Annotated in this window: 46 protein-coding genes (2 of these 46 cut by a window edge); 21 read left to right on the top strand and 25 right to left on the bottom strand. The window is 51.4% G+C overall.

Annotated features, from left to right (window positions below; genetic code table 11):
* The 4 genes from KQX66_RS21515 to KQX66_RS21500 all read left to right on the top strand — a co-directional run.
* Positions 1 to 918, top strand: partial view of an SIS domain-containing protein gene (locus tag KQX66_RS21515; RefSeq protein WP_216794858.1) — the 3' portion only. It extends 96 nt beyond the left edge of the window; the window shows 918 of its 1014 coding nt (coding positions 97-1014); its start codon lies beyond the left edge, outside the window; the stop codon is at positions 916 to 918.
* 80 nt (positions 919 to 998) lie between these two features.
* Positions 999 to 2471 carry a Na+/H+ antiporter NhaC family protein gene (locus KQX66_RS21510; RefSeq protein WP_216794857.1) on the top strand — a complete coding sequence of 491 codons (1473 nt, stop codon included), beginning with the start codon at positions 999 to 1001 and terminating at the stop codon, positions 2469 to 2471.
* A gap of 18 nt (positions 2472 to 2489) precedes the next feature.
* On the top strand, positions 2490 to 2873 hold the full coding sequence (locus tag KQX66_RS21505) for a VOC family protein (RefSeq protein ID WP_216794856.1): 384 nt from the start codon (positions 2490 to 2492) through the stop codon (positions 2871 to 2873).
* Positions 2874 to 3029: 156 nt separating this feature from the next.
* Complete coding sequence (locus tag KQX66_RS21500; protein WP_216794855.1) at positions 3030 to 3806, top strand: Cof-type HAD-IIB family hydrolase; 777 nt, start codon at positions 3030 to 3032, stop codon at positions 3804 to 3806.
* A gap of 289 nt (positions 3807 to 4095) precedes the next feature.
* Here the strand turns inward: KQX66_RS21500 and hcp are convergent, their stop codons facing one another.
* Positions 4096 to 5391 carry a hydroxylamine reductase gene (gene hcp / locus KQX66_RS21495; protein ID WP_127459929.1) on the bottom strand — a complete coding sequence of 432 codons (1296 nt, stop codon included), beginning with the start codon at positions 5389 to 5391 and terminating at the stop codon, positions 4096 to 4098.
* A 163-nt stretch (positions 5392 to 5554) separates the two neighbouring features.
* On the opposite strand from hcp, the gene KQX66_RS21490 reads away from it, so the two are divergent.
* Positions 5555 to 6190 carry a LysE family translocator gene (locus tag KQX66_RS21490; RefSeq protein WP_216794854.1) on the top strand — a complete coding sequence of 212 codons (636 nt, stop codon included), beginning with the start codon at positions 5555 to 5557 and terminating at the stop codon, positions 6188 to 6190.
* A 76-nt stretch (positions 6191 to 6266) separates the two neighbouring features.
* Here KQX66_RS21490 and KQX66_RS21485 read toward each other — a convergent pair whose 3' ends face one another.
* From KQX66_RS21485 to KQX66_RS21470, 4 genes are all read right to left on the bottom strand, one after another.
* Positions 6267 to 7256, bottom strand: coding sequence for a quinone oxidoreductase family protein (locus KQX66_RS21485; protein ID WP_216794853.1), 990 nt, complete (start codon positions 7254 to 7256; stop codon positions 6267 to 6269).
* Positions 7257 to 7350: 94 nt separating this feature from the next.
* Complete coding sequence (locus KQX66_RS21480; protein WP_308647258.1) at positions 7351 to 8187, bottom strand: helix-turn-helix transcriptional regulator; 837 nt, start codon at positions 8185 to 8187, stop codon at positions 7351 to 7353.
* A gap of 326 nt (positions 8188 to 8513) precedes the next feature.
* Entirely contained in the window at positions 8514 to 9491 is a 978-nt protein-coding gene (locus KQX66_RS21475) for a quinone oxidoreductase family protein (RefSeq protein WP_216794851.1), read from the bottom strand.
* 99 nt (positions 9492 to 9590) lie between these two features.
* A complete protein-coding gene (locus KQX66_RS21470) occupies positions 9591 to 10481 on the bottom strand; it encodes a LysR family transcriptional regulator (protein ID WP_216794850.1) in 891 nt (296 codons plus the stop codon).
* 134 nt (positions 10482 to 10615) lie between these two features.
* Between KQX66_RS21470 and KQX66_RS21465 the strand changes: the two genes are divergently transcribed.
* The 5 genes from KQX66_RS21465 to KQX66_RS37835 all read left to right on the top strand — a co-directional run bounded on the left by KQX66_RS21465 (position 10616) and on the right by KQX66_RS37835 (position 14570).
* A complete protein-coding gene (locus tag KQX66_RS21465) occupies positions 10616 to 11683 on the top strand; it encodes a branched-chain amino acid aminotransferase (protein WP_216794849.1) in 1068 nt (355 codons plus the stop codon).
* A 120-nt stretch (positions 11684 to 11803) separates the two neighbouring features.
* Entirely contained in the window at positions 11804 to 12097 is a 294-nt protein-coding gene (locus KQX66_RS21460; RefSeq protein ID WP_216794848.1) for a DUF6509 family protein, read from the top strand.
* A 270-nt stretch (positions 12098 to 12367) separates the two neighbouring features.
* Complete coding sequence (locus KQX66_RS21455) at positions 12368 to 12832, top strand: YiaA/YiaB family inner membrane protein (RefSeq protein ID WP_216794847.1); 465 nt, start codon at positions 12368 to 12370, stop codon at positions 12830 to 12832.
* Positions 12833 to 13027: 195 nt separating this feature from the next.
* Positions 13028 to 14227, top strand: coding sequence for a macrolide family glycosyltransferase (locus KQX66_RS21450; protein ID WP_216794846.1), 1200 nt, complete (start codon positions 13028 to 13030; stop codon positions 14225 to 14227).
* A gap of 211 nt (positions 14228 to 14438) precedes the next feature.
* Positions 14439 to 14570 carry a hypothetical protein gene (locus KQX66_RS37835; RefSeq protein WP_284439830.1) on the top strand — a complete coding sequence of 44 codons (132 nt, stop codon included), beginning with the start codon at positions 14439 to 14441 and terminating at the stop codon, positions 14568 to 14570.
* Positions 14571 to 14922: 352 nt separating this feature from the next.
* Here the strand turns inward: KQX66_RS37835 and KQX66_RS21445 are convergent, their stop codons facing one another.
* From KQX66_RS21445 to KQX66_RS21425, 5 genes are all read right to left on the bottom strand, one after another.
* Positions 14923 to 15147, bottom strand: coding sequence for a helix-turn-helix domain-containing protein (locus KQX66_RS21445; protein ID WP_308647255.1), 225 nt, complete (start codon positions 15145 to 15147; stop codon positions 14923 to 14925).
* Positions 15148 to 15261: 114 nt separating this feature from the next.
* Complete coding sequence (locus KQX66_RS21440; protein ID WP_216794845.1) at positions 15262 to 16245, bottom strand: FecCD family ABC transporter permease; 984 nt, start codon at positions 16243 to 16245, stop codon at positions 15262 to 15264.
* Positions 16242 to 17267 carry a FecCD family ABC transporter permease gene (locus KQX66_RS21435; protein ID WP_216794844.1) on the bottom strand — a complete coding sequence of 342 codons (1026 nt, stop codon included), beginning with the start codon at positions 17265 to 17267 and terminating at the stop codon, positions 16242 to 16244. The genes KQX66_RS21440 and KQX66_RS21435 overlap by 4 nt, the downstream gene beginning before the upstream one ends.
* Positions 17268 to 17272: 5 nt before the next feature.
* Positions 17273 to 18235 (bottom strand): ABC transporter substrate-binding protein, encoded by a 963-nt coding sequence (locus KQX66_RS21430; protein ID WP_216794843.1) that lies wholly within the window; start codon positions 18233 to 18235, stop codon positions 17273 to 17275.
* Between the two features lie 100 nt (positions 18236 to 18335).
* Positions 18336 to 19139: an AraC family transcriptional regulator gene (locus KQX66_RS21425; RefSeq protein WP_216794842.1), complete on the bottom strand. Its 804-nt coding sequence runs from the start codon at positions 19137 to 19139 to the stop codon at positions 18336 to 18338.
* 186 nt (positions 19140 to 19325) lie between these two features.
* Here KQX66_RS21425 and KQX66_RS21420 point away from each other — a divergent pair, with 186 nt between their 5' ends.
* A complete protein-coding gene (locus KQX66_RS21420) occupies positions 19326 to 19712 on the top strand; it encodes an antitoxin VbhA family protein (RefSeq protein WP_216794909.1) in 387 nt (128 codons plus the stop codon).
* 226 nt (positions 19713 to 19938) lie between these two features.
* Here the strand turns inward: KQX66_RS21420 and nikE are convergent, their stop codons facing one another.
* From nikE to KQX66_RS21390, 6 genes are all read right to left on the bottom strand, one after another.
* Positions 19939 to 20745, bottom strand: coding sequence for a nickel import ATP-binding protein NikE (gene nikE, locus KQX66_RS21415; protein WP_216794841.1), 807 nt, complete (start codon positions 20743 to 20745; stop codon positions 19939 to 19941).
* 21 nt (positions 20746 to 20766) lie between these two features.
* On the bottom strand, positions 20767 to 21600 hold the full coding sequence (locus KQX66_RS21410; RefSeq protein WP_216794840.1) for an ABC transporter ATP-binding protein: 834 nt from the start codon (positions 21598 to 21600) through the stop codon (positions 20767 to 20769).
* A 17-nt stretch (positions 21601 to 21617) separates the two neighbouring features.
* Positions 21618 to 22451 carry a nickel ABC transporter permease subunit NikC gene (nikC, locus tag KQX66_RS21405; protein ID WP_216794839.1) on the bottom strand — a complete coding sequence of 278 codons (834 nt, stop codon included), beginning with the start codon at positions 22449 to 22451 and terminating at the stop codon, positions 21618 to 21620.
* Positions 22448 to 23392: a nickel ABC transporter permease subunit NikB gene (gene nikB / locus KQX66_RS21400; protein WP_216794838.1), complete on the bottom strand. Its 945-nt coding sequence runs from the start codon at positions 23390 to 23392 to the stop codon at positions 22448 to 22450. The genes nikC and nikB overlap by 4 nt, the downstream gene beginning before the upstream one ends.
* An 18-nt stretch (positions 23393 to 23410) precedes the next feature.
* Complete coding sequence (gene nikA, locus KQX66_RS21395) at positions 23411 to 25048, bottom strand: nickel ABC transporter substrate-binding protein (protein ID WP_216794837.1); 1638 nt, start codon at positions 25046 to 25048, stop codon at positions 23411 to 23413.
* 372 nt (positions 25049 to 25420) lie between these two features.
* Positions 25421 to 26254 carry an IS4 family transposase gene (locus KQX66_RS21390; RefSeq protein ID WP_216794836.1) on the bottom strand — a complete coding sequence of 278 codons (834 nt, stop codon included), beginning with the start codon at positions 26252 to 26254 and terminating at the stop codon, positions 25421 to 25423.
* A 116-nt stretch (positions 26255 to 26370) separates the two neighbouring features.
* On the opposite strand from KQX66_RS21390, the gene KQX66_RS21385 reads away from it, so the two are divergent.
* The 5 genes from KQX66_RS21385 (at position 26371) to KQX66_RS21365 (ending at position 44391) form a co-directional block, all read left to right on the top strand.
* Positions 26371 to 29649 (top strand): non-ribosomal peptide synthetase, encoded by a 3279-nt coding sequence (locus KQX66_RS21385; protein WP_216794835.1) that lies wholly within the window; start codon positions 26371 to 26373, stop codon positions 29647 to 29649.
* 171 nt (positions 29650 to 29820) lie between these two features.
* Complete coding sequence (locus KQX66_RS21380) at positions 29821 to 34524, top strand: type I polyketide synthase (RefSeq protein WP_216794834.1); 4704 nt, start codon at positions 29821 to 29823, stop codon at positions 34522 to 34524.
* 13 nt (positions 34525 to 34537) lie between these two features.
* Positions 34538 to 35776 carry a MupA/Atu3671 family FMN-dependent luciferase-like monooxygenase gene (locus KQX66_RS21375; protein ID WP_216794833.1) on the top strand — a complete coding sequence of 413 codons (1239 nt, stop codon included), beginning with the start codon at positions 34538 to 34540 and terminating at the stop codon, positions 35774 to 35776.
* Positions 35773 to 40470, top strand: coding sequence for a non-ribosomal peptide synthetase (locus KQX66_RS21370; RefSeq protein ID WP_216794832.1), 4698 nt, complete (start codon positions 35773 to 35775; stop codon positions 40468 to 40470). The genes KQX66_RS21375 and KQX66_RS21370 overlap by 4 nt, the downstream gene beginning before the upstream one ends.
* Positions 40471 to 40506: 36 nt before the next feature.
* Positions 40507 to 44391, top strand: a complete 3885-nt coding sequence (locus KQX66_RS21365; RefSeq protein WP_216794831.1) for a non-ribosomal peptide synthetase — start codon at positions 40507 to 40509, stop codon at positions 44389 to 44391.
* Between the two features lie 68 nt (positions 44392 to 44459).
* Here KQX66_RS21365 and KQX66_RS21360 read toward each other — a convergent pair whose 3' ends face one another.
* The gene (locus KQX66_RS21360; protein WP_253957338.1) at positions 44460 to 44867 is read right to left on the bottom strand and encodes a JAB domain-containing protein; all 408 of its coding nucleotides are present in this window, start codon (positions 44865 to 44867) and stop codon (positions 44460 to 44462) included.
* A gap of 387 nt (positions 44868 to 45254) precedes the next feature.
* On the opposite strand from KQX66_RS21360, the gene KQX66_RS21355 reads away from it, so the two are divergent.
* Positions 45255 to 45614 (top strand): helix-turn-helix domain-containing protein, encoded by a 360-nt coding sequence (locus KQX66_RS21355; protein WP_216794829.1) that lies wholly within the window; start codon positions 45255 to 45257, stop codon positions 45612 to 45614.
* 488 nt (positions 45615 to 46102) lie between these two features.
* On the opposite strand, the gene KQX66_RS21350 is transcribed toward KQX66_RS21355, so the two are convergent.
* From KQX66_RS21350 to KQX66_RS21325, 6 genes are all read right to left on the bottom strand, one after another.
* Entirely contained in the window at positions 46103 to 47005 is a 903-nt protein-coding gene (locus KQX66_RS21350) for a DUF8370 family protein (RefSeq protein WP_216794828.1), read from the bottom strand.
* 154 nt (positions 47006 to 47159) lie between these two features.
* Positions 47160 to 47828 carry a competence protein CoiA gene (locus KQX66_RS21345; protein WP_216794827.1) on the bottom strand — a complete coding sequence of 223 codons (669 nt, stop codon included), beginning with the start codon at positions 47826 to 47828 and terminating at the stop codon, positions 47160 to 47162.
* A gap of 25 nt (positions 47829 to 47853) precedes the next feature.
* Positions 47854 to 49116, bottom strand: coding sequence for a hypothetical protein (locus tag KQX66_RS21340; protein WP_216794826.1), 1263 nt, complete (start codon positions 49114 to 49116; stop codon positions 47854 to 47856).
* Between the two features lie 434 nt (positions 49117 to 49550).
* A complete protein-coding gene (locus KQX66_RS21335; protein ID WP_216794825.1) occupies positions 49551 to 50111 on the bottom strand; it encodes an ArsR family transcriptional regulator in 561 nt (186 codons plus the stop codon).
* A gap of 89 nt (positions 50112 to 50200) precedes the next feature.
* Entirely contained in the window at positions 50201 to 51070 is an 870-nt protein-coding gene (locus KQX66_RS21330; RefSeq protein WP_216794824.1) for a hypothetical protein, read from the bottom strand.
* A gap of 441 nt (positions 51071 to 51511) precedes the next feature.
* The gene (locus KQX66_RS21325) at positions 51512 to 52816 is read right to left on the bottom strand and encodes an IS1380 family transposase (protein ID WP_216794823.1); all 1305 of its coding nucleotides are present in this window, start codon (positions 52814 to 52816) and stop codon (positions 51512 to 51514) included.
* Positions 52817 to 53230: 414 nt separating this feature from the next.
* Between KQX66_RS21325 and KQX66_RS21320 the strand changes: the two genes are divergently transcribed.
* Both KQX66_RS21320 and KQX66_RS21315 read left to right on the top strand, forming a co-directional pair.
* Positions 53231 to 54328, top strand: a complete 1098-nt coding sequence (locus tag KQX66_RS21320) for a DUF8370 family protein (RefSeq protein ID WP_216794822.1) — start codon at positions 53231 to 53233, stop codon at positions 54326 to 54328.
* A 6-nt stretch (positions 54329 to 54334) separates the two neighbouring features.
* A complete protein-coding gene (locus KQX66_RS21315) occupies positions 54335 to 54688 on the top strand; it encodes a DUF8371 domain-containing protein (protein WP_216794821.1) in 354 nt (117 codons plus the stop codon).
* A 133-nt stretch (positions 54689 to 54821) separates the two neighbouring features.
* Here the strand turns inward: KQX66_RS21315 and KQX66_RS21310 are convergent, their stop codons facing one another.
* Positions 54822 to 55673, bottom strand: a complete 852-nt coding sequence (locus KQX66_RS21310) for an Rpn family recombination-promoting nuclease/putative transposase (protein WP_216794820.1) — start codon at positions 55671 to 55673, stop codon at positions 54822 to 54824.
* Positions 55674 to 56270: 597 nt separating this feature from the next.
* Here KQX66_RS21310 and KQX66_RS21305 point away from each other — a divergent pair.
* Together KQX66_RS21305 and KQX66_RS21300 are read left to right on the top strand one after the other, a co-directional pair.
* Positions 56271 to 56618, top strand: a complete 348-nt coding sequence (locus KQX66_RS21305) for a helix-turn-helix domain-containing protein (protein WP_216794819.1) — start codon at positions 56271 to 56273, stop codon at positions 56616 to 56618.
* Positions 56619 to 56936: 318 nt separating this feature from the next.
* Positions 56937 to 57338 (top strand): hypothetical protein, encoded by a 402-nt coding sequence (locus KQX66_RS21300; protein ID WP_216794818.1) that lies wholly within the window; start codon positions 56937 to 56939, stop codon positions 57336 to 57338.
* A gap of 225 nt (positions 57339 to 57563) precedes the next feature.
* Here the strand turns inward: KQX66_RS21300 and KQX66_RS21295 are convergent, their stop codons facing one another.
* On the bottom strand, positions 57564 to 57671 hold the end of the coding sequence (locus KQX66_RS21295) for an oxidoreductase (protein ID WP_216794817.1). Its footprint extends 993 nt past the window's final position; 108 of the gene's 1101 nt are visible here — the last part of the coding sequence; its start codon lies off the right edge, out of view — the gene reads right to left on this strand; its stop codon occupies positions 57564 to 57566.

Below are 57671 nucleotides of genomic sequence, written 5' to 3'. Positions count from 1 at the left end.
AAACAGATCGACAACGTCTTTCTGGTCGGCAGCGGCGGAACGATCGCCATTAAGTATCCGTTCGAATATATCGTCAAAACGCATTCGAGCATTCCCGTTTATGCGGAAATCGCCGCGGAGCTGCTGGTGGAAGGACACAAACAGCTGACGGACAAGTCTCTTGTCATCACCTCCTCCTTGTCGGGCACGACGCAGGAAACCGTCGATGCCGCCAAATTTTGCAGAGAGAAAGGCGCAACGGTAATCGGAATCGTCGGCGATGCGACGACGCCGCTGGCGCAGGCCAGCGACTACGTCTTCGCCAACGCGGCGGCCAACGATACGCTCGTCGAGTCGTTCCATTTGCAGCTGCTGCTGATCGTGCTGAAGTTCCTGAACAACCGGGGAGAATTCGACAACTACGCTCTGTTCGCCGACCAACTGGCCTCGGTTCCCGAAGCGCTTGCGGCGATCAAGGAGAAGGAAGACGCAAGAGCGGAAGCCTTCGCGAAAAAATATAAGGACGAGAAATATCATATGCTCGTCGGCTCCGGCAACCTGTGGGGCTGGACGTATCTGTACGCCATGTGCGTGCTGGAAGAGATGCAGTGGATTCACGCGAAATCCATCCATGCCGCGGAGTTTTTCCACGGGACGATCGAATTGGTCGAAAAAGATATGAGCATTATACTCTTTAAGGGAGAAGATGCCACTCGTCCGTTGATGGAGCGCGTCGAACGGTTCGTTACGCAATACTCCGATGAAGTCACGATCTTCGATGCGAAGGATTACGCGCTGGACGGAATCCATCCGGAATTCCGCGAGTTCCTGTCGACCGTCACGATTGCAACGGTGATGGAGCGCGTCAGCGCCCATCTGGAAGTGCAGCGGAACCATCCGCTGACGACCCGCCGTTATTACCGCGTCGTCAAGTATTAAGAAGACGAAGAGTGGAATGAAGCTCCGGCTTCATTCCTTTCTTTCTTGCAACGGATATCCTTAATTACGGGAGTATGGCGATGAAAAACAAGAATACGTACATCTATGCCGGAATACTGGCCGTGTTCGTCGCCGTTGCTCTCGGTGCTCCGGCGAACCCGGGAACGTACGGGGCCTGGTCCTTGATTCCGCCGGTCGTCATGTTCGCCTTCATTCTGCTGACCCAGAAGGTGCTGGAAGGGTTTGTATGGGGGGGCTTGCTGGCGGTCTTTATGAAATATAAGTGGGGCTTCCTGCTTACCTATAACGAAAAGCTGCTGAAGCAGGTCACGACCGAAGGAAACCTGTGGCTGATCCTGGTCCTGCTGACGATCGGCAGCATTGTAGCGATTCTGGACAAAAGCGGCCTGTCCCGGCAATTCGGTCTGTGGGCCGGAAGCAAGGCCAAGAGCGGCAAGACGGCTTTACTCATCAATTACTTGATGGGCTTCTTCCTATCGTTCGATCTTTATCTAAGCTCCTCGACCGTAGGCGCCTGCATGACGCCGGTGAACGACAAGTACAAGACGCCGCGAGAAAAGACGGCGTACGTTACGCTTTCCACCGCCATTACGCTGACTCATTTGTATCCGATCGGAACGGGCGCGATCTTTATCGCGGGGTTATTGGTGACGAACGGTTACGCGGCGGAGGGGGAAGGCATTCGGGTGTTTACCGGGCTGGTGCCGCTGTTGTTTTTCCCTTTGGCTTTTTTATTGGTCACGCTTCTGAATGTGATCGGGGTTTTGCCGAATATCGGCCCGATGAAACGAGCTTACGCCAGCCGCGATGACGCCGAATTGAAAGCGGCTTCGCACATTGAAGAACAGGAACCGGACCAGGCGGCGGCGGAGCATGCTTCGGACAGGAGCCAAGGCGATCCCGCCGGTAAACCGTCACCTCATCTCATTTATTTTTTCATACCTATTGTTATCTTTATCGCTTCAACGATTTATTTCAAGTCGAATACCCAACTGGGAGCGTTCATCACGATTCTCGCCACCGGCCTCATTTACGTAGCCCGGGGCATCTTTACCGCCGAAACGTATATTGCAACCGTACTGGACGGAATGAAAAATATGCTGGAGCTCGCCGTGATTATGGCTGCGGCTTTCGTGCTGGCGGACTCCATTACCGATATCGGCTTTACCAATTATGTTGTCGGAATTGTATCCGTTTTCGTCATTCCGAAATGGCTGCCGTTCATCATTTTCCTGGTATTCTCGGCTACGGAATTTTTGGTGACGCTCAACTGGAGCCTGTATATTATGGCGATTCCCGTCCTTCTGCAATTGTCAGCCTCCGTCGGAGCCAACACGCCTTTAACGTTGGCGGCCTTGCTGTCGGCCGGCATCTGGGGAGCTTCCACGTGCATTACGTCCGATATCGGACTGCTGACGGCGTATTCCACGAAAACGACGGTGTACCGGCATTTCAAAACAAAGCTGCCCTATTCCCTGATAGCCTTTGTTCTTTCTGCAATCGCTTACCTCATCGGCGGCCTATTTTTCTGAGAAAGGCGGAATAACGCTATGTCCAACAACAACGCTTTATTTACCGGCATCCCGGGGATCTTCGTACCCGTCCGGGATTTGAACCGGTCCGCAGCCTGGTACAGTACGGTATTGGGGCTGCAGGAATTCCAGCGCGGCGACATCACGGTCGAGTTTAAGGTCGGTGACGGCGGGCCTGTACTGGTGCTGTTCCAAGCGGAACAAGACGTTCCCGTGCGCTTTCCGAGCAACCGGCATATCGACGGCAACTTTTTTATTTTCAAAACGCCCGATGCGGAGGCCGCTCATCGTCGGCTGATCGATCACGGCGTCTCCGTTACCGATATTTTGCTCTACGAGGGCGTGCAGAAATATTTTTTCTTCGAAGATCCGGACGGCAACCGTCTGTCTGTAGAAGATTAACCACGGATGAATGGTATATACCATAATGGGAAGGAACAAAGCTCCGGCTTTGTTCCTTTTCTAGGTTCTTGTCATATTCGGCGCGGGTGCTATACTTGGATTTTAGACCTGATTTAGAGATCATTCATTCATCGAGGGATAGGGGACATAGCGGCAATGGCGTACAAAATCGTATTTTTTGATATCGACGGGACATTGGTTAACGAGAACAAAGAGGTTCCCCCGGATACGGTCGAAGCCATCCGGGCGCTCAAAGCGAGCGGGGTGGAGCCGGTCATCGCTACGGGGCGGGCTCCTTACTTTATCAAATCGTTGGCCGATCAATTGGGGATCGAATCGTTCGTTTGCTTGAACGGCGCTTATGCCGTTTACCGGGGAAAGCCCGTCTACAAACGGGTCATTCCGAAGGAAAGCATCGGGGCTCTGGTTACCCTGGCGGCGAAGCACGGACACTCGCTCGTCTTTGAAGGGGAGCATGCGTATTGCTCCGACCGGGCGGAGCATCCTTTTGTGACGGAATCGGTCTTGTCGTTAAAAGTAGAGCTTCCCGGACATGACCCGGGGTTTTGGAAGGCCAATGACATTCTCCAGATGTTTCTCCACTGCGAGAGCCATGAGGAGCACTTGTATCAAGGGGAGGTGCCGGAGCTCAAGCTGATTCGCTGGCATCCCAAAGCGATGGACGTGCTCCCGGCCGGAGGGTCGAAGGCGCAGGGGATCGCGGCGATGCTGGAGCGGCTCGGAATCACGCCTGCCGAGGCGGTAGCGTTCGGAGACGGCTTGAACGACAAGGAGATGCTGGAATTCGTGGGCCTGGGCATCGCGATGGGGAACTCGCATCAGGAGCTGCTTCCATATGCCGACTATGTCACCAGCCATGTGGATGAAGGCGGTATCCGCAACGGATTGGCGAAAGCGGGATTGATCGCTTAAGAGAAGGGCGTGCGCGAAAAACATTTTATCGTTAAGGCTGAGAAAACTCCCTCTTCGATAAGGGGGAGATGAATCAGCATCTCTTGTGTACGAATGCGAACATATGCGCTATAATTGTCATAAAATCACCAAAGGACGGGCGTCGTTTGGAGGGCCTAGTTGACGGATGGTGAACGGGAAAAAGGGCGCGAACGCCTTGAACGGATGTCCAGACGCCTGCGCCCGCTTTTAATCTCCTGCTCCGTACGTGCAGCAGGGTGCCGCCGGAGCTTCATTATGCCTGGCTCTCTTAGTGAGAAAGCGAAAGCATTTCCTTCATATCGTCTTGAGCGTTGCCGATCAGCTTCAGTCCGAACGTATCCACAAGCACATTCATGACGCCCGGATTGATGAATTCCGGCGGTTTCGGGCCGATGCGGATATCTTTGATGCCGAGGCTGAACAGGCCGAGAAGAATCGCGACCGCCTTTTGCTCGAACCAGGAGAGCACGATGCTGACCGGCAGGTCGTTCACGCTGCATCCGAAGGCGTCGGCGAGAGCCAGGGCGATCTTGACCGTGGAGCCGGAGTTGTTGCACTGGCCCAAATCGATGTAGCGCGGGATGCCCGTATCGGCCACGGTGCCGTAATCGACGTCGTTGAAGCGGAATTTTCCACAGGATGTGGTCAGAATTACGGTATCGTTAGGCAGCGAGGTGGCGAGCTCGCGGTAATATTCGCCGCCGCTTCCCGGAGCGTCGCAGCCGGCGATGACGAAGAAGCGTTTGATTTTGCCCGCTTTGACCGCTTGAATGATCTCCGGAGCCAGGCCAATCACGGTCTCGTGATGGTAGCCGGTCATCAGTGTCTGATCCGACTCGATTCGGGCTTCCGGCAGCGCCAAGGCTTTCTCGATCAGCGGGGTGAAATCGTCATTGACGATTTTTGTAACCCCTTCCAGACCTGCGATATCATAGGAGAAGAACCGGTCGGCGTAGGTGCCCTTGATTGGCATGACGCAGTTCGTTGTCGCCAGGATGGCGCCCGGGAACTTCTCGAACAGGCGGCGCTGGTCGTACCAGGCTTTTCCGATGTTTCCCTTCAAGTGCGAATACTGCTTCAGCTTGGGATAGCCGTGGGCGGGCAGCATCTCGGAGTGCGTGTAGATGTTGATCCCTTTTCCCTCGGTCTGCTTGAGCAGCTCCTCCAACGCGTACAGGTTATGCCCGGTAACGACGATGGCATGCCCTTCGATGCTGTTCTGCGGCACGGCTACAGGCTGCGGGATGCCGAAGTGAGTCGTATGCGCCCGGTCCAGCACATCCATGATCCGGACGGCCGCGGAGCCGACCTTCATCGCCATGTCGATATGCTCCTGCAGGTTGAAGTTGGAGTTCGTCAGCGTCATGTACAACGCCTCGTGCGTAATCCGGTCGACCTCCGGGTCGGAATAGCCGAGCTGTCTTGCATGTGTGGCATAGGCGGCAATGCCTTTCAAAGCGAAAATCATCGTATCCTGCAAGCTTGCAATCGTTTCATCTTTGCCGCATACGCCGATCACCTTACAGCCGCCTGTCGGGGTCTGTTCACATTGATAACAGAACATCGCGAATCCCTCCGTTACGTTTGATTTGCTATGTAAAAAGCGTAACACGAGGAAGCACGGAGAAGTGTGATTGGAAGCACATCAATCATGGCAAAGTCGCAACATCCGGGTCCGCCGCGGGCGGTAACCTACACTACTTACCTACGTAAAGGAGCGTACGAGCGTGTTTGGCATTCATCATTATTTCTTGTTTGTAGTCGCTGGAATATTGCTTATCATGACCCCAGGCTCGGATACGATGTACATCATTGCCAGAAGCGTGGCGCAGGGCAGAAGAGCGGGCATCTGGTCCACCATGGGGATTGCGGCCGGTACGCTTATCCACACGCTGCTCGCGGCGCTGGGGTTATCTTTTCTTTTGGCGAAATCGCTATTGCTGTTTACGGTCATCAAAATGATCGGGGTCGCCTATCTGATCTATCTCGGGATTACGATGATTTTGTCGAAGTCCTCCGCCATTGCACCGGACTCCGGATCGGTGGAGCTGATGAGCACGCGCAAAATTTTTGTCCAGGGCATGATTACAAATGTAACGAATCCGAAGGTGGCGTTGTTCTTTATCGCCTTCCTTCCCCAGTTTGTGGACAATCAGGCCCAGAGTCCGATTCCGTTCGCGATTCTTGGCGCGACGTTTATTTTCATCGGCATGCTGTGGAGCAGTCTCCTTTCTTATCTCGCGGCGTTCGCGACGGGAAAGCTAAGGAAGAACCCCAAGATCGGCTTATGGCTGAACCGGGTCACCGGTGGCGTGTTCATCCTGATGGGAGCCAACCTGTTCCGCGCCAAAATATCCAACTGACCGCATAACCCAAATGTCCATTAGCGCAAAAGTAAGAGAGCCTCAGAGTGAAGCTCTCTCTTCTTTTTATTCGAGGTTATATCTTCAAAACCAGTTTGCCGACGGTGTTCTTTTCTTCCAAGAGAGCAAGAGCCTCGGCCGCGTTTTCCAGAGGATATACACCGTGAATCTCGGCATGGATCTCTTTTCTTGCCAGCATGCTTAACGCTTCCCGCGCCGCTTTCCCGGTTTCTACGGGGTTGCTGTCGCTGTATCCGCCTAATGTAAAACCTGCGAGTTGACGATTGGAAAACCATATTTCGTTAAAAGAATGCACAACATCCTGTTCACCGCTTGCGTTTCCCACGACAACCAACTGCCCCAACGGACGAAGTACCTCTAAACTTTGTTTACGCATCGTTCCCCCGACCGGATCAAAGACGGCATGAACGCCTTTCCGTCCAGTTGCCTTCAAGGTCTGCTCCACAAAATCTGACCGGACAAATAATTCGTCATATCCGAGGGAAGCGGCCAGCTTTACTTTCTGGGGGTTGCCGACGGTTCCCAGTACCTTGCCGGCTCCCAAACGTTTGGCGACTTGTCCCAAGAAGCTGCCCAAACCGCCGACGGCCGCATGAACGAGGATGTCGTCACCCATTCTCATTCTATACACATCTTTAATGGCCAAGTAAGCGGTCGTCAGATTTACAATAGAGGCTGCCGCTGTCGCCAAGTCAAGGTCTGCCCCCAATTGATCCAGCGGAACCGTAAGATCCGGCCGCACATTCGCCATGGATGCGAAACCGTTAAGATCATGCAGCGTCATCGAGGCAACGGGTTGCCCCACGTAGAACCCCTCGACACCTTCTCCGATGGCGCGTACATATCCCGACACTTCCAAACCGGGCGTAAGCGGCATCGGAAAAGCGGAAGCGAACTCTCCCCGGCTCAGCAAAACTTCGAAATACCCTACTCCGGCATACGCAACGTCTATGGTAAGCATACCGGGGGCCGGTTGCAGATCCGGTTTCTCGTGCAATTTTAAACTTGCAGGTCCTCCTGGTTGATCGATTACGATAGCTTTCAATTTCGATAACCTCCTTGATGGGAATGAATTCATTGTATTCCCCGTCACAAGAGGCAACCAGTTTTCGTTTATACGGGTATCCGGACTAACAGGCTTATTTCCTTATATGCTCTAATCTTTGTTCGGTATCGGTACCCGCGATGGGAGTAAATATACAGCAGTGAAGGTCTGGATTGCCGTTAAGATTGGAAAAGGAATTCAATTCAAAAAATAATCGCCCCGCGGAAGGATGATCGAACGTGTAAAGTACGGCTTTCTTTTGCTGCACATTGTGCAATCGCCATAACGTCTGGAACTCCTCGCTTTCCAGGCACATCTGTTGTACGAATTCCTTAAACCAGCGATCGCCGGTCTTGTGGTCATAATTCAAGCGAAATACGCCCAGCGTATAATCCGAGAATTCCTTCCAATTCATCAAATGCTTGCGCAGATTTGGATCTCTAAATACCAATCGCGTCATCACGCGCTCAGCAGCGGGAAGGGCATGGAAATCCGTAATAATTTCGGTAGCCATTCGATTGAAAGCCAACACTTCGGTTCGATGATTGGCTATGATCGCCGGATAATTCAATTGGTCGATCAGGGTCTGAAATGCCGGGTTTATTTCCTCAGCGTTCGGATTGTTGTCCCTCTCTCCTTCGTAATTAGCCAACCGGAGCAAATGAAGATGTTCCTCTGAAGATAATTGCAAGGCTCTGCCGACACTCTCGATGACTTCCCTGGAAACGGAAGCGACTCTGCCTTGTTCCAGCCAGGTATACCAAGTAATGCTTACTCCCGCAAGCTGGGCAACCTCTTCTCTGCGTAATCCCGGAGTTCTTCTTCTTCCAAAGCGGCTGGCAATTTCGATACGATCCGGTTTCATCCGTTCTCGGCGGGATTTTAAAAAGTCTCCAAGTATTTTGATTTTTTCATTTTCCAATGTATCCACACCTTTATTACGATCTGTTATCCACAAGAGATCCAGGCAATTTAACATTTTATCCACAGTCTTCGTAAACGCACAGCCCTATAAAAAAATATTCGTCAGAATACGTACATCCCCTTTTTTTTACCGTGTAAAGCAAACATCAAAAAGATCGTCTTCGGCCGAAAGGGTTGGCTGAAGACGATCTTTTTCAAAGTTAAGGCAAGTGCAATTTTTCACGAATTGTGGATAACGTGGATAATATGTGTATAAGTTTGTGGATAAGCAAATGTTGCGCCGCGCGTCAGGTAATTTAGGTTTGTAAGCCGTATGCTTAGCTGCAAACGGTGTTAGCTTCTGACGTCGAGCAGCACTTTTCCCGTGCTCTGCCGGCTTTCCACCCACTCGTGGGCTTTGGCGGCTTCGGCCAAAGGAAAGCGTGCCCCGATCTTGATCGTCAGGCGCCCGTCGGCCAAGTACGGCAGCACCCGCTCGGCGACGCCGCGCAGCAGGTGGGGGCGCTTGCTCCGGGTCGTGCCCAAGCTGAACCCGAGGACGGAACGGCAGCTCGCATGCAGGTCCGAGGTCTTGATGTTCCCCGCGGGACCGCCCGAATTGCCGAAATGGACCAGGCGGCCGTAGGGAGCCAGGCAGAGTAAGCTTTGCTCCGTCACGGTGCCCGCTATCGAGTCCAAGACGACGTTTACGCCTTCGCCGTTCGTCAGGTCGTTGACCTGCGCGGCAAAATCCCCCTGCGCGTAAGAGAGCACATGATCCGCGCCCGCCTCCAAAGCGATGCCCGCCTTGCTCTCGCTGCCGACGGTTCCGATCACCTTCCCCGCGCCCAAGAGCTTCGCCAACTGGATAGCCGTCGTGCCGACGCCGCCTGCCGCCGCGTGGATCAGGACCGTCTCGCCCGGCTCCAGTCTGGCAATGTCCGCGAGCAGCTTATACGAAAGGAACGAGACGATCGGACAGGCGGCCGCCGTGTCGAAGCTGAGACTGTCCGGGATGGCGAACGTCAGATTTTCGTCCGCGGCGATATATTCGGCATAAGAGCCGTGATGTGGAAAAGCGATGACGCGCTGTCCGACCTGCAGCTGCCGGACTTCGGACCCGACTTGCTCAATCGTCCCCGCCGCATCCAGTCCCGGGATGAACGGAAGAGTCCCGCCCTTTTTCCCGTACCTCGATTTGATATCGGCAAAATTGACGCTGGTCGTCTCCACGCGGATCAACACTTGGTTCGGACCGATGCTCGGCTCATCGACGTCCGTGTAGCTCATATGCTCCGGACCGCCGAATTGCGTTACCTGAATAGCTTTCATGGCTTGCTTCCTCCTCTGTGAGCAGATGACAAGGAAAACTTCGCCGGCCCGCCCGATAATTCCTTTTTTTGGGCTGGGTGGGGCGGAGTGGTCAGGCCGTTACTCCAGAAAATGATCGATAAAGCGGCGGGCGGCTCTGGACAAATAGCGGTTGTTGAGCCACAGAATGCCGACATCGGATTGAAAATCGGCATCGGCCAGCGGAAGCGTCCGGATCGACGGGAGAGGGAACGCCGTCATGACGGACTTCGGCAGCACCGTCGCCCCGAGGCCGGCCGCGACCATCGCGATGATGACCGCGACGCTGGAGCACTCGCAGATGATGCGCGGCTCGAAGCCGTGACGGCGGCACTCGGTGACCACCCGGTCGTGCATGCCGGTCGTCCGGTCCGTTTTGAGCGTCAGAAACGGGAAGTCCGCCAGCTCCTGCATGCGGATCGTCTCCTGCGCAGGGTCCGGCAGCCACTTGCCGGGGATGACGACGACGAACGGATCGGACGGCAGCGGCCGTACCGCATATGACTGCGACTCGGAGGAAGCTTCGAAAGGAAGCCGGGCGACGATCAGCTCGACGCTCCGTTTCTCCAATTGCTCCCCGAGGAGGAAATGATCGCCCTCCCAGATGCGGAAGGTAACCTCCGGGTACTTCTCCCGGAACGTCTCGATGCGCTGGGGCAGAAGCGAGATGCACGAGACGACGGCGCCGATGGACAGCACGCCTTGGACGCCCTCGTCCAGCTCCTTCACTTCCTGCATCGATTCGTTGAACTGGTGCAGCAGGCTTTCCGCCTTCTGCCGCAGCAGCTCTCCCGCATGCGTCAGCCGAAGCCTTTTGCCGTCCCGGTCGAACAAGGTTACCCCGAGCTCCTCCTCCATCAGCTTGAGCTGCCGGCTGAGCGGGGGCTGCTCCATGTTCAGCGCTTTGGCCGCGCGCGTAATTTGCCCTTCCTTCACAATCGCCAAAAAGTATCTCAGCTGACGCAAGTCCATCCCGGGCCGCTCCCTTCATTCATACCTTTAAGGTATCGTTCTCCAATAAAACAGATATTTTCAATATATCGGAAGAACTGATACCATTCAACTAATATAATAAGAAATATACCTTTGAAGAGGAGATGCGAAGAATGGCGCTTAATATCGAAGTGGAGCTGACCAAGGCCCCAAAACAAAAGCCCGATGTAAGCCGAGTCGGGTTTGGAACCGTATTCACGGACCACATGTTTATGCTGGATTATGAGGAAGGCCGCGGGTGGCATTCTCCCCGCGTCGTGCCGTACCAGTCGATCAGCTTGGACCCGGCGGCAAAAGTGTTTCATTACGGCCAGACGGTATTCGAAGGGCTGAAAGCGTACCGTACCGCGGACGGACGCATTCTGGTATTCCGCCCGGATCAAAACTTCAAGCGCTTGAATCATTCGAACGACCGGATGAGCATTCCGCACCTGGACGTGGAGCTGGCGCTGGAAGGGCTGAAGAAGCTGGTCCAAACGGATCGGGACTGGGTACCGGACAACGAAGGCACTTCGCTGTATATTCGTCCTTTCGTCATTGCGACGGAGCCTGTGCTGGGCGTTGCCGCTTCGAAACGGTATATCTTCATGATCATCATGTCGCCGGTCGGAGCGTACTATGCCGAAGGCATCCGTCCGGTCAAAATCCATGTCGAGTCGGAATTCGTCCGCGCCGTCCCTGGCGGTACCGGCAGCGCGAAGACGGCCGGGAACTACGCCGCGAGTCTCAAGGCGCAGGAGGAAGCCGCGCTGGAAGGGTATTCGCAGGTGCTGTGGCTCGACGGCGTGCATAAGAAGTACGTAGAAGAAGTCGGGAGCATGAACGTCTTCTTCAAGGTCAACGGGAAGGTCATCACCCCGGCGTTGAACGGCAGTATCCTGAAAGGAATCACGCGCGATTCGATGATTCAATTGCTGCAAAGCTGGGGCGTTCCGGTCGAAGAGCGGCCGGTCAGCATCGAGGAGCTGTACGAAGCACACCGGGCGGGTACGCTTGAAGAGGCGTTCGGCACGGGCACGGCGGCGGTCATCTCCCCGGTCGGCGAGCTGAATTGGCGCGGCGAGAAGCTGATCATCAACGGCGGCGAGACCGGAGAGCTGTCCGCGAAGCTGTACGATACGCTCACCGGCATCCAGAGCGGGAAGCTCGAAGATAAGCTCGGCTGGATGGTGCAGGTGTAATTTCGGGACGGCATGAGCGGGTTATAATTCATTTCTCGGCGGCATCAAACCTTTCTCTGAATTTCGTGTATAATATAAAGGTTCGGAATAAAGGTTCGGCGGTTGAGAAAGGATGATACTATGTTCACCATTACCGGTTACAGCGTAGAGCTCGTGAAAGACCCATTCGGCATTTTGTCCGGCAAACGGTACGAGTTTATACTGGATATCGAAGTTGAAGAGGATGACGAGCTGTACTCCGAGCAGGGGTTATATGTCCGGGTCATTTACGGCGTGGACGGGGACCAGGCCAGCATCGTAAAGCACGAAATTTTCGAGCGGACGACGGAGCAGCTGCTTGATTTTGAACTGGAAGACGACGAATTGGAAGTTGTAAAAGCTTTCTGCAAGGAGCATGTCGGGGAAGCGGAGTAAGTAATGCAGGAAAAAGCGCGCGGCGTAACAACGTCGGCGCTTTTTTTTGTTGCGGCTCGGTATAGAACGCATTCAACTAACATATCCCTTCATTTAGAGAAGGTACCCGCCGCTTGACGGTTACCCAACAGCTTATCCAGTACTAGATGAAAATAAGACTTTTCACATAGTAACCGGTAAGTTAATATATCTGTAAAAGGCAACCAATTCTAACGACGAACTAAAGATTCGCGTATTAGTCGTTCGTAACCTCAAGAGGAGTGTCCGCCCATGTACCCAAAATATCAAAAACGTAACACCGCAGCTTTTACCGCAGCTTCGTACTTTGCACTGGCCGCAGGCATATTCTTATATTGTCTTGGCATCTACAATGCGGATTGGGAATTGAACGTAAAAGGGTACTACTTGCTATGCATGTTCTTAATTATCATCACCAGTATCGCGACCCAGAAGGTGGTCCGCGACAACGCCGAGGATAAGGAGTTAAGAAACGAAAATCCAAAGCACCGCATGCGTAACACGCCCGCTTTCACAGGAATGGCAGTCGCAGGGTTGGTCATCGGATTCGCTATGTTTTTCATCGGTTTGTTTAACGCGCCGTTCGAACTGAACGTAAAAGGCTACTACATTGCCGTTATGCTGCTGATTTCCTATAGTGCGATCGGGGTGCAAAAGGTGACCCGCGATAACGCCGAGGACAAAGAGATTTTGGATAATCAAAATATGAATGGCTAATTTCATAGATATATTAAACCCGCCCATGGATAGATAGGCGGGTTTTTCCGCCTTCGGCACCATGTTGAATTAGCGGCGGCATCCCGGGCTTGGGCAACGAAACATGAATCCTTTGGCATTCCCATCGGAGATTAAAAAGTGATAAAATGGAATATAGTCCCAAATAAATGAGGGGCGAAGGAGGCTGAATGAATCGTGGCACGTATTTTATTTATGAATGGCGGGGCGGAAGGACATGTGAACCCCACGGTAAGTGTCGTGCAGGAGCTGGTTCAGCGCGGAAATGAGGTCGTTTATTTCACAACGGAAAATTTCAGAGAGCGTCTGGAGAAGGTAGGGGCCGAGGTGCGGGCCTACGATTTTTTCCGTTTCTTCGAGGGATTCTTGAAGCACGATATCCATCCGTTCGGCCGTGTTAACGGTATGCTGGAAGGGGCGGAGGCTCTCGTTCCCTTAGTCTTGGAGGAGGCCAAAGCCAAACCGTTCGATTATATCGTACACGACTCCATGTTCGGGGGCGGGCGGCTGATGGCTCATTTGCTGCAATTACCGGCGATCAACTCCAGCACGTCTTTTGCGCAGACGGAAGCGCATTTTCACCGCTTTATAGAGCATCTCGATGCTGCTTCTTCTTCCGGTTCGGCCGAACAGGCGCAAGCGGACTTCGACCGCTTGACGGCCAAGCTCCGGCGCGACTACGGCTATGTTGTCCGCTCGCCTTATGAGGCGTTCTTCAACCCCGAGCCGATGACGATCGTATATACCTCCCGATTGTTCCAGCCAAGGGGAGACGACTTTGACGACAGCTACAAATTTGTAGGCCCTTCCGTGTCCGCGCGTCTGCAGGCAGAGCCCGAGATGCCTGAGCTTGCGGGGAAATCCGTCATTTACATTTCGCTGGGGACGGCGTTCAACAAGGATATTGATTTTTACCGAAATTGTTTGAAAGCGTTCGGCGGTTCCGGTAATACGATCGTGATGTCGGTCGGTCGGGAGACCGAGATCGAGTCGCTCGGCGACATCCCGGACAATTTTATCGTCCGTCCTTATGTGCCGCAGCTTGAAGTGCTTCAGCACGCCCGTTTATTCATTACCCACGGCGGAATGAACAGCACGAACGAAGGCTTGTCGCACGGACTGCCGCTGGTGCTGGTCCCGCAAGGAGCCGATCAGCCGAAGGTGGCCGAACGTGTGGCCGAACTCGGAGCGGGCGTTGCGCTTAATAAAACGGAACTGACAGCCGACCTGCTGCGCGATACGGTGAACCGGGTGCTGGGGACGCCTTCCTACCGCGAAGCGGCGGCCCGGGTCGGCGAATCGCTGCGCACGGGTGGCGGGGCCCGGCAAGCGGCGGACGAGATCGTGAAGTATATCTCGCAGGTAAAAGTAGGGTAAGACGCTGAAAGGAAGGGGGACTGCACTTATGCGCCAAGGAGCTTCTCGGTTGTCAACGGGAAGCTCTTTTTTACTTTCCAGTTCATGTGGAAGATCTTTGAAAGTTTAGTAGAGGAACAGGGGCGAGCATGCTATAATCGACTCTATGGACGATGAATAGTGGTGGATGTTTTCGGACCACGGCGCAGCCTCCCGAAAGGGGGTGAGGCCGATGGTCATCCTTGTGGCATTTTATGATGTGCTGCGTTGGATCGTGACGGTGCTAAGCCTTGCGTTTGGTATCCATAAGCTCTATCGCTGGATGCGTCGTAAGTTTCGTAACAAGCGAAAACCCACCGCGTAATAGGTTGACCGCCTACGGTGGGTTTCGCTGAACCAAGATTTTGTTTTGGCGCGCCGTGGTGATCCACAGCCTTTCGGGTCCTAAGAGTCTTTACCGTTCGCAGCGGTGAAGGCTCTTTTTAGTATACGGGTGAACTCGATTTTCTTATACGGTTAGCTTCAAAACAACGTTGACGTTGTCTTTATTTTATCACGGCATTTTACGTCATGCAACGTATAACTCCCTATGTCTCGCTATGTCTGGCCGAGCGTGTTGCCGAGCTCGGAGCGGGCGTGGTGCTTGAGAAAAGAAGCAAGGATTCTGCACTCATACGAAAAGGAGCTTTTCCGTTGGTCACGGGAAGCTCCTTTTATTACACCTCGTTTTTGCCTTCAGGTTCATATTCAATGAAGTCGGACAAGGTGCATTGGAAGGTATCGCACAGCTTAAATAACGTTTCTAGCTTTGTTGTTTCGATATTCGTTTCCCGGTATAGCTTATTGATCGAATTTCGACTGATTCCCGATAACCTCATTAAATCGGATATATCGTCGATTCGATGCTCCGCCATGAGCTTTCTCAAGTTGCATTTCAACACTTCACTCGCCCCCTATGGTTACTATATTACTCTGGCCATGCTCAGTCCCGCGATAGGAAAACCCCTGCACATCAAAGCATGGCATGCCATAGCTTCAATAGCAGGGGTTAAGTATTACCGCAGCCTCCGTACGCGCTCTTTGCGCAGCAAATAGACAAAATAAGGCGCGCCGATAATCGCGGTCATGATGCCGACCGGCACTTCCCGCGGAATCACGATGATGCGGCCGAGGCAGTCACCGAGCAGCATCAGGTCGGCCCCGATTAGCGCGGCGAGCGGAATGAGCCACTGATGCCGGCCGCCAACAAGGCTGCGGGCCATATGCGGCGCGATCAGCCCGACGAACCCGATGGCTCCGACCGCCGATACGGAAATCCCGGCGAGAGCAACCGCCAACAGCAGGAGCCAGAACCGCTGACGAACGACGTTTAAGCCGAGGGAAGCGCTCGTCTCATCCCCCAATTGAAATACATTCAGCTTCGCAAAGCTCCCCCAGGCGAGCGGCAGGAACACGGCGATCCAAGGAAGGAGAGAAAATACCTCTCGCCAGCCTCGGCTCCACAAGCTGCCCGACATCCACAGCAGCGCCATGTTGACGTTGGTCGGGTGGGTCACGATCAAGTACTGGATGCCGGCCTGAAAGACGGCGCCGACGGCTACGCCGACCAGAGCCAGAGACGCGGGGCTTAACGTCAATCTGCGGCTCAGCAGCATGAGGATAACAAAGGCCCCGATCGCTCCGGCAAAAGCCGCTGCCGGAATGACGTACCCCGGCGATTGGGGAAACAGGAAGATGACCGCCGCCGCCGACAATCCGGCTCCTTTCGTAATCCCGATCACGTCGGGACTGGCGAGCGGATTGCGGACCAGGCTTTGGAGAATGACGCCGCTGACCGCAAGCCCGAAACCTGCCAGAATGCCCACGATCACCCGCGGCAGCCGAACCTCATGAACGATAAAATAAAACGGGCCGTTTGCGGACAGTAAGCTCGGTCCGATGTCCCGCACGGGAACGGAGACGGCTCCGACCGCGACGGACACAACGGCCAACAGGATCATGATTAGCAATGCGGCGCCAAGTACGAAGCCTTTTTTCACCGGTTGGTCCCTCCTTTGCGCCGGGCCAAATAAACGAAGAACGGACCGCCAATCACTGCCGTGACAATGCCTACGGGGGATTCGAACGGGAACGCGATCATGCGGCTGAGCAAGTCGGCATAGACGAGCAGCGAGCCGCCAAGCAGCGCGGTGAGCGGTACGAGAACGCCCATACGGCTGCCGGCCAAGGCGCGGGCGATGTGGGGAACGATCAGGCAGACGAACCCGATCGGCCCGCATACCGCGACCGCCGATCCGGCCATGAGCAAGACGAGCAGCACGGCGATGCCCCGGACGACCGCGACCCGTTGACCCAATCCGGCGGCGATCTCATCATCGATCAGCAGCAGGCGGAAGGAAGGGAGCATGACGGCCAGCAGCAGCAGACTGCCGAGGAAGAACGGCAGGATCATGCGAACCTCCGGCCATCCCGCCTGATTCACCGACCCGACGAGCCAGAAGATCATGCTCTCCGTTGAATACTGATTGAGGATAATCAGACCTTCCGTCAAGGACGCGAGCAGAAAATGAACCGTAATCCCCGCCAAAGCCAACCGGACATACTGCTTATGCTCATTACCGGTCAACGACCAGACCAGCAGCGCCCCGGCCGCCGCTCCTGCAAAAGCAAACAGCATCGAGCCGATAATCGACAGTTCCGCGACCGCCAGCAATCCGAACACGACGGCCAAGGACGCTCCGGCGTTAATGCCGAACACATGCGGGGACGCCAGCGGGTTTTTCGTGGCGAGCTGGGTCAGCAGCCCGGCTAACGCCAGCAGCATGCCTACGATGCATGCCGTCAGCGTGCGGGGCAGGCGCAGCGTTTGGATATAGAGATGATTTTTGTCCTGGCCTTGATAGGTCAGCGCTTCATAGAGCGTGCGCCACGAGATTTGAGCCTGTCCCCATTTCAAGCTGAACAGCAATCCTGCGGCCAAGATGAGAATCGAAATGGAAAAAAGGAAGAGCAGAAACCGGGTCCGGCTCTGCTGCTTCATCGATTGGACAATGCGATCCATTTAAGTTATTCTCCCAATTGCTTCACGATATCTTCCGCGATTTTCTCCGATCCGAGCATGCCGCGGGACAGCGACCAGTCGCGCCGTTCCACCGTAAACACTTTGTTGCCCGCGACGGCGTCGATTTTTTTCCATAACGGGTTGCTTTCCCATTGATTCACGATCGTTACTTTATCCGTAGGCATCAGGAACAGCACTTGCGGGTTCGTTTCCACAAGCTGCTCCAAAGTTAGCTGCGGATAAGCGGCGTCGTTCTTGACGGGATCGGTGAAGCCCAGCATTTTCACAATGGAGCCGGTGTAAGAGTGATCCGAGTGGGCGAAGAAGCCTTTCGGATTCACGACAGCCGGGAGTACGGTCGATGCAGCGCGGCTGATTTTCTTCTTGGCCTGCTCCATTTTCGTCTGATGCTCCTGCAGGCGCTTTTTCCCTTCCTCTTCCTTGCCGACGGCTTTGGCGGCGATCATGTAGTTTTTCAGCATTTGGTCGTAGTCGGCTTGAAAATCGTTCAGCACGAGAATCGGCGCAATGGCTTTCAGTTGGGTCAGCGCATTTTTGTGCTTGTTGATATCGACGATAATCAGGTCAGGCTTCAGCGAGCTGATCAATTCGATGTTCGGCTCGTAGCGGGACCCGACGGAGGTATATTGTTTCAGCTGGCTTTTGACGGAGTCCATGAACAGCTCGGGCGTACCGTCGTCGGCAATCCCGACCGGCTGCACGCCAAGCGTTACCAGCATATCGGTGAAGCTGAAATCCATCGTCACGATACGTTCGGGCTTTTTCGGCAGGGTGACGGTTCCGGTCGCGTCCTCCACGGTAATTTTCTCGTCTTTGGGAGCGGCGGCTTGTCCGCCGGTTTGGCCCGATTGGGCTGGATTCGAAGCCGGTTGGCCGCAAGCGGCAAGCGCGATGACGAAGACGAGCAGCAAGGTGGTGCGCAGTGTACGGTTGATCCAAAGGTGCATGTTGCTATCCCCCATGATAATGATAATTATTCTCAACTTATTGTAGTCGCATCTTCGTTCTTAGACCATGTCCAATTTTAGGATGGGGCATGTTATATTTTTAGATTTCGGACCGGTTCCGTTGAAAGGCCGTCGGGGAACAGCCCACTTCCTGCTTGAAAATGCGGCTGAAATGAAAATAGTCAGCGAAGCCGACCCGCTGCGCAATTTCTTTGGCGGGCAGACGGGTTTGCAGAAACATCTGCTGTGCCTTCCGGATGCGGAGACGGCGTAAATAGTGGGTCATGGTCGTTCCGGTATGCTTTTTGAACAGCACCGTGTAATGTCCGTCGCTCATTCCGGCTCGCTGGGCGAGCATCGGGAGCGTGAGCTTCAGCATATAGTGCTCGTTGATATAGGAGAGGGATTCCTTGATCGCGAGGTCGGACGACGGCTCCTCTTGTCTCATGTGCGTTTCGTACAGAAATATAAACAAGATTCGCTCCATAATGAGACGCTTTCGGAACAACTGCACGGCTTCCTCCTCTTCGGAGTCGGTGCGGATCTCCTCGGCGGTGCGGATGAGCTCGTCCAGCATGTATTTGATCTTCACTTCGCTGTGCGTGCGAAGCGGGCCATAGAGCGTCCAAGCGCTGCTCTCCGGGAATACGCGGTAGGTGATGACGGCGTACTCGGCCTCCTTCGTCTTCGGCACTTGGAGATCGAAAGGGCTGTGCGCCGGATGGCAGGCGAAGCCCTGCGTGACGACGACCGGCTCTTGGCCTTGGGCTGACAAAGTAACGTGTCCGCGGAGGACAATGATGATCCGGTGGCTGTCCGGGCCACAGTCAATGAGCCGGGAAGCCGTAGAGGATTCGACGCTCTCGAACACCGGAATCATCGCGGCAAGTTGTTGAAAATGCATAGAGACGCAGCCCTTCTTCCCGTCAAAGTTATTTCGCAAAGCCATCCCCGGATGCCCGGTCATCGGCCTATCCTTGATATTGACATATTTATCGGGGGAGATACAAGAGGGGGAGGATGGAAGGGGGGGACTTTCATGGTATAAAAAGTTAAGTACGATTATTTTGCTGACAAAGGAGACGGACAAGTGGATACATCCGTGTTTAAGCCAACGTTCCATGTTGACCAGTTGGTTTCTTCTTCGGAAGCCTCAAAGAAATTCGGCGAAGTGCGGAAAAAAGCGAAATCTCTACCTAAGTATATTACGGAAAATAGGAATGTGGATACGTTCCAGCGCCTGAATCAACTGGAACAGCAAGAGCTCCAGCGCGAGGGGACTCTTAGTCATGATCCGGTAGCAACTGCATCGGATAAAGACATTCATGCAGCGATGCGCCAAGCGCAGGCTAGTCTGGCTATCGAAGGGCTTGTGATGCCGGAAGAGGGTCAGGAATTAATCCGGAAGCGGCTAAGGGGGGAGATTTCTCAAGCTGACTTCTTGAAGGCGGCTCTTGAGATCGCGACCCGTGAATGATTTCGTTCAATCCAGATGCACTAATTATTGTATAAGGTTAAAAATTAGTACCGTGAAGCACTGGCGTTGCATTAATTTTCTCTGAATCCTTTACAATGAAATGGCAGGTAGTTCCTGTCCATAATCCACTGAAAAGGATTAAGCCCATGGACAAGGATACCCTATTTTCTTCAATTGGTAAACGGATTGCACCCATTTGTACGAAAACATTCTCATGCTTTGTAAATTAACACTCCTTAGAGCGATAACGTGGATGTTCCGAAAGCATAGCCCCCAGTAAGCCTTTCACAGCAGGGTGAGACGACAGCAGAAACTGCTCTTTATTCTCACAGTATTCGGCCACCTGTCCTTTCTCCATTACAGCCAATGCGTCGGAAATCGTGTAAGCCGCTTTAATATCATGGGTGATAAACAAATAGGACAAACCAAACGTTGACCTCAAGTCCTTTAGCAAATGCAAAATATTCGTTTGATTCACCATATCCAGGCTGCTTACCGGCTCATCCAGTACAATCATCTTCGGTTTTAAGGCAATAGCCCTTGCTATATTGATTCGCTGCAGCTGGCCTCCGCTGAATTGATGCGGATACTTCCCCATGTCCATGGAGCTTAATCCGACGCGTTCCAATAGCTCTCCGACAGCCCGTTTTCGCTCCTGGACCGACAAAGTCTCGTAGTTGTCCAACGGCTCACCAATGATTTGTTCGGCTGTCATCCTAGGATTAACCGAGGAGTAACAATCCTGGAAAACAACCTGGAGGTTTCGGCGAAGCTGCCTACGGGTTTTCGAATCCAACTTATACAGATCATGTCCTTGAAAAAGAACATGACCTTTCTTCGGTTTTTCCAAACCTAGAATGACCCTGCCAAGGGTGCTTTTTCCCGCTCCACTCGCTCCCAGAAGTCCCAGACACGTCCCTTCTTCGATCCTAAGCGATACGTTGAACAGAACGTTCGCATTCCCTTTGGGACGTCTGAAAAAATTAGAAGAAGAGTAAGCATGAGTTACCTCGCTCACTTGAAGCAATGTCATTTTACTCACCTCTATTCCTAATCATGACCATATACAGTTAGCCATCTGCGGACTTATTTGAAGCATGGGTCTTGCAGCAAGCAATGTTTTGGTGTACGTATGCTTAGGGTGATCAAACAGCTCAAATACATTAGCCTGCTCAACAATCCGACCATGCTGCATGACAGCAACATCATCAGCCAATTCTGCGATGACACCTAAATCATGAGATATCAATAAGATCGATGTTCCATGCGCTTGCCGCACTCGGTTTAATAGCCGCAGCACCTGAAGCTGATTCGTCACATCCAGCGCAGTCGTAGGCTCGTCTGCAATAATAACCGATGGCTTCAAGCACACGCTTAAGGCTATCATCACTCGCTGAAGCATGCCTCCGCTCAATTCGAACGGGTACTTTCGCAATAGCTCTGAGGGAGTTGATAAATTTACGTCCATCATCGAACTGATGGCCAATTCCGCAGCTTGCTTTTTGTTAAGCTTGGTATGGGTGCGAATCGTATCTATGAATTGAGTACCTATTGTATATACAGGTGAGAATGCATTCATCGGATTCTGCATAATAAGTGCAATCTCTTTCCCTCTTATACAGCGCATTTCATCGTCTTTAAGTCCGTTCAGCTCACGTGTTCTTAAACGGATACTGCCTTCGATGGTGGTCGTTTTTCGATCCAGCATCTGCAATAAAGATAACGAAGTGACGGTTTTGCCGCTACCGCTTTCCCCTACAAGACCAAGTACACGACCCGGTTTAAGTTCAAAATCGATAGCATGTACAAGCGGCAGATTTCCCCGCTCCGTCTTTACGGCCACCTTCAGGTCCTTCACCTGCAATACAGGGCTTGTTTGTTCTACCAATACGCTCATTCCTTCTTTTAGAAGCCTCGTTTTACACCAAAACGCTCTGATAAAGCTTCGCCCAAAATATTAAAAGTCGCCACAACGACAACGATCAGTAATCCGGGATAGAGCATCAGCTGCGGATGATTTCTTATAAATTGTTTCCCTTCATTTACCATAGCCCCCCACTCTGGAGTTGGCGGCTGAATACCTAATCCCAGGAATGACATGGCAGAGATGTCCATGATCGCCCATCCCATTTCGAGTGTGCCGATAACAACAATCGGAGGCAAAATGTTAGGAATCATGTGCCTTCTAATGATTTGCCACTGGGAGGAGCCGCTTACCCGTGCTGCCGTAATAAAATTCCGTTCCTTCAAACTGACAACCATATTACGAAACATGCGCGCATAATACACCCATTGCACCATCATTAAAGCCATCACTAATTGCGGTAAACCTGGGCCGAATATACCTACTAAACCTAGTACCAATACGAGATTTGGGAACGCCATTACCCCCTCACACAACCGCATCAGTACTGCATCCAGCCAACCTCCTCTATAACCGGCAACTGTCCCGATGAATAATCCAAAAGTCAGGGAGGCTATGAAAATTAATGAAGCAAATCCTAACGATACACGCGCACCATGAAGGAGTCTTGATAGATTACATCGACCTAACTGATCCGTCCCAAGAGGGTATTCCCAAGAGGGAGCTTGAAGCTTGATTGCTAAATTCACTTGAATCGGATCATGGGGTGAAATCCATGGAGCTAATACACTAATTAAAAAGAAAAAAACGATAATGATTGTGCATATGGCTATCGCCTTCTGACTTTTGATACCTCTGCGTAATCTGCCAATCATTGGTGAGCCCTTCCTTTCCGCGAAATCCGGGGATCCATGTACAATTGGAGCAGATCTACAAGGAGGTTACATCCAACAACAAAGCAAACCGAAAGCAATACGTAGCATTGTATCACCGGAATATCGCGGTTTACAATGGACTGAACAAAGTAGCGCCCAAATCCGGGCCAAGAGAATACCTGCTCTACGATAATCGCTCCCGTTAGCAATTTCCCCAAATTCATGCCCAGACCTGTGATCATAGGTGCAATTGCAATTCTCAGCACATATTTGAGCATGATCATTCTCTCTTTTATCCCTCTTGCTCTGGCATAGCGAATGTAAGACTCCTGTAATTCCTCTAACACCGTCGTTCGAAGCAAGCGCGTATAAATCGCGATCAGCCACAGCGCCAGCGTTACCGACGGAAGTACAAGATGCTGCCAAGACCCTCTGCCTTCTACGGGGAGCCAATCGAGTTTAACCGAAAAGAAGAAAACCAATAAGTACCCAAGCCAAAAAATTGGAATACAAGCGCCAATATAGGCAAGCACCCTACTCAAATAATCGATCACACCATTTTTATAAATCGCAGATAAAAAGCCAATTGGCACACTTACGAGGATAGCGAGAATCATACTGCTGAAGGCGAGCTGAATCGTTGCCGGCATCCTCAGCATAACTTCCTGCCAAACGGGCTCATTAGAAATATAAGACATGCCGAAATCGAGTCGGCACATCTTGATCACAGATTGAGCATATTGAACAATTAAGGGCTTATCCAAGCCAAATTCATGTCTTTTTTCAGCCAACACTTCATCGTCGGGATGAATGTGGGCCGCGGCCAAATAGGCTTCGGCCGGGTCCACCGGTCCCAGTTTAATCATGACAAACATGAGAAACGAGGCAAATAGAACAATTGGAATAATGCTAAGAATTCGTTTCCCGATATATATGCCCATGTATTGCCTCCTTCAATTTTACTCCTTCTTGTCGATCCCGTAAAAAGGATGCTCATCACGATTGGACGGGAAATTAACGATGCTTACCTCTTTTTGATAAACAGCTATCTTCTTAATATAGGAGACCGGAATGATAGATGACTGCTCCTGTAATGTAGTGAGAACCGAACCAAACAACTCTGTACGGGCTTTCTCATCGGTTATTTTCATACCTTCTTTGATTTTCTGGTCAATCTCAGCCTTCATAGGTAGAGCCTGTAATGGATCTGAAAGTCCGAAACCTTTCTGGACAACTCCAGTCATGAAGGAATGCGGGTCATACGGTGCCCCGAAATTAGAATAGAAATTCATATCAAATTGATTGGCTTTTCTACGTTGAATGTAGACAGTGAGTTCAACACCGGTAATATTCAATTTGACTCCGATAGCAGACCATTCGGCTTGCAGTGTTTCTGCCATTGCTTTTTGAGTTAAGTCAGCTTTTTCATAAAGCAATTCGAGCTCAAGTGCTTTCCCGTCTTTTTCGCGAACCGTTTTTCCCGCAGGGAGCTTCCAACCCGCCTCTTCTAATAAAGCTTTCGCTTTTTCCACATTGTACTCAACTGGCTTTACGTCAATATTGGCATATGGCAGGTTTTTCGGCAAAATATTGTCAGCTTTTTCCTCCATCCCCAAAGTCACGCCTTCAACCATTGCTTTCTTGTTAAATCCTTGGTGAAGAGCCTGACGAACGCGCAGATCCGCAAGCTTTTCATTCATCGTATTAAGGACCAGATTTCTGGTTCCAACCGGCTCGGATAGCTTAGTTGCATATTTACCCGATTTTTCAAGCTGTTTATAGGCGTCAAAGCTAATCAGACCTTCACCGAAAATAAGATCCAAATCCCCTTTTTCAAATGCAAGTACACGTGTTTCCGCATCTGGAATTACTTTAACGACAACCTTGTCAACCTTTGGTTTGTCCCCCCAATAGTTCTGATTTGGAGTAAATACCGCATACTCATCTTTCTTATAATCGCTGAGCACCCAAGGTCCGGTTCCAATCGGGTTCTTCACGCCTTTAGAAGTGTCGCCGTCGTCAGGAAAGCCCGATTCAGCAAGAAAACGTACAGGACGAACGACGGCAAGATCGTACAAGGTCGGATAATATGCCTCTTTTAGCGTTAGTTTAAACGTAGAGCCATCGATCGCTTCCGTTTTCTCGAGCACATTGACAACACCCAGCCAGCTATGTAGCTTCATATTATTCATAAACGCATCAAAGTTCTTCTTAACGGTCTTTGCCGTAAAGGCGGTTCCGTCAGAGAATTTGACATTGCTGCGGAGTTTGAACGTGTATTCCTTGCCATCCGGCGAAATGGCCCATGACTCCGCCAAATGGGGCACAATTTTCCCATCCTTATACATGACAAGCGGTTCAAAGATCATAGATTGAGCAAATAGTTGAGATGGGTTATACAAATGCGGATTCATCGGCCCAATATCCCTTGGCCAGGACATCGTAATCGTTTCTTCCTTTTTCCCGGTTTTAGCAGCTTCAGTTGCTGCGCTAGGCGCTGTCTCTGGATTCTGTTTAGAACAGCCTGCTATCGTGGCGGATAGAGCCATAAGTAAAGACAGGCTCAGAAGCAGGCTCTTTCTCTTTGTTGCGAACATATACAAGTAAGCCCCTCTCTATTAAAGTGATAATGATTATCACTGATAAAAACATAAAAATCATACTTAAACTTACTTACAATTGTCAATGGTATTTAGCCTCCATACTATATCTTTGGCTACGGATCCGTCTGGATGTACCGCTCTAAAGTGGATTTATGTATGCAAGCGTAGCAAGCTTTGAGAATCTATGCAAAAATGGAAGACACAAATTGATTATTTTTTGCACTAGCGTTGCATAAAAGTTAGACACCAAAATATCTCACTTTTTTACTCGATGACCCAAAAGGTAGAGTAGCCATTAAGGTAATCCTGCCCATTTGGTGAAAATATACATATATAACGGCGAGTTACACGACATCAATGTAAAAGCTATTTCTTTCTTCGTCCTGCAGAGGTTCGGCTAGGTTGGCGTCTAATCCGATTCAACCAGGTGTCAAACGGTTTCCACAGCAATACTTTTAGCCAACGATATAACAGTAATAAGGGATGTGATGCTCCTGTTTCCTGTTTGACCAAAACCAATAAGCAGAAAGCGATAAGCGTGATCCAAACTTGATTCATCACCGCACGCTCGCTTGTTCCATAGAACGATTTGATTCGGATATGCTGTTTCATCCACTTGAAAAATATCTCGATGGCCCAGCGTTTGCGGTACATTTCGCCGATTTCATCGGCATCTAAATCAAAACGATTGGTTACAATGGCCAACAGATTTCCTTCCGAATCATCCGTGTGAATCAGCCTTAAGACATTCTCCATCCGTTTTTGTGGAGTGCCGATGTACACGATCTCATCGGTTAATACCTTACTGTCTGGCGGAAGTTTGAATGAATAGATCGGACGAATGATGGCATTTTTCTTCAACCGTGTAACGAAGAAAATGCCTTGATCGCAGTATCGGTCGAAGGTGGAATAATCGACGTAGCCGCGGTCAAACACATAAGTGACACCCGTCTCATCGATAAGTGAATCCATTTGGGTGCGGTCGCTTTTCCGGGCGGGCGTCATCACGGCTTTTTCAGGAATAACGTCATTTTGATCCACAAAGACCAAACGCAAGTGAACCTTGATGCCGGCTTTAGTCGTGCGAAAGACAGCCCACTTGTATTTTTCTAAGCAGAGTCCGATGGTCGTTGAATCGATGATTTTAAAATCATTTCGGCATTTAGAGGGAACCGACTGTGTTTGAATTCGGGTGACCAATCATTAATATGGTTTATATTCAATATTAGGTATTTATAGCAAATAAATTCCAAGCGTGCTACAATGAAATCGAACATCGGAGAACATGGAGGTAATGAAGACAGGGAGGATGAGGAATGAACGCAACGCCTTCAGGAACGTTTCCGCTGACGCAAGCGCAGAAGCGGATTTGGTTCATGCAAAAGATGCATCCCGATTCCGGTTTCATGAACTTTGGTTTGTCTGTTAAATTTTCGACGTGCGTTTCTCCCGAGTTGTTGAAGAAGGCCGTCGCCCAATTTATTTTGGAAAACGATTCCATCCGGCTCTCAATCACAACCTCTGCTTCGGACGATCCCGGCATGCCTCGACAGTATATCAGCCCGGACGATCCTCCCGACATCCCGCTTCTTGATTTCCGCAACGAGCAGGCGCCCGATCAGTCGGCACGCCTGTGGATTGACGCTGCGACCAGACAGCCTTACCCGCTTGAAGCTTCCCGGCTTTATGATTTTGCTTTCCTCCGCCTTTCCGACACCGAATCATGGTTGTATCTCAAATGCCATCATATCCTTGGTGACGGCACCGCTCTCGTACAAGCCGGGGCCGACATCGTAGACCTTTATTTGTGCTTGGCCCGAGGGCAGGCACGGGATTTTCAAAAGAAGCCTTCCTATCTCGAAGCGATCGACCGGGAGCGCGCGTATCTGGAATCGGATCGGTATGCGCAGGACCGTCAATATTGGGACGACAAGTTTCGGACGCTACCAGAACGGATTTCTTTGGCCCGGACCGGGAATCCGACAGGGAATATGGAAAGTGGCCGCTACGGGTTCTCGATCGACGGCAGCAGGAGGGCACGCGTCGATGCTTTCTGCCTGGAGTCGGGCATCACGCCTTCGGCTTTCTTTCTTGCCCTTTTCTATGCCTATTTGTACCGGATGACGGGCCAAAGAGACATAGCGCTCGCCAGTATAACCGGGAATCGGACAAGCCCCCGGGACAAACACACCTTCGGCATGTTCGCGGGTGTGGCTGCTTTTCGCTACGAGGTCGATCCGCAGCATGCTTTTGCATCTCATTGCCAAGCCCTTGCCAAAGCCTATACGCGCATGCTGCGCCACCAAAAATACCCCTACAATCAGCTCGTGGCCCGAACAAGAGAGCGTCATCCGAATGCAGGGCCGTTGTATCATATCGGGACGGAGTTTCAAGTGATGAATTTCCGCAAGGACGACGAGATCGGCGTAACGAGTGAAATTCATTTCAGCGGCTCGATCGCGGATGAGTTGCTTTTTCACGTTAAAGATCATAAGGATTCGGGCACGTACCGGCTGGATTTCGAATACCAGCGGGCGCTGTTCGGTGAAGACGAAATCGCGGCGCATGGCGAGCGGTACATGAAGCTGCTGGACGATGCGCTGTCCCATCCGGAGCGGACCGTGGCAGATCTGCGCCTTCTATCGGAAACCGAGGAGAGGCGGATTTTGAACGATTTCAACCGGACGGAGCGGGATTTCGGACCGCAGCGCACGTTTGCCGAGCTGTTCGCCGGGCAGGTCCGGCGGACGCCCGATGCGGTTGCCGTCGAATTCGGCGAAGAACGCCTGACGTATCGTGAGCTGGAGCAATGGACGCGCCGGCTGGCGCACGGCTTGCGAAGCCGGGGCGTGGCGGCGGAAAGCGTCGTCGCGGTGATGCTGCCCAAGGGGCCGGAGCTTATCGCGGCGATGATCGCGGTTCTCCGCGCAGGTGGAGCGTATTTGCCGGTCGATCCGGATTATCCGGCGGAACGGATCGCTTATATGTTGAACGATTCGCAGGCTCAATTCCTTATGACAAAAGGGGAGATCGGACAAACCATCGCTGGCGGGGGATGCGAGGTCGTTCCGGTTGAGCCGAAAGAAGCGCAGGGAAGTGCGGTTGAAGCGCTTAAGGACGTTCATTGGCCTTTCCCTGTAGAGAGCGATCTCGCATATATCATCTATACCTCCGGTTCCACCGGGCAGCCAAAGGGCGTCATGATCGAGCACCGGGGACTCGGCAACCTCATTCATGCAATGAAGGAGAGGCTGGAGCTGTCCGGCCGTACGAGGATCTTGCAGTTTTCGTCGTGCAGCTTCGACGCCTCCGTGGCGGAAATTTTCCCCGTGCTGTGCAGCGGGGGAACGCTTGTGGCAGATACCCGCGAGGCGATGCTGCCGGGCAAGCCGCTGGTCGAACTTATCGGTCAAAAAGCCGTCAACGTGCTCATGCTTCCGGCATCCGTGCTCGCGATGCTGTCGGAAATCCCGGGCAGTGCCGCCGCCTTGCGGACATTGGAGACGGTCATCTCCGGAGGCGAGCCTTGTCCTTCCGAAGTGGCTGCCGCCTGGAGCGTCAACCGGCGCTTCATCAACGCCTACGGCCCGACGGAAGCGACGGTATGGGCAACCGATAGAACGTTCGACGGCGGGCGGTTGCCGCCGGATATCGGTCGGCCCCTTGCCAATACGCAGGTATATGTGCTGGACGAGAACCGGAAGCCGGTTCCGGTCGGCGTCACCGGCGAGATGTATATCGGCGGAGCGGGATTGGCCCGCGGGTATTGGAACCGTCCCGGGCTAACGGCCGAACGATTCGTGGAGGTGGAGCTTGGCCTGGCTGTGCCGGGAGCCGTCCGTTTGTACCGTACGGGAGACTTGGCCCGCTATTTGCCGGACGGAAATCTGGAATATATCGGGCGAGCCGATCACCAGGTGAAAATTCGCGGCCACCGCATCGAGCTGGAAGAGATCGAAACCGTGCTCGGCCTGCATCCGGGCATCCGGCAAGCCGTGGTTGTCGTGCATGACGACGGCAGCGGCCGGCGGCTGGTTGCTTTTGCGGTCCCGGCGGCGGGCGGGACGGACAAGCCGCAAACGGCGGAATTGCGCGCCTACTTGCAGGAACGGCTTCCCGCATTTATGGTGCCGCATTTCGTCCGTGTGATCGACCGGCTGCCGCTGACGCCAAGCGGCAAAGCGGATCGGTCGGCTTTAAGCAAGCTCGCCCTCGAAGAGCCGCCTGCGATGGAAAGCGTAGCTCCGCTCAATCCGGCGGAAGAGGCGTTGACGCGGATTTGGAAAGAGGCGCTCGGCTTATCGCGGGTGGGCGTTCAGGATCACTTTTTCGACTTGGGCGGGGATTCCTTCCGGCTGCTGCGCGTGCATCAGAGCGTCAGGGAGGCGCTGGACGATTCCGTGACCGTCGTCGACCTGTTCCGTTTTCCCACAATTCGTGCGCTGGCGGGTCACTTAAACCGGAGCCGGGGGACAGCTGGGGAGGAAGAAGTGGTCGGAAACGGTGGCAGAAGCACAAGTGCGCACCGCATAGCATTCCAGCGAAAGGAAGAAATGGAAAGGCAGAAACGGCTTAGAAGACCGTTAAATAAGTAGCGAAGAGAGCGGAATCGTTCTGGAGAAGCGTCACCTTTGTCTCCGGATTCTACCCGCCTGAGGGTTATTGAATCGAAGAATCCGGGGACAACAGCGATCGGAAGAACGATCCGCTCGTGCAGCGGCCTCTTATTCACCGGTCTCTTAAAAAGCAGGGAGGTAAAAGAACTTATGGAAGCGATTGCAAAAGACGCGGAACTGCGGGGAATTGCGATTATCGGGATGGCGGGACGATTTCCGGGAGCCGGGGATTTGGAGCAATTTTGGACCAATCTGCGAGACGGGCGGGAATCGATTACCTCCTTCAAGGCGCCGGAGAAGAACCGGGTCCATGCCGCGGGGATTCTGGAGGCAGCGGCCGACTTCGATGCCGTCTTCTTCGGGATGACGCCGCGGGAAGCGGAGATGACGGACCCGCAGCACCGGTTGTTTCTGGAATGTGCCTACGAGGCTCTAGAGTCGGGGGGATATCCGCCAACGAGGTGCCCCGAACGGGTCGGGGTCTATGCGGGCAGCGGCCAGTCGGATTATCTCCAGCATGTGCTGAGCCATGACGAGCTTGTGGAATCGTTCGGACCGTTCCAGATCGGTATCGGCAACCACCCGGACTTTCTCGCCACCCGCGTTTCGTACAAGTTAAACCTGAGCGGCCCGAGCGTCGCGGTGCAAACGGCCTGCTCCAGCTCCTTGGTCGCCGTCCACATGGCGTGTCAGGCGCTGCTCACGTACGAGTGCGATATGGCGATCGCCGGCGGCGTGTCGGTCAAAGCGGACCAAACGGCAGGCTTCGACTATCAGGAAGGAGGCATTTTGTCGCCGGACGGGCGCTGCCGCGCGTTCGACGCCAAGTCCCAAGGCACGGCGGTCGGGAACGGGGCAGGTGCCGTCCTGCTGAAGCGGCTGGATGAAGCCGTGGCGGACGGGGATACGATTCTGGCCGTGGTCCGCGGTTCGGCGGTCAATAACGACGGGGCGCAGAAGGTCGGGTATACCGCCCCGAGCGTGACGCGGCAGGCCGAGGTCGTCAGGGAAGCGCTCGCCGTCTCGGAGATCGATCCGTCAACGATGACGTATATCGAGGCTCACGGCACCGGCACCGCGCTGGGCGATCCCGTTGAAGTGGCCGCCTTGACGGAGGCGTACCGCGAGACTACGAGCCAGAAGCAGTACTGTGCCATCGGGTCGGTCAAAACGAACATCGGCCATCTCGACAGCGCCGCCGGGATTGCCGGACTGATCAAAACGGTGCTGTGCCTGCAAAATAAAATGCTGCCGCCGAGTCTGCACTATACGGAGCCGAATCCGAAAATCGATTTTGCGAACAGTCCTTTCTATGTGAACGACCGGCTCAGGGAGTGGAAGACGGACGGGCATCCCCGCCGGGCCGGGGTAAGCTCGTTTGGCATGGGCGGCACGAATGCGCATGTTGTGCTGGAGGAAGCGCCATTGGTGGAAATGGCACGGCATCCGGAGGCAGGGGCTGGGGCCGGGACTGATTGGAATGTTATCGCCTTGTCTGCCAAAACGGACGCGGCCTTGCGCCGGAAGACGGAGCGGTTAATCGGCTATTTGCAAACGAACCGGGACGTTCCCTTATCCGATGTGGCCTATACGCTTGCCGCAGGCAGAGAAACGTTCGCCCGGCGGCTCGCGGTGGTCGGCCGCGATCACGGGACGGTCGCAGACGAATTAAAAGCGAAGCTCGCGGACCTGTCGTCACCGTCCGGCCGGAGCGCGGCGCAGGAGTCCGCGGACGGCGGCGAACCGTCGCTGGGCGTAACTTTTATGTTTACCGGGCAGGGGGCGCAGCACATCTATATGGGCGCCGAGCTGTACGAATCCGCGCCCGTGTATCGCGAGCAGGTGGACCGGTGCGCCGAACGGCTGCAACCGCTGCTCGGCCTGGATCTGCGCAATGTGCTGTATCCGCCTCCGTCCGAAGCGGAGGAAGCGGCTTCCCGGCTGCGCCAAACCGCCCTGACGCAGCCTGCGCTGTTCGTCCTTGAATATGCTTTGGCCAAGCAGTTGGAGGCTTGGGGCGTTCGTCCGCAGGCGATGATCGGCCACAGCATCGGCGAGTATGTGGCCGCTTGCTTGGCGGGAGTCATGACCTTGGACGATGCCTTGACCGCCGTTGCCGCACGCGGAAGTCTGATGCAGGAGATGGATCGCGGAGCGATGCTGGCGATCGCGCTGTCCGAAGCGGAAGTGCGGGAGCTACTGGCTGCTGAGTCCCCAGGGCTGTCCGTGGCTGCCGTGAACGGACCGATGTCCTGCGTGGTGTCGGGAACCTTCGAGGCGATCGAACGGCTGGAGCAGGCGCTCGCACGCAAGAACGCCGTATCGAAGCGTTTGGTGACCTCGCATGCTTATCATTCGGCGATGATGGAGCCGATGCTCGAACGGTTCGCCGGGGTCATGCGGGGGATTGCGCTGCACGCGCCACAGCTTCCGTACGTCTCGAATGTGACGGGAACGTGGATTACGGCGGAGCAGGCGACGGACCCGATGTATTGGGTCCGGCATTTGCGGGACACCGTCCGCTTCGCAGACGGCATCCGCCTGTTGTCGGAAACGGGAAGAACGGCCTTTCTGGAGATCGGCCCGGGGCATTCTTTGACCTCGCTGGTCCGGCAGCAAACCGCCCGGAACGCGACGCCCGGAGCGCTGGCATTGAATGCGTTGTCCCCAGCGGCAGCGGGGAAATCCGCGTATGCCAGCGTCCTTCAGGCGCTGGGCGAGCTGTGGTCCGCAGGCGCGGATATCGATTGCGCCGCATGGCATGAAGGGAAAGCGCGCCGGCGCGTGCCTTTGCCGACGTATCCGTTCGAGCGCTACCGCTACTATTTGGAGAAGAAGGTTCACGCTGTCCCCGCCGATGCGGCCGCTGCCGTGGGACAGGTGCGCCAGGCGGACATGGCCGATTGGTTCTACGCTCCGGTATGGAAACAAACGTACCTGCCTCCGCAGCCCCCGGCCTCCGGGGCACAAGTGCCGCACAAGCGGACGTATCTGCTGTTCCACGACCGGTATGGGCTGGCCGAAGCCTTGAGCGAGGGCTTGAAGAACAAGGGGCACGATGTCGTCGCGGTGCTCGAAGGCGACGGATTCCGGCAAGTGGAGAAGGACGTTTTTACAGTCCATCCCGCACAAGGCTGGTCCTATGAGGAGCTGCTGCATGCTTTGGCGGCACAGCAGCGCTTCCCGGATGCCGTCGTCCACCTCTGGAACGTCGTCGAACCGGAGTCGGAGGGGGAGGATGTCCCTGTCCCCATTGCACAGCGTTACGCCCGGTCGCAGCAGCTTGGGCTCTACAGCTTGATGCACTTGGCCCAAGCGATCGGCATGCAGGCGGCGGCGAAGCCGACGGAGCTGATCGTGCTCACCGGCAGTCTGCAATGGGTCGCCCACGAGCAGGTGCGCAGCCCGGAGCGGGCGACCTTGTTCGGGGCGCTGCGGGTCATTCCGCAAGAGTACGCGCAGATTCGGGCGCGTGCCATCGACGTGAGTCTTGCCGATCTTGCTTCGGCTTCCTCCGGGCGCTTGGTCCGGCAGCTGCTTCAGGAGATCGAGCGTGGGGGAGAGGACTTTGTCGTTGCGTACCGGGGGCTGCAGCGCTTCACGCAACTCTACGAAGCGGTCAAGCTTCCGGAAGCCGATCCTGCGGATGCCGCCTTCCGCGATGGAGGCGTGTATCTGGTGACGGGGGCAACGAGCGAAATCGGCTTACAGCTTTGCGAGGAAATCGCCCGGACGGCGAAGGTTTCTTTCGTGCTGATCGGGGAAGCATCGTTCCCGGACGCCCGCGAGTGGGAGCATTACTTGCTGCGTAACGGGGAGTCGGACGATACGGGCAAGATCATTAAGCGAATTCACGTGCTGGAGCAAAATGGAACCCCTTTGCTCTACGCCAGCGCCGATCTGACCGATGAAGCCGGGCTGCGGGATATTGTGCGGCAAGCGGAGCGGCGGTTCGGCGCGATTCACGGCGTGCTGTTCGCCCAGGAGCCGTATGGCTCGGGCTTGATCCAGTTGGGCGACCGGGAGCGGTCCGAACGGGTCATTGAGCCTCAGGCGCTTGGGCTGCTCACGTTGGAATCGCTGCTTCGCTCCCATCCGCTGGAGCTGATGATCGTGTTCTCGCGCACGATCTCGTTCACCGGCGGCGTCGGACTGATGGATCAGTGCGCGTCCCATCATTTTGTCGATGCGTTCGCCAAGTGGCATGCGGCCGCCGGAGGCCGGACCGTCTCCGTCAACTGGGGTATGTGGCAGGACGATGTCTGGGTCCGGAAGCAGACGGAGCTCCCGGCGGACGTCAAGGAGCATATGCTGCAGATGCAGGCGCAATTCGGCATTACCGGAGTGGAAGGGCTGGAGGCGATCCGGCGCATCGCGGCCAGCGGGCTGTCCCAAGCTGTCGTGTCCACGCAAAGCATTCACGATGCGGTGGGCAGCGGATGGCTGCATGCGGCAGGCCACGCTGCCTCGGATAGCCGAAATAGCCGGACGGACACCGAGCACCGGGATGGTGAAGCGCCTCAAGAACCGCCGCAAACCGAGGCGGAGCACAAGATCGCGGCCATCTGGGAGACGCTGTTCGGGATTCCCGGCATCGGCAGAGGGCAGAGCTTCTTTGATCTTGGCGGCAACTCGCTGCTTTCGATCCAGCTTGTCGCCCGGCTGCGGCAAGCGTTTCACGGCGACATCCCGATGGATGTTATTTTCCAGTCGCCGACGATTGCCGAGCTGGCCGAGTCGATTGCGCAGACGCAGGTCAAGCCGGAGGAACTGGACGAAATCGAACGCTTGCTCAGCGAAATCGAAAATATGCCGCAGGACGAGCTGATGCAGCTATTAAGCGGCGAGGGGTAAGGAGTTGGAGGGAATGAGCGGCATTCAAGATCGGCTGGCGGCGCTGTCACCCGAGCAGCGGGCGCTGCTGGAGCGGCGTCTCAAGCAGCAGGGGATCGCGGCGCCGGATACGGCAAGCGGCGCGAAGCCCGGGCGCGGACAGGCTGCGGCGGAAGCGGCTTTTGTTCCGAAGCGCAGGCGCAGCGAAGCGGCCATGGATTTCAGTTTGTTTTTCTTCTCCGGCGACGGCTCGACCACGGACCGCCATAAATACGGGCTGCTGATGGAATGCGCGGCGTTTGCGGATCGGCACGGGTTTAAGGCGGTGTGGACGCCGGAGCGGCATTTTGAGGAGTTCGGGGGACTGTACCCGAATCCTTCGGTGCTCAGCGCGGCGCTGGCGGCAGTCACCGAGCGGATCGAACTGCGGGCGGGGAGTGTCGTGCTCCCGCTGCACCATCCGGTCCGGTTCGTCGAGGAATGGTCGGTCGTGGACAACCTGTCGGGCGGGCGCGTGTCGGTCGCTTTTGCCACGGGCTGGCATCCCGCCGATTTTATCCTCGCCCCGGTGCAGGACCCGGACTATTATGTCCGCCGCAAGGAAGAACTGTTCAAATCGGTCGAACAGGTTCGGGCTTTATGGAGCGGGGAGGCTGTTCCTTTCACAGACGCCAGTGGAACGCTGCACCGAATCAAGACGCTCCCCCGGCCGATCCAAAGCGAGCTGAACCTGTGGATCGCCACGAACGGGAACGAGGAGACGTACCGTCAGGCCGCCGAGATCGGAGCCGGTATTCTGACCGGCATACTCGGGAACGGCTTTGCCGAGCTGGAGGGCAAAATCGAGCGGTACCGCGAAGCGCTGCCGAGGCATGGCTACGATCCGCAGGCGAAAAAGGTCGCGGTCATGCTTCATACCTGCCTCGGGGAGAACGACGAAGCGGTTCGGGCGAAGGTGGAGCGGCCGCTGAAGGAATATCTCAAGACTTTTTTAAGCCAGCAAAGGCAAATTCTCGCCGACTACGACGGCATGACCGACGCGGACTTCGAGGCGATCGTATCCCGCGCTTTCGATAAGTATTACCGCGAAAGCTCCCTGCTCGGAACGCCGGACAAGTGCGTGAAGCTGGTGGAGACGCTCCGCGACATCGGTGTCGGGGAGATTGCCTGCCTGATCGATTTTGGCGTGGACCGGGAGACGGTGATGGAAAGCTTGGTATGGTTATCCGAATTGCAGCGGAAATTCGCCTATGACAAGGAGCTGATCCCATGAAGAATCTGACCGACCGTATCCAATCGCTGACGCCGGAGCAGCGGGCGCTGTTCGAACAGCGGCTCAAGCAAAAAAACTTGAATGCGCAGCAGCTAAGCCCGAATCCGGCGGCCGCAGCGATCCCACGGCGGAACCATACGGACCCAAGCCCGCTCTCCTTCGATCAGGAGCGGCTTTGGTTCTTTAACCGGATGCATCCTGAATCGCACGCGTACAACGTGTACGGGGCCGCCCGTTTGAGAGGTAAGCTGCATCATGGAGCGCTGGAGTACGGCATCAACGAAATCGTCAAGCGACACGAGGCTTGGCGAACCGTATTCGGCCGCGTCGATCCCGTGCAGATCGTGCTGCCCGAGCTCCGCGTCAGCGTTCCCGTCGTGGACCTGCGGGATATCCCAGAGGAGGAGCGGGAAGTCGTCGCCCAGAAGCTGATGCGCGAAGAGGTCCAGCAATTGTTCGATCTGGCAAAAGGGCCGCTCATCCGCTTCAAGCTGTTTACGCTATCGGATACGGAATGGACGCTCGTCTTAACCATTCATCACATTGTCATCGACCGGCTCACCTTCTCGATTTTCTTCGAAGAGCTGATGGTACATTACAAGGCCGCGCTTGCAGGCGTCCCCGCCGAGCTTCCGGAGCTGCCGATCCAGTACGCGGATTATGCCGAATGGCAGCGGAATTATTTGCAGGGCGAGACCCGGGAGAAGCTGCTTGCCTTCTGGAAGGAGCAGCTGAAGGATTGCGACTATGTCCTTGACATCCATACGGACTTCCCCCGGCCCCCTGCGATAACTTACCGGGGAGCGCGCGTCTTCCTACGGTCGTCGAAGGAGATTTTGGACGGGCTGAAAGCGATTGCCAAGCGGGAAAACGCTTCGACCTTCATGATCGTGATGGCGGCGTTCAAGGCGCTGCTCTACCGGTATACCGGGCAGGCCGACATTCTGGTCGGGACTCCGCTCGCCAACCGCAACCGGATCGAGATGGAAAAAGTGATGGGGTACTTCCTGACGATGGGGACGCTTCGTTCGCATATGTCGGGAGAGATGAGCTTTATCGACCTGCTGCGGCAGGTGCGCGATACCGCCAGGGAGGTCTACAAGCATCAGGAGCTGCCGGTTGGTCTGCTGCTGGACGAGCTGCGGGTGCCGATCGATCCGAGTCGCAACCCGCTGGTGCAGGCGGTATTCGTATATGTGGACGTGCCGGAGGAAAAGTTCGCGCTCCCCGAGCTGGAAGCAGATATTCAGATGATCGATGGGGAAACGGCAAAATACGATGTCACCATCGGCTTAACCGAAACGGAAGACGGACTGGATGGCTTTCTCGAATATTCGCCGGATCTGTTCCGCCGGGAGACGTTCGAGCGCATGAGCCTGCATTGGGAAACCCTGCTGCAGAGCATCGTGCTCAATCCACAGCAATCCATTCACGAGCTGGGGATGCTGTCGGACGAAGAACGGCACCAGCTCATTGAAGAATGGAACGAAACGGCGCAGCCGTTCCCGGACGATTCGTGCATTCATCGTCTGTTCGAGAGACAGGCGGAGCTTACGCCGGACGATCCGGCCGTCGTGTGCGGGGGCCAGTCGATGACGTACCGGGAGCTAAACCGGCGCGCCAATCAGGTCGCCCATGCTTTGCGGAAGCGGGGAGTCGGCCGGGAGACGGCTGTCGGCTTGATGATGGAGCGCTCGTTCGAAACGGTCGTAGGCCTGCTCGGCATCCTGAAAGCGGGAGGCGCGTACGTCGCCATCGATCCGGCTTATCCGGCCGAGCGGATTCGCACCATGATCGACGATTCGGGGATAGAAGTACTGCTGATTCAGCCTAAGCTGGCGGATGCGGAGTCGGAGCCGATCTTGGCGGTGCGGCACAAGCTCGTGCTTGACGGCACGTGGCAATCGGTTGCGGAGGAGAGCGCGGACAATCCGCGTGTTGAAGCGGGCGCAGGCGATCTGGCCTACGTGATGTATACGTCGGGATCGACGGGCAAGCCGAACGCGGTCGCGATCGAGCACCGCAGCGTGTGCAATGCTGTCGAAGCGGCCATCGGGCTGTTCGGCTTGTCCAGAGGCAGCCGGATGCTGCAGTATGCGTCGACGACGTTCGATGCGTCGGTGCTGGAGATTTTTGCGACGCTCTCCTCGGGCGCGGCGCTCTGCCTCGTCAGCCCGGAAGCGACGGCGGGAGGCGAGGCGCTGCACCGGTTGCTGGAGGAGCAGCGAATTACGGCGATGCTGCTGACGCCGTCCGTCTTGTCCACGCTCAACCCGGCGAGGCTTCCAGCTTCGCTGCGTACTGTGGGAACGGGCGGGGAAGCATGCACGCTCGACCTTCGCGCATGGCTGTCGGATTCCATACGTTTGCTGAACCTGTACGGCCCGACAGAGGCGACGATTTTCGCTACGGCTCACGAATTTGACGCGGCCAGTCCGTCCGCTTGCATCGGGCGTCCCGTCGCCAACACGCAAATTTATATTTTGGACGAGAGCTTGCAGCCCGTGCCGGTCGGTGTGCGCGGGGAAATGTATATTAGCGGGGCGGGACTAGCCCGGGGCTACCGCAATAACCCGGTGCTGACCGCCGAGCGGTTCGTGGACCATCCGTTCCGACCGGTCGAGGTTATGTACCGGACGGGCGATTACGGCTGCCGGCTGCCGGACGGAAGCATCGAGTACCTCGGGCGGCGTGACGATCAAGTGAAGCTGAACGGCATCCGGATCGAAACGGGAGAGATCGAAGCCACGCTGAACGGGCACCCGGCGGTCAAAGAAGCCGCTGTTTTGGTCCGGCCGGTTGCCTCTGCCTCCGCATCCGGCAAAGCTCTCTGCGCCTATTACGTCGCGGATCGGGAATTGGATGCTGCGGAGCTGCGCGCGCTGTTGTTGGACCGGCTGCCCGCTTACATGGTCCCGGCTCATTACGTGAGGCTGGAAGCATTTCCGCTGACGTCCAGCGGCAAATTGGACCGCAAGCGGCTCCCGGAGCCAGCAGCGGCTGGGGGCTCGGCAACAGAGTTCGTCCCACCGGAAGGCGAGCTGGAAGAGCTAATGGCTTCCGTATGGCAGGAGGTGCTGGGAGGAGAAACGGTCGGGCGAGAAGACAACTTTTTCCATCTGGGCGGAGATTCCATCAAGGCGATTCAGATCGCATCGAGATTGTACCGCAGAGGCTGGGACCTGGAGATGAAGAAGATCTTTTTGACTCCGGTGCTGAAGGAGCTTTGCCTCGATCTCAAGCCGGTCGACGGGCAGGTGCAGATCTCGCAGGACGCCGTGGAAGGACCGATAGCGGATACGCCGATCGTCCGGTGGTTTTTTGACCGTGACTTTGCTTCTTCGGCCCATTGGAATTTGGCGGTGATGCTGCATTCGGAGACCGCTTTGGACGAAACCGCCTTGAAGCGCGCGCTGGAAAAGTTGGCCGGGCATCATGACGTGCTGCGATCCGTCGTAAGGGACGAAGAGGGCCGCAAGCTGCTGTATAACCGGGGACCGGAGGAGCAGCCGCTGATCGGTTTCGAGGTCGTGGCTCTGGACGGCGGCGATTCGATGGAATCGGCTGTTCTGGCGCACGCCAACCGGCTGCATGAGAGCATCGATTTGGCGAACGGCCCTCTGATGAAGACCGCCTTGTTCCGAACGCCGCAGGGCGATCATTTGCTGCTCGTCGCTCACCACTTGGTGATGGATTGGGTGTCATGGCGAATTGTGCTGGAAGATTTGGAAGCGGCTTACGAGCAGGCGCTGACCCATGAGGGTGACATCGTCATGCCGCCCAAAACGCATTCGTTCCAAGCCTGGGCGGAAGCCGTGCAGCAGTACGCCCGCAGCGGCAAAGTGCTGCGTGAGGCCGATTATTGGGCGGCCGTCGAGAGCACGCCGTGCGTGCCTGTACCAAGGGACTTCGAGGCGACGGGCAATCTGACGAAGGACGAAGCTCAAGCGATGTTCACGCTGCCGACGGAAGAAACGGAGCAGCTGCTGAAGCAGGTCCACCGCGCTTACCATACGGAAATCAACGATATTTTGCTGACCGCCTTGGGCTTGACCTTGAAGGAATGGATGAACACGAACCGGATCGTGATCCAACTGGAAGGACACGGCCGGGAGAACGTCGTTAAGGCTATGAACACCACCCGCACGGTCGGCTGGTTTACGTCGCAGTTTCCGATTGTTCTGCCGATGGAGCCTACGGATGATTTGGGTTACCAGATCAAATCGGTCAAAGAGCATTTGCGGCAGCTGCCGAATCACGGGATCGGCTACGGCCTGTTGAAATATATTACGCCCCGGGAAAGCGTGCCGGGCTTGACGTTTACGCAGCAGCCGGACATCTGCTTCAACTATATCGGCCAGATCGATACCGATCTGCGCAAGCGGTGGTTCGGCCCGTCGCCGTGGCCGGTCGGCCGTCTGACAAGCCCGGAAGCCGAGCGAACGGCTTCGCTCTTTATCACGGGCTATGTGCAGGACCGGCGTCTTCACATCGCGATAGACTACAACCGCACGCATCACCGTCACGACACGATCGCCGCTTTGCTGGACAAGCTCCAAAGCCGCCTGCTGGACCTCATCCGCCACTGCGGGGAGCAAAACGCCGCCGAAGCCACGCCCAGCGACCTGGGCTATAACCGGCTGACGCTGCAAGAGCTGGATCAGCTGTACGATCTGGTCGACACGATCGAGTAGCCCTTTACGGCTGCGGCGCAACAGGAGGAACTGCCTATGAATTCCAAGGACAAAATCAAAAAAATCTACCCGCTGGCTCCTTCGCAAGAAGGGATGTATTATCTCTGGCTCTCGGATAAGGAGTCCTGGCAGTCTTTTGTACAGATCGAGGCGGTGCTGCGGGGAGAGCTCGACGTCTCCCGGCTGGAACAAAGCATGGACGCCCTCGTGAAGCGCTACGATATTCTGAGAACGGTATTCGTTCACGATAATTTGCCGCGTCCGCTGCAGGTGGTGATGAAGGAGCGGAAATTCTGCCTGCATTTCGAGGACGTGTCGGAGCTGGCGAAGGAACGGCAGGAGGCGCATTTGCGCCAATGGAAGCAGGATAACAAGGCGCGGGGCTTCGACCTCAGTAAAGATCTTCTCGTCCGAATGGCTGTGTTCCGGACAGGTCCTCAGGAGTATCGGTGGATCTGGTGCAATCACCATATTATTTTGGACGGTTGGTCGTTTGCGCGAGTGTTCCGGGAGCTGTTGGACAATTACCGCCTGCTGCAAGACAAACGGGAGCCTGTGACCGTAGAAACCTCCCCTTACAGTCATTATCAGGAATGGCTGGAGAAACAGGACAAGAAAGCGGGAATTGCTTATTGGCAAAAGACGTTGGCCGGATTGGAGCGGTCCCGGGGCGGTTTTCCTGTAATCGCACAGGCCCATTCTTCCGCTTCGGACCCTTCGGGCAAGCCAGCGGTCAAACCTGTGGTCATGAACGTCAACGCGGAGCTGGGCCAAGCGCGGATGGACCGGCTTCAGCAGCTCGCCAGAGCCTGCCAGGCGACGATCAATTCGGTGTTTCAGGCGGCATGGGCGATCGTGCTGCGGCAGTACATGCAGAGCGACGATGTCGTGTTCGGCTCCATCGTGTCGGGAAGGCCCGCCGAGGTGAAGGGGATCGAGGAGATGGTGGGACTTTTCCTCAATACGATCCCCGTCCGTATCCGGCTGCAGCCCGGACAGCCCTTCGCCGAATGCCTCAAGGAGGTGCAGCGGCAAGCGCTGGAGTCGAAGGCGTACGATTTTGTCCCCTTGCAGGAGATGAATCAGGCGACCGATGTGAAGCATCGTCAACTGGATCATCTGATGATCTTCGAAAATTTCCCCTTCGACCGGAGGTACGTGGACAATGTCGAGTCGAAGGACGGCTTAGGCTTCGAGTTCGCGGATATTCGCGCCGAAGAGGAGACGGAGCAGTTCAATATCTACGTTTATCCGCAGGATGCCGCCATGAAGTTTAACTTCAACGCGTCGCTGTATGAGCCGTGGCTGATGGAGCAGCTTAAGGACCAATTCATCGGCGTGCTGGATCAGATCATGACGGACGAAACGGTGCCCGTTGACCGGATCGAAGTGCTGACGCCGGAAGATAAGCGAAAGCTGCTGGGAGACTTTTTCCAGTCGATTCGGTACGAGCAGGCGGATCAGACGCTTCATGCCTGCTTCGCGGATCAGGTCCGCAAAACGCCGGAGCACCCGGCCTTGATCTGCGGCATGCGCATGCTGACGTACCGCGAGCTGCATGTGCGTTCCAATCAACTGGCCCATGTGCTGCGGCGCAGAGGGGTGCAGCCTGACGACCGCATCGGCCTGCGCGCCGAACGTTCCGTAGAGATGATCGCGGGCATGCTGGGCATCCTAAAGGCGGGCGCGGCCTTCGTCCCGATCCCGCCGGACTATCCGGCCGACCGGCAAGCCTATATGATCGCCGACAGCGGCATGAAGCTGCTGCTGACGACTTCACCGCTGGGGGAGATTCCTTTTGCCGGGGAATGCATCGATCTCCGGGACCCGGAGCTTGACCGCGCCGACCGGGAGGAGCTGTTGTCGCTTTCGGGCAGCCGCCATTTGGCTTATGTCATCTACACCTCTGGGACGACCGGCAAGCCGAAAGGCGTCCTGATCGAGCACGGGGGAGCGGTCAATACGGTTCTGGCCCGCCGGGCGGAATACCCGTTCGACGGGACGGCCCGGGTGCTGCAGTTGTACTCGTATGCGTTCGACGCCTTCTTGTCCTGCTTGTTTACCCCGCTGCTGTCGGGCTCGACGGTGGTGCTGGCCACGGATGAGGAAGCGCGGAATCCGCTGGCGCTCCGCGATCATATTCGCGACCGGCAGGTGACGCATCTCGACTGCGTGCCCAGCGTGTATACGGCGATGATCGAATGTCTCGGCGAGGAGGACGCCCGTTCCCTGCGCGTGGTGACATTGGGCGGGGAGCGGCTGCCTGCCAAGCTGGTGAAACGGAGCAGGGAGCGATTCCCGCATATCGAGCTGGCGGACGAATACGGTCCAACGGAGAACAGCATCGTGACGACGCTGGAGCGGAACGTCGTACCGGATCGGCCCTTATCCATCGGCAAGCCGCTGCCGAACACCCGCGTCTATGTTTTGAACGACGACCGCGGCTTGGTTCCGGTTGGCGTGAAGGGCGAGCTGTGGATCGCGGGCCGGGGGCTGGCGAGAGGCTATCTGAATCTCCCGGAGCGGACGGCCGCGTCGTTCACGGACGATCCGTTCTATCCCGGGGAGCGCATGTACTGTTCCGGAGACCTGGCCCGCTGGCTACCGGACGGGCGGCTGGAATATATGGGGAGAAAAGACGAGCAGGTCAAAATCCGGGGCTACCGCATCGAGCTCGGGGAGATCGAAAGCGTGCTTCGGAGCCATGAGCGGCTGAGTGAAGCGGCGGTGACGGCTTGGGACGGGGCGAGCGGCGACACCGTGCTGTGCGCCTATTACGTTTCGGCCGCCCCGGTCACTGCGGAAGAGCTTAAGGCATTTGCCGCGGCACGGCTGCCGGCTTTCATGGCGCCGTCTCATTATACGGAGCTCAGCGAGATGCCGCTATCGTCCAACGGCAAAATCGACCGCCGGGCGCTGCCGCAGCCCGAAGTGACGGCTCGTGAAACGGCAGAGGTGCAGGCGCAGGCCGTCCCGAGCAATCCGTGGGAGCATCGGCTGGCGGCCGTGTGCAGGGAGATTTTGGAGAGGCCGGAGATCGGCGTCACGGACGATTTCTTCGAAGCGGGCGGCAGCTCGCTCCATGCGATGCTGCTCGTGTCGCGGGTCCAGCACGACTACCGGGCCGAGCTTCCGCTGCACGTCATTTTGGAATCGTCGACGATCCGGGGCATGGCCGCCTTCTTGATGGATAACAGCAAGGCGGAGCCTCAGCCTATCGTACGCTTAAACAAAAAGGAGCGGCGCAAAACGCTTTTCTGCTTCCCGCCGATGGGCGGTCTCGGGATCGCGTACTATGAGTTCGCCAAGCAGATGGACGACTGCACGATCTATGCGCTGGATTATATCGATCATCCCGACCGGATGGAGCGTTATGTCAAGCTGATCACCGCTGCACAGAGGGAGGGCGATTATACGTTCCTGGGCTACTCCGCCGGAGGGAATCTGGCGTTCGAGGTGATCAAAGCGATGGAGGCGGCCGGGTACCGCGTGTCCGATGTGATCATGCTGGACGCTTACCGGAAGACCGAGCCGGAGCCCGTGACCGACGAAGAGCTGCAAGCGATGTGGGAGAGGTATATCGCCACCCCCGTGATTCGTGAGTTCTATAAAAATTTTCGCATCAACGAACAAGATCTGGAACGCTTGAAGCAATATTCGTTCTATATTTATTTGCTGGATAATATCGGCACGGTCCAAGCGGACCTGCATGTCGTTCATTCCTCGCAGCCGGAGGACGAGTTTCGTCATCCGCCGAAGGATGAGGCCGATCAACAGTATCGGAATTGGCAAGGGGCCACTGCGGGCCGGGTGACGTATTATCAGGGCGTCGGGGGACACGAACGGATGCTGGACCCCGAGCATATGGAAGCGAATGTGGAGATTATCAAGGGTATTATGGGGTCGGCGGTTGTGCGGTAGAGGCAGGGTTGAAGGCTCGCATCGGGAGTTCGTTCCCGGTGCGGGTTTTCTTTTTGCGGGGGCGCGGGCTACATGAGCCCGTTTTCCCGTAGGCTGAAATGCCTTCCGTCCGCGACGATAATATGGTCCAGCAGCTCGATACCGAGGATATCTCCGGCGTTCTTTACCCGTTCGGTCAACTCTACGTCTTCCTGTGACGGTGTCGTGTCCCCGCTCGGATGGGAATGCGCTAGAATGATGCTGGCGCTATTGCTCAATATGGCGGATTTGAACACTTCCCTCGGCGTGACGAGTGCAGCATCGAGCGTTCCAATGGAGACGACTTCGAGCGCGGTTATTGTGTTTCTGATGCTTAGGCAGATGAGCAGACAGTATTCGCGGTCGACATCGCTTAAGTAATCGGTCACAAGCTTATACGCGTCCTCGGGGCAACGGATCTTGTCGGTTTTATAGGGGTATGTCGATTCGCGAACCATGCGTAAGCTAATCACGTTGAGCCGTTTCATCGCGTTTGACCATGAGTGTTTGTGGTGGGTAAATTCATTTCTTCAAGCAACCTTTCTAATGAAAATGTAGTTAGCCGTTGTATTCCATAAAAAGATTTAAAGGCGACTGATCCGTTAATGCTCGTAATTACGTGAGGTATGTTAAAGTCTATTAGGTGTTTACTTCAATGAGTTTGTGACTAAGGCTGTGGTTGTGAAGCCTTCTTTATCGCTATTTCCCTGCACATTAATAAGTCAACCTAGATGTGGTATAATTGGGAGAGCAAAAGACTGCACATTTCCAATTATACTCGTATTTACGATAAAGTAAATATTTTTTTCGTATTTACGTGTTAATTGCTATAAAAGGGTGTACCTATGGAAAAATTCGTGTCCTCAAAAGAAATTGTCGAACGTATTGAATACTTGATTGAAGCCAACAACATTCCCAAGAGTGATTTTCTGAAGGAAATGGGAATCAGCTCGGGCAACATGGGAGATTGGAAAAGCGAACGGTCCACACCTAATATCCATAAGTTGGTTAGAGTCGCGGAGTATTTTAAAGTCACCTTGGATTGGCTGGTTACTGGTAAAGACCGGCCCACAAAAGAGGGTGACTCGTTGGGAGAAAAGCTCCAATCTGTTGGCTCCGTTCATGAGCTTTCGGAGGATGAAAAGGCGTTTATCCGTGAGTATATTGAATTTACTGCTTATCGGAAGCAGGGTAAGAGGGGATAAGAAGTTTACGGCAAAAGAGAATCCAGCACCGTTTAGGGGCTGGATTTGTTGTAGTCTGTTTTAAGGTACTGACAAAATCCAAATGAGTAAGGAGTGAAAGATTTAGTAGAAATTTTAAATAAGGAGTTAGCGGTAAGTTTTCATGATTCAACTGGCTGCTGGAACAAAAGGTTTATTGCGCATTTAAGATTATGAACGGTGAACCGTATCACAAATAGTGGTAAAGCGGAGAACCGAGTTGAAGATTGAATCTTCAATGCTACATCTCAAGATGGTAAATAAATCATGGACAACTTTGGAGTACTGTGTGTAGCTGGTTAGGGAACAGTAAAGCCGCATTTATCGTATGTTTCTAATATTGCAAGCTTCAAATAGCTCACATCCTTCGTCTAGGTGTGGGCTATTTGAAGCTTACTTTTAAAGACAATAATATTAATATAAAAGTGAGAGTTGACAAGGCAAAAGTCGCCAGTAACTAGTAGTTATGACTAGTAAATAAATTTGTCTAATTCAGCATCAGTCATTGCTTTATTACTGTACAAGCTAGGGATAGCATCATGATAGTCTTTTAAGAAAGACTGGTCATTTTCTGTTTTCTCAGTAACATATGTATATCTCCAATTATTATCTTCTTTTGGTATTGCTAGTTTGAGCTCTTTCTTGGTGGTCCGATAACGAGTTTTCCCTTTGGAATTAGTGTAAGCGGTTTCTTTCTTAGCCCTTTCTAGAATTACACGCATTAAAAATTGATTTGCACCAAAAAGATACTTTTTTCTAACAATATATTTTGGAGTTAGGAGAATCTTATTATTTTCATAACGATAGCAGGGTAAAGTTACTTTTTTCCAAGTTGATGAGGCTATATCCCAAGTATTAAATGTGTCTTCAGAATTGGGCTCCACATTAGTAACAGCTAATTGTTCTAATGTAAACTGATTCAATTGAAGATGTAAAATATTTGTTATCATATCTGAAAGTCCATCTTCATTGAAGCCTGAAATCATAACAGGTAAGTCCATTGCTTTTGTAATAGTTGATATATTAGAAGTCATTCTTTCGAGATTTTTAAAAGTTTCTAGTAGACCTTCTGCTGTATTTCCGTGTCCATTATCTCCTTTTCCATAACCCAACTTTGTATAGTTAATTTCTCTTGCACAGGATAGTAATTCTAATTTTTTGTGTTTATCATTGTTACGGTACGCCTCATAAAATTTATTAAAGAAATTATCCAACAATTTAGTTGCATTATTGTACCAAGGACCTCGTTGAGTCTCTATTAAACAAGGGTCAATAAATAATGCTTGGTCATTTAAGACATTAATATCCACGAATTCTAAGTGAGAATGTCCAGTTCTTGGACGGTTAAGAAGGTCAGAAATATGTTTTTTCATATAAACCCCCCGTGCTAGTGTTTATGCACCATTAATTTTATAGATGCGGTTAAGGAGTAAATGTAACATCAAACAACTTTATTTTACAATATTATACATAGATCTACAATAAACCTTTAAATTTTATATAAAACATTGCATATAAATTATAGCCTCACTTAATTGTATCTTGAATTCTGTCTCTAGTGGTTTTAAACCATTCTGGTTCGATAATCCATTCATCAAGAATCTCATATTCTTCAAAATTACCGTTACTTAGTAAAACCTTCCATATCTTTTGTTTTACTTTATGTGGTTTGTTCCATAAGTCGTCTCCATATCTCATATTTGGTTCGAAAACAAAGTAAAAGTCATCTTTTCTAAACCCAGATTCATTTTTTGGAAATTTATCTCGACAAGTTAACAAAATATAGGGAATATATTTTAGTGTCAGACCTTTATAATTCCATATATTCTTTTGATTGAATGTTATAATTAAATCCCTAAAAACATTAAATTTTATTCCATCTGCCAAAGAATTGCATTTCAAATAAATTGCATATAAGTTCTCAATCACATAACTTTTAATTTGTATTGCATTTTCCTCATCAATTTCGGAGGGAGCCAAATCAACAAATGGCCTCCTGTTCCCCTTTATTGTAGGGCATTTAGAGTTTGGATAATGAGAGAAATGAGTACTTCGGTTAGGTGATTTATCCGCTTTTATAAAGACATCTTCATCGCAAATGGGGCATTCTCCAATTGATCGGTTTTGGCAGTTTTTAGACCATTCCTCAATATTAAATTTTTTACCAAGAACTTTATCAATAGCGTAGTTTGTCATAGTAGAATAGTGAGCTCCTCCAATGTTATTTTTTCAGCTTCATAAAAGGATATATAAATTCCACCACATCAAGATATTTTTGATCAGATGGTTGTCTTTGTATTTCCTCATCTGGGTGAGAGCTTCTTTTTAATAACCTTATGTTAGCTGTATCTAGTGAAAAATCTAAAGTGAAGATTGCAAATCCGCTCTCAAATGACTTTCCGATCTTTAAATGTTCAACCTTGCGTTCTGATTTAAGAACAGGGAGGTTTATCCAGTACAGTTCATTTGAGGATATGCACTTAAAATCTCTATCCACAATATGAATTTCAGCATATTTATAATCGCTATCATCTCTATGATTTCTGAATCGTATTCCGACGATGTCTCCTAGCTCACTGTTTTTAATAGTAGTTGAAACTATAGATAAAACAGCAGAAGAGATATATTCAATAGGTGAAAGCACATCTTGTGAAGCAGGAGGATTAAAAGTTTTAATGACTAATTCAGTAAAATCCTGAATATTATTATTAAAATTCTTAACAAGTTGCTCCGCTTGGTCTCTTTTTTCTACTAATAAAGACTCTTCGATAAGGAATAAGGATTCTCTAAAATTAGTGAATTCAGATAACTTAATCGAAGGCGACAGTTTTGAAATGAACTCTAGCAAGTTGGAAACTCGACCTTTTACTGTTCTAACCTCTTCAATATCGCTTGAAATATTTTCTATATCCTTAATACGAATATGTGTTAGATTTTTTTCGAAATCAAATTCAATTAAGGTAGGGTAGACAACATGAGAAGCATCTTGATTTTTAGGCTGATGTTTGACATAGCCTTCATCTAGTAGGAGCAAACGTATGTTAGTCCGATCAGTTGAAATTCTAAATCCACAAATTTTATATTTCATAGAACTTTCTTGTGATACGACGTTGTTAAGAAGTTCATTTTCACTTGGTGCCCCCCAGGCTTTGAGGATAGCTGGAGCCGCGTCAATATCATGTAATGAAATGTTATGAGAGTCTATTTTATAAAGAAAAGAGTTTAATAAATTATCTTCAATTAGTCTAAAGAGAATCTCATCAATATTTTGTTTAGACAGGAGGTTTTCTTCAATACCTTTTACTAAAGTTAAACAAGTAGTTACCCAAGCGGGACGTTCCTCGCTGCTTTCAATTTTGATTTGTGTATAGAAGGCTTCGAATTCGGGGAAAATTTTTAAGTAACTAAGCTTTTCTCTAACACCTGTTTTAGTAATAAACTGCTTGAAGTAAGTCAAATTCTCTAAAAGTTTGTTCGATTCCATTTAGACACCTCGTTAAATTTTTTTTGAGCTAAAGGAGAAGATACATTGCAAAAGGTTGACGTTTTCAGTAATAGATCCTTTTTGGGTCAGTTTGTTCTTGATGATTTGCTTATTGGGCGGAAATTGATTTCAACAGGAACAATACTTTTCCTTAATGAAAAGAAATATTGTGTTGATAACATTATACTGAAGGGAGAAAACACGATATCAATCGAAGTTTCATAAACCCAATTTTATGTGCAAAGAAATTGTAGTTGCTCAGAATCACTTGTTAGGATCTCTGCAAGAGGTAATCCGATGTCTTTTTATAGGCATGTTTATCGTTCCTTTCCAGATTTGATTTCAAATATAAAATTGAAAACCAATTATATTCATAGGTTTCAATTGTTTAATTGAAACCTAATTTTTAAAAAAGGAGGTATATACCTCCTAAGCTAAAACAAGCTACTGTAAGTAAACTGTCTTCCACCTTCTAAAAGAGGATCTTCTTGACGGTTCACCAGACGCATTTCGTATAATTTTGTTAAATGTGTAGATATTAAAGTGTGTTTTTTCTCCAGAATATCTGATATTTCTCGTGCTGAAACCATCTTGCGTTCATAAACAATACCCAATACTTCACGAAGAGCATCACCAACTCGTGCACCAATCGGTATATGATTTCCATTTGACTCAGTAATTACCGATGCTTTTTCTTCATTACAAGTAAGAAGAATATTGTAGAAATGGTCAAATTCCTCACTAAGGTTTTTTAACACTAGAAATTTATTATGGGTTTTATAGTTTTCGTACAGCCACTCCATAGGTTTTATGATAACTTCATGTATGCCTGACCCATTTACTTCACGTACTTCAGACATGTCATAGTAAAAAATTGTCCCGCTAGGTGCCTCAGCAATTAGCTCGATTACATATTCTTTTACTGGAATTGTCGGTCTTCTACCGACTAAGTCAATAAAATCCTTTTTTTCTCGTAGCAAAGTGATAAGACGCATAGCATTCACCATTTCTATTTGTTTTCAAATCTGAAATTGAAACCTAAAGTTATATTATCTTACGTCGAATCCTTATGTCAAGTCATATTCTAAGAAGCGTTAATAACAATATAATAATGTGTTCCATAGAAATATTCGCCCTTTTCTATAAGGGTAACTTTATTCGGAAGAACTTTATAGGCACTATCATGGGTACGTACATAGAACTCAGCGACTTCAGACCATCCAAAAGCTCTATTTTTTACATCTATTAGCCCTCTACCTCTGTCTTCTTCCTCAATACTGGTTGCTTCTGTAATAATTGCTTTTTCAACAACTTCATGCAAATTTTTATGTGGTACAAACCTTTGCAGGCTTTTTACAATACCTTTTCCATAATCACAAATAGCTATCTCTACTTTCTTGAGATGTGGATAATACTGAACACAAGGAAAACAAGCTGTGCCTCCGTGTTCTATAGAATTACCTGCTAGTTCGCCGACAATTCTTGCAATATCTGAAATACGGTTAGGTTCAAGCTTGCCCTTCATAATCTCTCTTACAGAAGATTGTAAAGAACCAATTTCGTCATATTCTTTTGCTACTCGCAGCTCAAATAAACCGTTAGTTTGGTCATGTCGGGTTCTATTGTAAAAATATGACATGTCTCTTTTATCATCAAAGGCTGTTTTTATTATTGTAGGACATACCTTAAAAAAATCCATGCGCTCCATATAGCCTATAACTTTCTCATCTCTATCGTTTTCAGGAATGTTTACTTTTAAGTTATATCGGGTGTTGAGCTTATGAAGTGAGCAGACTAATGAGGCATTCCCGACAGGAGAGACCCATTGTAAATTGCTGAGGTCAACTATTATTTGCTCATTATGGTCAAGCGTCTTAAAAATCGAAGCACACCTGTTTAACCATTCATGAACGTCTTTTATGCTACGTAAGCTGTCAAGACATTTCAATATCATGATGCGGTAGCCACCCTTTGATTGTAGTTAAAAAGTCACACAATCATTATACCATGTTTGGATAAATATACCTACTATAGTGTTTAGAAGACATATCAGATGAAGTAAAACGCGGAAAATCGAAACTTCCAAGGACAACTCAACCATGGCTATCCCAACAAAGGCTCAGACTTTTGAACATTGGATTGACTGGTTAGATAAGAGAGGACTGGACTGAGGGGAGTCAAGTTGTTGGGCCTGCAAACGTCATTTTGATACAAAATATGATCCTGAATTTCGAAAGCCCACAAGATCAAGGTAATAAGGTGCAACCAGCGAATTGAAAACGTAAAAATGTGGGAATTATTCATGTTGGCAAGAGGGTATGGAGCCCAGCGACCGGTCTTCCCTCCTCCCTAATGAAGGGGCGATTTCATTTTCCATGTGAAATTTTGGAGAGCTTCATTCCAGCAAGGCTACTTTCGCTTCGATTCGTTTCCAGGCATGGCGGCCGGCGAATTCCTTCATCAGCTTGAGCACGACAGATCGACTGTGTCGAACGAGCATCGCCGCGCAATGAAAGAACTCGAACCGGAACCTTGCAATCGTGTAGCCTAGATGCACGGGTTCGCAACAGTCGCGTTTGAAGCGCTCGAACAAATTGTAGGCGAGGAGCTTAATCGCCAAGTCCAGCTCGTTGGCTTTAAAATCTCCCGTCGCGATGCGGTTGATGGAGAAGCCATTCTTGGCTTCCTTGATGGAATTTTCCATACAGCAGCGTTGATTGTAGAAGCGCCATAAATCGATCGCTTCCCATTCCAGATTGGTCACGATCGCTTCGTACTGCCAGTCGGTATCGAACACAATCCGGCCTTGGCCGTCGTCGAACACTTGTGCCTTGCGGATAACCGCCACCCGGCGCGCCTTGTTCCAAGACGTCGCTTTGTAGATCAAAGAAATGCCTTCGATGATCCAGTCCTCGTCGACATAGCGCGTCCAATAACGGCAGGCCTGAACTTCCTTGGCCAGTCGCTGGGTCCACTTCAGCTTGCCGACATAGCCAATATTCTTTCGCTCCCACAAGCCGTAGAAATCCTCGCCCCCGAAACCTTTGTTGACCCGGGCGTATTTCACCTGGCGCTCGCCAAGCAGGTCAAAGGTTTGTTGCAGGAAGCCGACAGCGTCGGTGGAAGAGTGGGTATTTCCCGGTCGGAGAACCGTATTCAGGTTGAGCCGGGTTTGTCCTTCGAAGGCCAGTAGCGGATGATAGCTTTTGCGCCCGGGCTTGTGCGGGTTCGTCCCTTTAGCCGCACCGGATTGATCGCCATACACAGTCTCCACGGTGGAATCCAAATCGAGAATGAGGTTGGCAGGCAAGCAGGGCCGGATGACCTCATGGTTCAGTTTCCGCAGTTCGTGAACCAGTTTGGGGCTAGAACGCCCCAGCCGGATCAATTCCTTGTACAATAAGCTGTGATGCGGACAGCGACCGCCGAAAAACCGCTGGAGCAATGCATCACGTTGCAAACGACGACGAAAATGAAAAATGCGTTCGCATCCGAGCATCCAGCCGACGATGAAGTAAAGCAAGATGCGGTGAATCGGAAAAATTGTGTTGCGTGCTTTGCCGCCGGAGAGGTTGCGCATCGCTTCAGAAAGTTTGATTTTTACGAGAAAGGCCAGAAAGATATTGACGCCACCAAAGTTGGTCGCGTTTTGCAGGGAAAATTCGGACTTGATTTTGTGGATGGCTGTGGTAGACTTCACCTAAAAGGTGCTCCTTTCTTTGGGCGATGTTGTTCTGGACAAACACCATTCTACCAAAGATTTGAGCCCTTTTTTCATTATTTAAACGATGTTACTTTCGAAATTCAGGATAAGCTAGGTTATCTGAACGATAGCCTAGCTCTTACTGTTGTTACGGCTAGCGCGGAGAACCGCATCATAATTAACGGTGAAAAATTTATTGGAAATGACTTCGGGGATTATTAATGGTTATGGGAATTAATGTCAATAATAGCCTCTAAGACTTTTAGTCTAGGTTTTTGGTGTGTGAGCAAAATTCGATAAATTGCCCCATTATTTTCCAAAATATGATATAATATAAGGCATAAGAATAGTACATTTTGTTCACAATGAATTGGATGACATGTTGAAAATAACAAAAGGGGAGTGAATAAGGTGAAGGTATATTTTAGTGATTTTTTTGAGGTGAGCGCGCAAATCATTGAGCAGTATGGAGCGTTTGATATTTCACTTATTAATGATTTACCTTTGTTTATCGATCCATTTCTTCTCTTTAACAGCAAAAAAGAAGAGTACAAACAGTTACACAATAATATACTCAAATATTTATATTTTCTTAAAGAAAAATCAAATAGCATTAAAATAACAGATGGTCTTTTAAAGGCTTGGTATCAATTTCCTGAAGTCAAACAAAACTGGTTCGGCTTTTGTGAGGATGGTAATGGGGGAAGTGGACTAGGAAAAGAGTTTGCCATTTCTCTACATGAAAATCTCCAAAATATATTTAGTGATTTTGGAAATGAAAAGGTGACGAAAGGGACGCATTTAGAAAAGTTATGTCTAATAAAAGAGAGAGTCGGTAAAGACAACATAAGCGATTTTACGACAAATTTAATACATGAGTATTTGTTAAATTACACTGAGGCGCTTGCTAAAGAACATATAGATGAAAAGTATTTAAAAGAAGTCGCGGTTAGAGGTGTTCGATTTAATTATGAAAGAGAAGTTTGGGAGACTGATCGCTTCATTTTACCATTTCTTAATAATGATTATGTGCTTCTAACTCCAAAAGACATACTTACAAAAGATGAAACATGGATAAGTAGAGTCGACCTTCTGAATAGATTTGCTGAGATCCCCCCTGCGATTTCTAATGTTGAACTGAGAGATCAGATTAATAATTATTTTTATAGTAAGATTCCTGAAAAACCTACCCAAAGAGACAAACAGGAGGCGCTTTCTAAAACAATAAAAGAGTATCCTGAAATCATTGACTACTATATAAAATATAAGGAAGATCGTGGGGATATAGCAGAAAAAACAAGTATAGACAAGGTGTTATTTTCCATAAACAAATATGTAAAGCAATTTGGCGAGATGGTAAAGCTTCTGAGTTCCAGTACAAACTTTTATGATTATTCTGGTGATACATATGAGGAAGCCCACCAAAGACTTATCTTTCTTAAGGATGTTATCGAAAACAAGGACGGTTACAAGATATTCTATTCTAATGGCGTTCCTATTCAGAAGTAAAATGATTTGCAAATATTATACAGACTCACTTGGTTTGCCAGTTCTTCTGATGTAAATCGAGAAGTAAATAATGGCAGAGGGCCAGTTGATTTTAAGATTTCTCGTGGTGATAAGGATAAAACTCTTATTGAGTTTAAGCTGGCGAGTAACACCAAATTAAAAAAGAACCTAGAAAAGCAAGTCGAGATATACGAGTTGGCCAATAATACCAAAAAATCAATAAAAGTCATTTTGTATTTTTCCGAAAAGGAATATAGAAAAGTAATTGCAGTACTTAATGAATTAAGCTTAATAGGTAACAAGGATATAGTTTTAATAGATGCTAGAAGGGATAATAAGCCTTCAGCTTCTACAGCATAAAGTATTTCACTCATCACCACGACGGGTTTTAAGTGCCTTTATCTGTCACCGATATACAAGAGACACCTCTTTCGGAATAGAGGGGATAAAAATGAGCCATCAATTTATTGATGGCTCTCTTCGCACTCAGTATTTAATTTCTTTCCTTTATAGCCAGTATTTCAGACTCAGGCAGTCCCGAAGCTTTAGCAATAACGGAAATATCCACACCATGTGCCAGAAGCTCTTTAGCCATTTCAAGAGCCTTCTTTCGCTCGCCGCGGGCTTCTCCTTCGGCCAATGCTCCTTCGATCATGGAAGCCTCGTCGTGAAGGAACTTTTGTCTATCCTCATACAATCGGCGGGCTTCCGCATCCTGACTAAGAAACTCCAATGTATCCATGGCTTTCTTCAATACAGGCTCGTTCATCGTCAGCACCTCCCAATTTGATTTATCGGCACCCTTCAGAAATAGCAGCCAGTTCACCAGACCTCCGCTTTCTACGGGAACGGCATGGTCGTCTAGTTTTGGCAACTCTAGAAAGTGTAATTCAATATCATCAACCAGCGGAATGCCACTGCGCTCTTCCCGAAGATGGAATACACTATGATATTGCTGGTTGGGCAGGAAAGAATAATTGAGAATGTTGATGGCAACACATTTTTTCAGCATCTTGTAGGATTGCCCTTCTTGCAATTGTCCACTATAAAGCTTACTCCAATAAAACAGCGTTCGCTTCTCGGTATCGTACTTATTGAACAACTGCATTTCTACATTGATCAGTTCGCCTTCTGACGTTTTGCCCCGAATATCCAGAATGGACTGCTTATCCCGAGGTGCATCTTTTTCAGTGTAAGGATTAAGAAGAACAATTTCTGTCAGCGGCGGCTTTCCAACTTCGATAAACGTTCTGTTGAGGAAAGCCAGCAAGACATCGCGATTTTCTTCACTGCCGAAAATCCGCTTAAAAAGAAAGTCATTTCGAGGATCAAGCAGTTCAGCCATCAACAATCAACTCCGTTCATTATCAGTATATCATTTTAGCGACCTCTTAGACACACCAAGTAGAAGTGCTCATCGCCTGTTCAATTATGGGTTCGTATGATAAATTGGTGGGGGAGAGTTTATTCTGGATTCACGAGCTATTAGTGAAATCGAGTTAGGCGAAAACGCTGCTATAGTGAAAAAGCGGCATCACTTAAGCGATACCGCCAGACTAAAACCATCTTCATCAATCATGAGCTCGGATTCCCTGTAGCGATATGAAAGGTTATGTATACTGATTCTTTGCACGGAGTGTAGTAAAGGTATAATTTCGTCAATACTCTGCACCGTTGTTTCATGGATTGATTCGTCGGGAAGTAGCCATATGATTTTAAAATGGGGCTTTTTTCGGGTATGAAATATCATAACAAGAACAAGTGAAATGAGACCCATGATTCCAAACCAGACAAGATAAATCATAGTACCATCTCCAATACAGTTTTTTATTGCATGCGAAACTTGATGATACTTCAATATTATAAATAATAATTGAATTTTCGTCAAATTCATTTTGAAGAAAGTTCAAGTTTCGTATACTTGAACTCAGAGGTGGGGCCGATGACTTTCGGAGAGCGGTTAAAACAATCTAGAAATCGAAAGCAGATGACACAGGAGCAAGTAGCCCAAAAAATCGGGATCGACTTTACAACAATATCCAAGTATGAAAATGATAGATCGCAACCCGATAACGAAGTGCTGCAGAAGCTTGCGCAATTGTATGGCGTGTCGATTGATTGGCTTTTGGTAGGAAGTTTGAATGAACCCGGGGACAAGAAAAAGATAAACCGACTGATTATTAACGGGGAACCGGAAGAACTGACCACAGACGAAGCCGGACATTTGAAGGATAGCCTGGAGATGTATAGATTGCTCAAGGAAAAGCGAAGTAAGGAAGCTAAAAATTGAAGATAAATGACATCATGGTCTGCTCTTCTTCAGAGAAGGTGGATACATGATGTCATTTTTTGTTTGGTGATACTAAGCACGAACGGGGGCTGGCTCTCCCACCGTTCGGCAAGAGCAAGGGTGTCCTTCTCTTGATAGAGTGAGACAGAAAGTGTAATTAATTTAATAGAGATAACAAAGGAAACTTATATGTGGGTAGTTTTAGTGAACCTAAAATGGATATTTTCGATATTGCTAGTTTAAATATAAAGTTTCAACTGTTACGTTTGATGATAAGATCATTATTCCAATTAATTAACAACCGAAAGGGGTGTTATGATGAATAAAAGGAAGTATTTATTATTCAGTCTTTTGGGGTTAGTGATTGTAAGTGGGTTGATGATCAATTCTCTTACCTTTGATGAAATAGGGAAAATAGGAAGTCAGTCAGGGGATACAAACGAAAAAGAAAAGATCAAAAAAGAATTTCTTTATTCTTTAAATATTGACGAACATTTATCAGAAGAAGAAATACAGCAACTTTCAGGTGAGTATGACTTTAAAACAAATGATTATTATATTGAAGCGATTTATAAAAACGAGCCGAGTGTAATCTATGTGTATTACAAAAATCAGAATGGGGGTTTTACATTAGGAGGGGTTTTAGGGGAGGGGCAAGGTAAACCCCCCGAAGAATTGTCTAATGACCATATATTTTCAAGCTATATAAAGGGTACTTAAGATTTCAACTAAATAAGCAAGCGATCGATGGTTTACCGAGCATGTTTATTAAGCCGATTCATAAAGGCTGTGACATGAAGATGGATGCGATAGAACTTGCTGAAAAATACATTGTTGTGACGTCATTCCTGAGCCATTTGGCTGCTTTAAGAGCCTGATAAGAAAAAATAATCCAGCGCCGTCCAGGTGCTGGATTTGTTGTAGCCGAATGGGGCTGCTGGATGTTCAGAAGGTGTCAACGACGAGTTCTTCTTCCCTGAGTGTTGCGATAGGGTGCAGAAAATGATGGTCGAAAGGATTCAATGCTTTACCTTTCCGAACTTTGTTGATCCA

Origin of the sequence: Paenibacillus oleatilyticus, assembly GCF_018998565.1 — a bacterium.
Lineage (GTDB): Bacteria > Bacillota > Bacilli > Paenibacillales > NBRC-103111 > Paenibacillus_G > Paenibacillus_G oleatilyticus.
Note: the sequence above shows the minus strand (reverse complement) of the source record. Positions and strands in the feature narration are given on the sequence as shown.

Coding starts and splice junctions, on each gene's coding strand:
- nikB (WP_216794838.1), bottom strand. CDS start 23,392: ATGGGCATATATATCGGGAAACGAATTCTTAGCATTATTCCAATTGTT.
- KQX66_RS21465 (WP_216794849.1), top strand. CDS start 10,616: ATGGCGCTTAATATCGAAGTGGAGCTGACCAAGGCCCCAAAACAAAAG.
- KQX66_RS21335 (WP_216794825.1), bottom strand. CDS start 50,111: ATGCGTCTTATCACTTTGCTACGAGAAAAAAAGGATTTTATTGACTTA.
- KQX66_RS21475 (WP_216794851.1), bottom strand. CDS start 9,491: ATGAAAGCTATTCAGGTAACGCAATTCGGCGGTCCGGAGCATATGAGC.
- nikA (WP_216794837.1), bottom strand. CDS start 25,048: ATGTTCGCAACAAAGAGAAAGAGCCTGCTTCTGAGCCTGTCTTTACTT.
- KQX66_RS21435 (WP_216794844.1), bottom strand. CDS start 17,267: ATGGATCGCATTGTCCAATCGATGAAGCAGCAGAGCCGGACCCGGTTT.
- KQX66_RS21455 (WP_216794847.1), top strand. CDS start 12,368: ATGTACCCAAAATATCAAAAACGTAACACCGCAGCTTTTACCGCAGCT.
- KQX66_RS21305 (WP_216794819.1), top strand. CDS start 56,271: ATGACTTTCGGAGAGCGGTTAAAACAATCTAGAAATCGAAAGCAGATG.
- KQX66_RS21370 (WP_216794832.1), top strand. CDS start 35,773: ATGAAGAATCTGACCGACCGTATCCAATCGCTGACGCCGGAGCAGCGG.
- KQX66_RS21500 (WP_216794855.1), top strand. CDS start 3,030: ATGGCGTACAAAATCGTATTTTTTGATATCGACGGGACATTGGTTAAC.
- KQX66_RS21355 (WP_216794829.1), top strand. CDS start 45,255: ATGGAAAAATTCGTGTCCTCAAAAGAAATTGTCGAACGTATTGAATAC.
- KQX66_RS21510 (WP_216794857.1), top strand. CDS start 999: ATGAAAAACAAGAATACGTACATCTATGCCGGAATACTGGCCGTGTTC.
- hcp (WP_127459929.1), bottom strand. CDS start 5,391: ATGTTCTGTTATCAATGTGAACAGACCCCGACAGGCGGCTGTAAGGTG.
- nikE (WP_216794841.1), bottom strand. CDS start 20,745: ATGACATTGCTTCAAGTGAGCGAGGTAACTCATGCTTACTCTTCTTCT.
- KQX66_RS21300 (WP_216794818.1), top strand. CDS start 56,937: ATGAATAAAAGGAAGTATTTATTATTCAGTCTTTTGGGGTTAGTGATT.
- KQX66_RS37835 (WP_284439830.1), top strand. CDS start 14,439: ATGGTCATCCTTGTGGCATTTTATGATGTGCTGCGTTGGATCGTGACG.
- KQX66_RS21505 (WP_216794856.1), top strand. CDS start 2,490: ATGTCCAACAACAACGCTTTATTTACCGGCATCCCGGGGATCTTCGTA.
- KQX66_RS21380 (WP_216794834.1), top strand. CDS start 29,821: ATGGAAGCGATTGCAAAAGACGCGGAACTGCGGGGAATTGCGATTATC.
- KQX66_RS21430 (WP_216794843.1), bottom strand. CDS start 18,235: ATGCACCTTTGGATCAACCGTACACTGCGCACCACCTTGCTGCTCGTC.
- KQX66_RS21365 (WP_216794831.1), top strand. CDS start 40,507: ATGAATTCCAAGGACAAAATCAAAAAAATCTACCCGCTGGCTCCTTCG.
- KQX66_RS21350 (WP_216794828.1), bottom strand. CDS start 47,005: ATGAAAAAACATATTTCTGACCTTCTTAACCGTCCAAGAACTGGACAT.
- nikC (WP_216794839.1), bottom strand. CDS start 22,451: ATGATTGGCAGATTACGCAGAGGTATCAAAAGTCAGAAGGCGATAGCC.
- KQX66_RS21330 (WP_216794824.1), bottom strand. CDS start 51,070: ATGATATTGAAATGTCTTGACAGCTTACGTAGCATAAAAGACGTTCAT.
- KQX66_RS21345 (WP_216794827.1), bottom strand. CDS start 47,828: ATGACAAACTACGCTATTGATAAAGTTCTTGGTAAAAAATTTAATATT.
- KQX66_RS21425 (WP_216794842.1), bottom strand. CDS start 19,139: ATGCATTTTCAACAACTTGCCGCGATGATTCCGGTGTTCGAGAGCGTC.
- KQX66_RS21385 (WP_216794835.1), top strand. CDS start 26,371: ATGAACGCAACGCCTTCAGGAACGTTTCCGCTGACGCAAGCGCAGAAG.
- KQX66_RS21360 (WP_253957338.1), bottom strand. CDS start 44,867: ATGGTTCGCGAATCGACATACCCCTATAAAACCGACAAGATCCGTTGC.
- KQX66_RS21470 (WP_216794850.1), bottom strand. CDS start 10,481: ATGGACTTGCGTCAGCTGAGATACTTTTTGGCGATTGTGAAGGAAGGG.
- KQX66_RS21310 (WP_216794820.1), bottom strand. CDS start 55,673: ATGGCTGAACTGCTTGATCCTCGAAATGACTTTCTTTTTAAGCGGATT.
- KQX66_RS21460 (WP_216794848.1), top strand. CDS start 11,804: ATGTTCACCATTACCGGTTACAGCGTAGAGCTCGTGAAAGACCCATTC.
- KQX66_RS21375 (WP_216794833.1), top strand. CDS start 34,538: ATGAGCGGCATTCAAGATCGGCTGGCGGCGCTGTCACCCGAGCAGCGG.
- KQX66_RS21340 (WP_216794826.1), bottom strand. CDS start 49,116: ATGGAATCGAACAAACTTTTAGAGAATTTGACTTACTTCAAGCAGTTT.